The sequence below is a fragment of the Vibrio sp. R10-SG3-ISO3 genome, assembly GCF_059834225.1.
Window position 1 is genome coordinate 1 of record NZ_JCBDHE010000040.1, and the last position, 57671, is coordinate 57671.

Here is a 57671-nt window from a genome sequence, read left to right on the forward strand (position 1 = left end):
GCCATCGCCCATCACGATAGGGAACTCTCTGCCGAGCACCTGACCGTTGTAACGTAGCGCATCCATCAGACCGTTAATGGCTTTGTCGACCGCACTGATGGTGGTGTTATCAAAACACTCAAACTGTAACTCAACTACGTACATCGCTTGATACCACCGGCTCTAACTGGGAAAGAAATTCATCAATACTTGGTGCGAGGACGTCTCGCTTTGCCGTGCCGAGGCGCTCAAGAATCACGTTCCCCGTCAAATTGCAGATCGAGACCACATCGAGCTCCGCCTCTGTTGCTCCGATAAACACCGTAGGTTTGAGTTTTAAACGACGCTGGGTAACCAAATGCCCCAGAATGTTCTCTTGCAGGCGCTCAAAGTCGTCATCACTCCACACTTGCAAGAGCGTCAAGTCATTGCCTTGCCAGGTCACGTCCATATCGGCGCTGTATTGAATACCGTAAAAGATTTTGATGTCATCGTGAAGGGTCAGCTCAATCGCTTGTTCAACGTTGGAAAAATCCGCTTGACGCTCTCTCGGCTGAGCTTGCCACCAGACTGTGTCCTCATCCTTGTGTACAACACAGGGTGAGACCAAGTCCGCCAACTCTGCGCTTTTCGGCAAATGACCTTGACGGTCAAGGTAGGCTTGGCGGTAGCGGTCACTCAACGAGAGTAACGCCTCAGCTGCGATATCTTGCATTCAAATCTCCAACATCAATGTTCGCTTTTAGGGGCGGGATTGCGTAAAATTCTCGCCATTCTAATGGAAAATGAACAAAAGTATGAGCAAATATTCTGATGCCAAAGAGCTGGCTGGCCTAACCCTTGGACAAAAAACCGACTACGCCAACCAGTACGACCCAAGCTTGCTTCAACCGGTCCCGCGCAGCCTCAACCGCGACGATCTTCAGCTGGGTGACACCTTGCCATTTATGGGCTGCGATCTTTGGACTTTGTATGAGCTCTCATGGCTAAACAGTAAAGGGCTGCCTCAAGTTGCGATTGGTGACGTCGCCATCCCTGCCACTAGCGCCAACTTGATTGAGTCGAAGTCGTTCAAGCTCTACCTTAACAGTCTTAACCAATCCCGCTTCGACAGTTGGGATGAAGTCGAACGCACGTTGACCCGCGATCTTTCGGCCTGCGCAGGTGAAACCGTATCCGTCACCCTGCACAGCGTTGAGGACTATACCGACAGCGTGATTGTGACCATGAATGGCGAGTGTATCGATCACCAAGACATCGAAATCACCCACTACGACTTTGATGCGAGCCTGCTGGAAAATGCCACGCTCGCGGAGGACGTGGAAGAGAGCCTCCACAGCCATCTATTGAAATCGAACTGTTTGATCACCAATCAACCTGACTGGGGCAGCGTCGAGATTCAATATCAGGGCAAGCAAATCGATCGCGAAGCACTGCTGCGTTACCTTGTCTCTTTCCGTGAGCACAATGAGTTTCACGAGCAGTGTGTGGAACGAATCTTTACCGACATCATGACCTACTGCCAACCAGAGAAGCTCACGGTCTATGCCCGTTACACGCGCCGTGGTGGTCTTGATATCAACCCATATCGCTCGAATCAATACCCAGAACCGTTGCACAACCAACGCATGGCGCGCCAATAACATTCGCTCCACTTAATTTGGTCAACAAGGATAGCTACCACCATGATTTCACTTCGCTGGCGCTCGATTGTCTTTGCGTTTGTTTTGCTGATTTCTCGCCCGTTATGGGCCAACACGATCTACTCATCCGCCGTGTTGAACGAGGCCAGCGGCGTGGTGGATGTCGTGCCAGCGCAAGCCCGTCAGTTGGTGCAAAATTTCTTAGAGCAGCGTGATTTAATTGGTCAGACGGAGCAAAGCCCGAACGCTTTATCCCGTGATGATTCTGAGAGCCGCACTCGCTCACCAGGTAGCACCATTGACGCTCTGCGAATTCTGTCAAAAGCCGAATACAATCTGCACAACCCAAGAAACGCGCTCCTGCACCTTGAGCAAGCGGAAGAATTAGCGGCAAAATACCAACTCCCCTATCTGCTGCTTGACGTGCGTATTGATGAAATTCAACTGCGTTGGCAAATCAGCGCTGATGGCGCCGCTGCCCGTGAAGGGCTCGAGTTGGTCGAGCAAGAAATCAGTCAAATCGCCAATCCACAGCAATTTGCTCGCGGATTGCAATACCGCACAGCCATGTTGCGCGCCGCGATAGCGTCACAGGAAGGGAAATTGGATCTCGCCAATCAACTCTACCTGCAAAGTAAAGAGTATGTGGACAACTCCAATTCGGACCGTACGTTTATCCGCTTTCACACCACCTATGGCCAGCACTTACTCGCGCATAAACAGTACAACCAAGCGCTCTCCGAGCTTCTTGCCAGTTATTGGAAAGCGATTGAAGTGGACTCAGGGCAACAATTGGCAGAGGTCAACCAAGTGCTGGGACAACTCTTTTTTGAGCGCCGAGTGCTGGATAAAGCGGCGGACCACCTCTCCCAAGCAGCGGATTTTTATGACAACTTTGACTCATCACCTCGATTAGCCCCCTTGCTCAAACGTATGGGCGATATCTACTACCAGCAAGGGAAATACAACTTGGCGTTGGTGCACTACTTCAACGCCATGGACCATGAAAAGATGCGCACCAATATCGAAAGTGTCATCGACATTCGTCTCTCGCTCGCGACCACTTATCTAAATTTGGTCAACTACCCACTGGCAGAGCAATATTTAGAGCGCGCGCAAGATCTGTTGCAGTACACAGATACCCCACGTCTAAAGGCACACGCTCTGTTGCTTGAAGCCGGTTTGGCACGTCATCAAAAGCTCGCAAAAGTGGTGTTGGATCGCGCCTTCAAAGCGCTCTCTATCGGTGAATCGCTCAATGACATCACCATTCGTAAACACGCGTTCCAACTGCTCTACTACGGCTATGAACTGAGTGGGGAATACAAAGAAGCGTTAGAGTTTATGAAACAATTTAACTCCCTATCCATTATTGAGCAGCAGCAACTCGACATCATAAGCGAAGACGCGTTTCGCCAACAAAAAGAGTTCGTCGAGCAATCGCTTCATCTAGCGGGCCAAAAAGAAGAGCTGATTGAAACCCACGCCGAGTACCTCAAATTTCAGAAAATCACAGTGACGCTGTTTGTGGTGTGCGCGCTGCTCTTTATCTTCTTAATACGTCGAGGGCATGTCATCAATGTTCAACGTGAGGAGTTGGATCTGCTCAACGAGCTGATCTACACCCATTCACGTTCTGGCTTGAAAAACCTACGCATGTTGAACGCGAAACTACCGGCGTCATTGGAAGAGAGCAGCCACAAATTTGAGAAATGGCATGTTGGCGAGCTGATTCATGAACCACTCAATGACCGCCTGCGCTTCGTCATGATTGACGTCCCCTTCCTGCGTAACATGTATTTGCAACACGGCTACGCAGAGGGGTTAAAACTGGAAAAAGCCTTTGGTGACTATCTGCACAGCCGAATTGAATCTCCGGCGCGTATGTATCACTTTTCCGATGCCAACCTCCTCTACATTGAGCCAGCCAGCGAAGAGAACCGAGATCCTGAACGACTGTTTGAACGCATTCAGCAGTGGATCTGTGAGTTTGAGCCTCAACGCTCGCTTAACCGCATCGTACGAATTGGTATGGCGGATTACCCCTTCCTACCAAGGGCTTATACGGCCGTGAATGATAAAGAGTTGATTGATGTGTTGTTGATGTCCACCAGCACGGCGCGTACCTTAAGTATGAAAGAACACAGTAGTCAGTGGGTTTACCTCAAGGCGATTGAGAATGCTCCGGCAGCGAGCCTTGCAACTGGTAACATACGTAAAGCGTGTAAACATTCCATTAATCAAGGGTTAATAAAGGTCCATTCATCGTTCAAGAATGAGGACAGTATCAAAAAACTATTAAAAGATGAGTAAAACCTGGGCAAACGACGTCGGTATGTCGTGACGGGCGGATTTATTTTGATATTATCGTTAAATTCGTTATTAAGGTTAGGCTTTTCCTATCCGTCTTAAGTTTAGATTTTCATGGGCGTTCTTGAGCAAGATCTTCAGTCACAGCTGTACAATCTGAAATCTCAATTGGAACAAGTCCGATTGAATCACAGAGATACCTCGTTCAAGTTTCAACGAGAACAAAAGGTATTGAAGCGAATCGTCGCGTCCCTAAGTAGCGCCTATACTTATGAGAACCCTAGGCTTCAAGATGGCTTGATAGAACTGCGTCGAGCCTTAGAACAGCAGCAAGATGTCACTACCATGATACCGAAGCTCGCCGTTCTTGAACGCCTGCTTAAACAGCAGAGCATAGCGATGGACAAACAGAGCGACAATTTAGACTCGAAAATCAAAGCAAGCGGTGAGACCCTGCTACGCTTGACAGGTTTGCCTGCCAAGATTAAGCGTGATCTACGCGATTTACTCAGTTATTCCAACGGCATTGAGCGGCCAAAAGCAGAACAAGCTTTGACTCTACTTGGCCTCTACGAACGCTCCATCAAAATCATTACTTCCAACCCTGACACTTCCATCAATCAAATCGCCAACAGCTCGGATCGCGAACTGCTTTTGCGCCTTTCGGATGAGCTGCAACACCTCATCACTGAATTGGATTTTGAAGGTGAGTCAGGGGATCTCTTAGCGGATATCCGTGCCAAACTGCTGATTGGCGTCTCTTCACATGTATTGCTTGAGCTCACCTTACAAACGCTCAAGCTGGTCATCGAAGGCACCAAGTATGAGCGCAAGACCTCTGAGCAGTTTTTAGAGCAAGTGAACGCTTCTCTCGCGACGACACTCAAAAGTAGCGCGCAAAATACGCAGCAGTCGGAAAGCTACTTTGAGCAGCGCAAAGAGATGAACATCGAGCTCTCCGAGTTACTGGGCAGTACTCAATCTAAGGTCAACAACGCGCAGTCGCTCGATGATCTCAAGCAAGATCTCAATCCACTGTTGAGTCAGCTCAATGCATTGACCGAACGGTTACACTTAGCGGAGCAGCGTGAGCAAGCCCTCATCGAGCGGATGGAATATGGCAATAATCAGTTGGAAGCGCTGTTCGAAGTGACGCAAGATTACCGTCGTCGACTTGAAGATCAAGCGCAGCGCATGTTGCTTGACCCGCTGACCAAGGTCTACAACCGCACCGCCTTTAACGATCGTTTAGAGCTTGAATATCGCCGCTGGATTCGCGCGCAACATAATCTTCGCGTGGTGATGTTTGATATTGATGGTTTTAAGGTCATCAATGACAGCTTTGGGTATTCTGCGGGCGACAAAGCACTCAAGATCATTGCACGCACCATTAAGAGCCAGTTGAATAGCACAGACACTGTCGCCCGTTTCTCAGGCGAAGAGTTCATCATTTTACTGCCTGAATCCGATGACAACGCCAGCTTTAAGCTCATCCAAACTGTTCAGTCTCAGGTCTCGAAGCTGCCATTCAAATTCCGCGACCAAAACCTCTCTATCACCTTGTCGGCGGCCAGCACCTCCTTCAAAGAGTCCGATACACCAGAAGAAGTACTCGAACGCCTAAACCTTTCACTGAAAGAAGCGAAATCCGTCGGAAAAAGCCAACTGGTTTGGAAATAACCCACCCCCTCATTTCTCAGCTTGATATAAACATATCAAATACTTAGCCTTTATTATCTGTTAAAGCATGCTAAGCTAGTAGTAACTCAGTTATTCACTCCCTCTCCATTTTCCACTGAGCACTAACAATAATAAATCACCGCATGAAACAATTCTGGTTAAGGAGACTTCATGATCACACATATCAGCCCAGCCGGTAGTATGGACTTACTGTCTCAACTTGAAGTTGAGCGCCTTAAAAAAACGGCCTCGAGTGATCTCTACCAACTGTATCGCAACTGCACACTGGCGGTGCTTAACTCCGGCAGCCACACGGACAACTCAAAAGAGCTACTCGACAAATACAAATCCTTTGATGTCAATGTATTACGCCGTGAGAGAGGCATCAAACTCGAACTCATTAATGCTCCAGAGCACGCCTTTGTTGACGGGGAAATCATCAAAGGTATTCAGGAGCATCTCTTCTCTGTGCTGCGCGACATTGTCTATGTCAACATGCACTTAGCGGACAATCAACGTCTAAACCTGACCAATGCCAGCCACATTACCAACTTGGTGTTTGGCATTTTGCGTAACGCCGGAGCCCTAATCCCCGGGCTTGAGCCTAACTTAGTCGTCTGTTGGGGCGGCCACTCTATCAATGCGACGGAGTACCAGTACACGCGCGAAGTGGGTAACGAGCTTGGTCTGCGTGAAATGAACATCTGTACCGGCTGTGGTCCTGGTGCGATGGAAGGCCCCATGAAGGGGGCTGCGATCGGTCATGCCAAACAGCGCTACTACGAGCAGCGTTATCTTGGCCTCACTGAGCCATCGATCATTGCTGCTGAGCCGCCAAACCCGATCGTCAATGAACTGGTCATCATGCCGGACATTGAAAAGCGCCTCGAAGCCTTTGTGCGTATGGCGCACGGCATTGTGATTTTCCCCGGCGGCGCGGGCACAGCGGAAGAGCTGCTTTACGTGTTAGGCATTATGATGCACCCAGAAAACGCCGATCAGCCGCTGCCCATCGTACTGACTGGGCCAAAAGAGAGTGAAGAGTACTTCCGCTCCATTGACCAGTTTATCGGTGCCACGCTAGGTAAAGCTGCACAACAACACTACGAAATCGTGATTGATGATCCCGCGCGTGTGGCGCAAATCATGAAACATGGAATGAGTGAAGTGCGTGCTCATCGTAAAGAAACCGGCGATGCATACAGCTACAACTGGTCACTTAAAATTGAGCCTGAGTTCCAACTGCCCTTTGAACCGACCCACGACAACATGGCGAGTTTGGATTTGCACCTCAATCAACGACCTGAAAACCTCGCCGCTTCTCTGCGTCAAGCATTCTCGGGCATTGTGGCGGGTAATGTTAAGGCAGAAGGTATCCGTGAGATTGAACGCCACGGCCCGTTCGAACTCGATGGCGATAGTGAGCTGATGAAAAAGATGGACAGACTATTAAAAGACTTTGTCAGCCAAGACCGGATGAAACTGCCCGGAGGCAGTGCCTACGAACCGTGCTATCGGATTAAGACCGCCTAGCAATCTATCACTCAATCATTACAATAAGGGCCTTAGAGCCCTTATTTTATGCCGTTTTGGTAACGCTGTTATGTCTATACACCTTGTGATCATCGATGCCCTCAATTTGATTCGCCGAGTCCACTCAGCGCAGCCCGATGCGTCAGACATCGCACGTACCGCTCAAACCACCTCGCGCACTTTAAGTCGCATCATCAACGAAAGCCAACCCACCCACATTATTGCGGTGTTTGATCATCACCTGCAAGAGCGAGGCTGGCGCGCCGAACGGTTGCCTGAGTACAAACAAAACCGCAAACCGATGCCCGAACCACTGCAAGAGGGCCTAGAGAGCATTCAAGAAGCATGGTGGCAATTGGGGGTGGATTCGCTGTTATCTGAAGGGGATGAAGCGGACGATCTGGTCGCTACACTGGCGATGAAGGTCGCGAGTCACGGCGAAAAAGTGACCATCATTTCCACCGATAAAGGCTATTGCCAATTGCTCTCTCCCACCTTGCAAATTCGCGACTATTTTCAGCATCGTTGGTTGGACGCGCCATTTATCGAACAAGAATTTGGTGTCAAACCCGAGCAACTGGCCGACTACTGGGGATTGGCTGGCATTAGCTCAAGCCAAGTGACTGGGGTTCCGGGCATTGGCCCGAAAGCCGCCAAAGAGATCCTGACCCAATTTGCCAACATCGATGAGGCCTACGCCAGCGAGAGTTTAGCGCCCAAATATCGTAAAAAATTGGACGAGCATATTGAGCAAGCCAAACTGTGCCGCCAAGTTGCCGCGCTGAAAACCGATATCGAGCTTGGATTCAACTTACAAGATTTGCGCTATTCACCGCCCGAAAAAGGATAAAAAACAGCCCTGACAATGCAGGGCTGTAACTTGACCTTAATCGGTTAGCTTAGTGCGGCGAGATGTTCGATAAACACTGGACGTGTACGGTGATCTCTTCTCGATCATGATACAAGTGCTTCGCTTGCAGCTTGAATTTGACCTTGTTTTCAATCAAGAAAATCTTCAAGTTTTCAATATCTTCCAACACTTCATCGTAGCGCCCTTTCATCGGCAGCTTTAAATTGAAGATCGCCTCTTTCGCCCAGCCACTGATGATCCATTCACCCATCAATTGCGCCACGCGTGACGGTTTTTCAATCATGTCACACACGAGCCAAGTGACGTTTTTACGCGCGGGTTCGAACTTAAAACCATCTTCTTGATGGTGTTTCACCTGCCCTGTTTCCATCAAGCTGTCCGCCATCATGCCGTTATCAACCGCATGGACAAACATCGAACGCTTGACCAGTTGATAGGTCCAACCGCCCGGACACGCACCTAAGTCCACACCCCACATGCCAGAGGCAAGACGCTCGTCCCACTCTTCTTTTGGGATAAAGACATGGAACGCTTCTTCAAGCTTCAACGTCGAACGACTAGGCGCATCAGCAGGGAACTTAAGACGCGGGATGCCCATAAAGAATTGGGAGTTGTTGCTAGGTAACGAGTAGCCAACAAAACAGTGCCCCGGCGCTACAAAGCAGAGGTGCAATACTGGTTTTTTCGGGCTCTCTCTATCGAAAAGAATGCCTTTGCCGCGCATCGCTTGGCGCATCGGTACGGTAAATTTTCGGCAGAACTTGAGTAGCTCTTTGGCCTCATTGGTGTCTGGCGTCTCAATTCGGATATCGCCGCAACGAGGAAAATCTTCGACCTCAGCCAGAGATTGCAAAATCGGCGTGATACGATCTTCACGAGGCAGCTCGTCAATTTCTACCGCCACCGCAAACATCTGACGGGCAAAAATGAGCGACTTAAAGTCGAGCTCTTTGACCAACTTCTCGGCATCGCCCTCTTGATAGCATTCAAACAGCACGTATCCCGAATTCTTTTTCAGGCGAGGGAAACCATACACTTCCAACTGGGTGGCGCGATCTTGAATTTCTCCGGCACACTCTTTCTCAAACCCAGAACGGCAATAGAGCATTAACTGTTTCACTGATTCACCTCGTTACTTTGCAGTGCGGCGACAACAAACAGCGCCCAACCAATCAAAAACATCACTCCACCGAACGGAGTGATCGGGCCAAACCATTTGATGCCCGTGATCGCCAGTGCGTATAAGCTGCCGCTAAAACAAAAGATGCCGATGATAAAGCAAATTGCCGCACGTGCGAAATTTTTTTCTCCGGCGGAAAATGACGTCAACCGAAGGAAAAGCGCACAGAGGATGATCGCGACAGCGTGGAGGAATTGATAATGGACGCCGGTTTGAAACACCTCCAGCAGATAAGGCGGCAGCATGGCTTTTAAACCATGGGCAGCAAAAGCGCCTAATGCGACACCAAGACCGGCAAACATGCCACCCAAGGCAAGTAAGTAGTTACTTTTCACTGTAGACTCCTTGAATAAACTCGGCCAACTTCTCGACCGCTAAGGCGATATTGCTTTGCTCAGTATGCCCAGAGCGTTTGCGAGGTTTAAAGCTATGATCGCCATCTGGAATGAACACAAGCTCGGTACATGACGACAAAGAGAAATTCACGCACTCATCTTTTGAGCCGAACGCATCACGCTCACCTTGCAAAATCAAGGTGGGTTTGTGGATAGTGCTTAGGTGGTCGCCCTTAAAGTTCTCTGGCTTGCCCGGCGGATGAAAAGGAAACCCCAAACATGCCACCGCGCGCACCTTATCGTCATCAGCCAATAAACTCGCCATGCGTCCTCCCATCGACTTACCGCCGATCACCACAGGGGAAGCGGCATGTTGCTCAAGTACCTGTTGATAGGCTTCCAGTAACTTGGGCGCTCTGTCTGGCGGGCGGCGCTTGCCATCTTGTTCGCACTTTTCCATATAGGGAAAATTAAAACGAATCACTTGAATACCGTGACTCGCGAGCCCCTTGGCGACGGCATCCATGAACGCATGATCCATTCCCGCCCCCGCGCCATGAGCAAAAATAAACACAGGATCATGGCTATCGCCGTCAATACGTCGATTATTCATCCAGCAATACCTCTTGTTCTTTGTGCGCCTTGGCCAGCATCCAATCACGGAAAGTGGCAATACGCCCCATATCCGCCTGCTTCTCATGGCAGACCACATAAAAGGCGTTCTTGGAGACCAATACCTCATCGAATGGGGCAATTAAGCGTCCTGCCTCCAACTCTGGTTGGGCAAGAACGTTGTTACCCAAGGCGACCCCTTGGCCGTGAGCAGCCGCCTGCAGCACCATGGTTGAGTGGCTAAAGATGGGGCCGTGGTTGACATTGACGCCTTCAATGTCATGCTCTTTCGCAAACTGCTTCCAATCTTTGCGCGAGGTATCGTGAAGTAGAGTATGCTGCTTGAGGTCACTTAATGTTTCTAATGGTTTGTTACCTAAAAGTAACGACGGGGAACAAAGTGGGATTAAAAATTCTTGGTAAAGTTTGTCTGCTCGAAGCCCGGGCCAATTACCGCGCCCGTAGTAAATGGCCACATCGACATCATCGGTCAGAGACCCCTCATCCATATCAACGGCTTTAATACGCACGTCGATATCTGGCTCTTGCTGGTTAAAGTCCGCCAGTCTTGGAACAAGCCATTGGATCGCAAAGCTCGGCGGTAAGCTGATGGTTAGGGCACCTTTCTCACTTCTTTCCAGAACTTTATCTGTCGCTTCGGCCAGTGAAGAGAAGATATCTTTGATATCAAGGAAATAACTTTGACCTTCCTCGGTGAGCAGTAACGAGCGATTTCGGCGACGAAACAGTTTCAAGCCGAGAAACTCTTCCAGCGCTTTAATCTGGTGGCTCACTGCCGCTTGAGTCACAAACAACTCTTCGGCAGCACGGGTAAAGCTCAAATGACGTGCGGCGGCCTCGAACACTTTTAATGAGTTCAAAGGGGGCAATCTTCTGGACATTAGGGTCGCCTCTATATGGATTAGTTTTTTTAATCTGAAACATTATAAATTGTCCATTGCCTGACGACTAGAGAAATTCTATATTTCTCACCGCACCAAGAGCCTGAACGGCTTGATATTTCGGTATCAATTGGCTTCTTGTTGCGATGTTGTGTTTGCAAACTCGAATTTCGAGTTCGGTAGTATTCTACCCGCTTTGATAACTATCAAAGCGCATACTTCCTGTATTTATTTTGACCTGTCTGTCAAATTTTTTAGCACCGCCTTATGGCGGTGTTTTTTTATGCCCTGTATTCGTGTTCTTCAGACAATAACGGCTTAACGCTTCCTTATCTGCTCATTTACCCAGTCAAACAAAAACGCGCAGCGTGAGACAACTCAGGCTGCGCGTTTATAGGGTTTAAAAAACCACTATGGGCGATAGACTTTGACGTTACTAAAGCCTTGCTCTTGCAGGTAGAGCGCTTGTAAGCGACTCATCACCCCACGCTCACAGTAAAGCAGATACGTGTGCGACTGATCGAGATCGCCAAATTGCGTGGCTAGCTTGTAGAACGGGATGTGCTTAACCTCAACACCCTCTATTTCTAATGGCTTATCGTCTTCCTCTTCTGGACTACGAATATCCAAAACCACTGCGTGATCTTCCACCGCTTGAACTTGCTCAACTTCAGGCGCCGCTTGCTCTGTCTCTTTCGCAATATCTCGGATATCCATTTGACGCGCTTCGCGCACCACTTGCTCAAGAATATCAAAGTTGAAGTTGGCCTCTTCCGCTTCTAGCTTGCCTTTCACCGCTTTGACGGTTGGCTTTTTAGAGATCACCCCACAATATTCTGGCATGGTCTTAGCGAAATCTTCGGTGCCGATGTTACGCGCTAGGTTGATGATGTCTTCTTTGTCCCAGTTGATCAGCGGACGAAGAATCAAGGTATCGGTCACGCCGTCAATATGACGCAGGTTGGTTAAGGTTTGGCTTGATACTTGGCCAAGCGCCTCACCTGTGACCAAGGCCTGAATACCAAACTTCTCAGCGATCATACCGGCTGCGCGCATAAACATACGCTTTAGCACCACGCCCATTTGACCATCGTCGACCTTTTCCAAGATCTCTGCGACCACAGGTTCAAAATCGACCGAAATAAAGCGCACTTTGGCCGACGAGCCGTATTTGTTCCACAAGTAATAAGAGACTTGTTTAACGCCGATTTCATGCGCCGGACCGCCCAAGTTAAAGAAGCAGTAATGCACTTTTGAGCCACGCTTGATGTGCAGGTAGCTAGAAACACCGGAATCAAAACCACCTGAAATCAGGCTCAGCACATCTTCTTGCGTCCCTAATGGGAAGCCGCCCAAGCCTTTGTGGCGTGCGATCACTTGGTTAAGTTTGTCGCCTGCGACTTCAACCTTGACTGTCACATCTGGGTTTTGCAGCTTAACGCTGGCACTTTCCACCGCTTGGTTAAGGCCACCACCGACATAGCGTTCCAGTTCGATAGAGGTGAAATCATGCTTGCCACGACGCTTTGCGCGCACCACGAACGTCTTACCTTCAATGTTGGGGCGATTAAGTTCTAGCACTTGCTCGTAGATGTCGTGCAAGTCTTTAAACTCTGACTGCTTAACCTCTAAGACATGATGAATGCCCGGCGTGTGCGTCAACACTTCGATGGTTTCGTTGTAGTACTTATCAGACTCGGAGGTCACTTCGATGTGATCACGACGGTTAAATACCGCTACAGACTCCGTTCGGCTTTTGATAATGTTGCGAATATTACACTCTAGAATCTTGGTGAAGCGCTTGCGCACCGATTCACTTTTTACGAAGATTTCTGGATGGGGCTTAACGATAAATTTCATAGTTCACTTCACAAGTTCTGTTTCGCACATAAATAGAGGTTAGCCTTAACGCGTTGCGCTGGCTAAGGGCGCAGGATTATACACGAATGAGTGCGCATAAAAAAGACGAGCCATCGCTCGCCTTTTGACCATTCTCGATGACGCTAAGTTTCCGCCTCTCGAATCGCGCTTTTATCCCAACTGTTTTTGCCCTGACTACTTTTGCTTACTTTTGCTTTAGCTTAGTTGTCCAGTACAGGCACTTCATCGCTGAGCAGGGCTTCCCCTTGCAAGATGCTGATTTCAACTCGGCGATTGCGTGAGCGCTGCGCTTCGGTGTCATTAGGTCCGAGCGGCTGAGTATCCGCCATACCACGCACTTCTAAACGGCTATGGTCAAACCCTCTCACACGTTCCATTTCCTGTGCTACTGATACCGCACGCTGAGCGGACAGATCCCAGTTCGAGCGGTAGAGCTCCGAATCCAACCTTTGGTTGTCCGTATGGCCAGAGACGCGCACCACACCAGGAATGTCTTTAACAAGATCCGCTATCTGGCGCACTAAAGGACGGAACTTAGGCTGCAAGAAGGCAGAACCTTCAGGGAAGGCACCTTTTTCACGAATTCGGATATCGATTTGTTGGCCAAGATTTTCTACCTCAATCGCCCCTTGCTCAATTTCACGTTCTAGCGCTTTCTTGATACTTTCCATCAAGGTTTCAAGCTCTTGCGACTTCTCTGCCGATTGCTGTTGTTCGTTGTCTGATTCAGAGTTCTGGTTGTCTTGCGTTGACGTGTCGGGTGATTTACCGCCAGTCAGCTTGCCTTTGTCACGTTGGGTTCCCCCGGCGCGATCGGACTCGCCTTCATGAAACTCCAGCGTTTGCTGAGTGATGTCGATGGTTTGCTGCATGATGACGTCAATCGGCGTTGGTTCAGGTCGACCTGGTCTGAACTCTTGAGCAATGATGCTGGTCCCCTTCGGGATGTCTTTCACTTCCAAGCGGTTCTGTACACCAAACGCAAACTTCATTGATCCCGCGATCTGTTTGAACTTCAGTACGTCCATTTCAGAGAATGACAACAGCAGTACGAAGAAACACATGAGCAGCGACATCAAGTCGGCAAACGTCCCCATCCACAAGGGCAAACCAGGTGGCGGACATTTGCAATCGTTCTCATCGTCCATCTTTATTCCTTACTCGTTATCGACGTCAAGGGCACGCTTACCTTCATTGAGGTAATTTTTCAGATAGCTGTCGATAACACGAGGGTTTTGACCGTCTTGAATAGCCAGTACGCCATCCATGATCAAGCGACGGTTTAACTTCTCTTGCTCTCGGCGTAGGGAGAGTTTGTCGGCAATTGGGAAGAACACCATGTTAGACAAGATCGCACCGTACAGCGTTGTCAACAACGCCACCGCCATAGCAGGACCGATCGCTTTAGGATCGTCCATGTTCGACAGCATCGCCACCAGACCGACCAAGGTACCAATCATGCCCATCGCCGGCGCTACGTCACCAAAGGCGCGAAATACGCTGGTACCAAATTCATGTCGTTCGTCCGTCAAGGAGATGTCTTTTTGTAACGCGGCGCGCACGACATCGGCGTCATGACCGTCAACCAATAAGTCGATGCCCTTTTGCATGAAACTGTTGGTGATTTCCATCTCTTCGAGTGCAAGGAAGCCACCTTTACGAGCAGCGTCAGCCATTTCGACCACTTTAGCGATGAGATCTTCTGGCTCGTCCACCTTGAACATGAAGGCTTTGCCAGCAATCTTCGCCGCGCCAAAGAATTGCCCCATGGTAAACTTCATCAGTACAACAAAGGTCGAACCGCCGACCACGATCAATATCGATGTAACATCGATAAACATCATGATGCTTCCGCCAAGTATCATTGCCATGATGACGAAGGCAAATCCGCCAAGCAATCCCAAAAGCGTTGCTAAATCCACAAAGCACTCCTCATGCTAACTCCAAGCTTCTACCAAATTATATCGGCAACATGTTCAGATCTTTAGTTTTTTATAAGTTGCGCGTCACAACATCCATCTTTGCTTGACCAGAGCCACCGCGCAAGCTCGATTTTTCTGACAAATTTACTCGGTTAAATTTGACCATCATTGGCGGCTAAGGTAACTTTCGTCCATCTTTACAAATGTAGAAAAGTTATGGCGAGCAAGAAACCCGAAAATATGACATTCGAGGCAACAATTGAAGAACTGGATACAATTGTTGCAAATTTAGAGAATGGCGATTTGTCGCTCGACGACGCATTAAAGAAATTCGAACGCGGAATCACTCTTGCTCGTGCTGGTCAAGCTAAATTGAGCGATGCAGAACAACGTGTCAGCCTGCTACTTCGTAATGACGATGACGCGCCGCTCGTTGATTTTGATGCCCAGCCTGAATAACGGTTTTAGAAGATTCTCCTATGATTGAGGCCTTAACCTCTCTTCAACAGCGCAACAACGCTCAGCTGCAAGCTTGGCTCGATAGCTACCCACACCAGCATCTTCCGCTACTGGAGGCCATGCGCTATGGCTTACTGCTCGGCGGAAAACGCGCGCGACCTTTTTTAGTGTACATCACCGGCCAGATGCTCGGATGTGAGTTGGAATCATTGGACACGCCCGCAGCGGCGGTGGAATGTATCCACGCTTATTCCTTGATTCATGACGACCTACCCGCGATGGATGACGATGAGCTTCGCCGTGGCCAACCGACTTGCCACATTAAGTTCGACGAAGCGACCGCTGTGCTCACGGGTGATGCATTGCAAACGCTCGCCTTTACCATTTTAGCGCAAGGCCCATTACACCCTGAGGCCGAAAGTCTACGTATAAAGATGGTACAGGAGTTGGCGAATGCCTCGGGCGCCAATGGCATGTGTTTAGGCCAAGCGTTGGATTTAGCAGCGGAAAACCGCGCTGTGTCTCTTGAGGAGCTCGAAACCATCCATCGGAATAAGACGGGGGCACTGATGAAGTCTGCAATTCGTCTTGGCGCCCTCGCCGCCGGTGAACGAGGGGTCGAGGTACTGCCACATCTTGATCGTTACGCCGATGCCATTGGGCTGGCGTTTCAAGTCCAAGATGACATTTTGGACATCATCAGTGACACGCAAACGCTCGGCAAACCGCAAGGCTCAGACCAAGCGCTCAACAAAAGTACCTATCCCGCTTTGCTAGGATTAGAGGGAGCTATCAACAAAGCTCACACTCTGTTTAATGAGGCGCTTCAAGCATTGGAAGTGATCCCCTACAATACAGAATTACTGGAAGAGTTCGCCCGATATGTCATCGAGCGCAAGAACTAACACTATAAGCGCGCATAACTATGACTCTTGATATTTCAAAGTATCCGACACTTGCACTGGCTGACACGCCGCAGGAGCTACGCTCGCTGCCGAAAGATGTGCTGCCAGCGTTGTGTGACGAGCTACGCACCTACTTACTCAACTCGGTGAGCCAATCGAGTGGTCACCTTGCCTCCGGCCTTGGTACGGTGGAACTCACGGTCGCTTTACACTATGTCTACAATACGCCATTTGACAAGTTGATTTGGGACGTGGGTCATCAAGCTTACCCGCACAAGATTCTGACGGGTCGCCGTGAGCAAATGCCAACTATTCGTCAAAAAGACGGTCTGCACCCCTTTCCTTGGCGTGAAGAGAGTGAGTATGACACCCTCTCTGTCGGACACTCATCCACATCGATCAGTGCTGCGCTCGGCATGGCGATCAGCGCTGGGCGTGAAGGGAAAGATCGTAAAGTCGTTAGTGTAATTGGTGATGGTGCCATCACCGCAGGTATGGCGTTTGAAGCTATGAACCACGCCGGTGACGTTCACCCTGACATGCTGGTGATCCTCAACGACAATGAAATGTCCATTTCAGAAAACGTTGGTGCACTTAACAACCATCTTGCGCAAGTGTTGTCTGGCAGCTTGTACACCTCGATTCGTGAGGGGGGCAAAAAAGTCCTCTCTGGCGTGCCGCCGATTAAAGAACTGGTTCGTCGTACCGAAGAGCATCTAAAAGGCATGGTGGTACCAGGGACTCTGTTTGAAGAGCTGGGCTTTAACTACATTGGTCCTGTTGACGGCCATGACGTTAATGAACTAGTGAAAACGCTGAAAAACATGCGTGAACTCAGTGGGCCGCAGTTTTTGCATATCATGACCAAAAAAGGCAAAGGTTATGAACCCGCAGAAAAAGATCCCATCGGTTATCACGGTGTGCCTAAATTTGATCCAAGCCACAGCTCGCTGCCAAAAAGCAGCGGCGGTAAGCCGACATTCTCAAAAATCTTCGGTGACTTCCTGTGTGACATGGCGGCCATCGACCCGAAATTGATGGCCATCACGCCAGCCATGCGCGAAGGCTCTGGTATGGTGCGCTTCTCTAAAGAGTTCCCCAAACAGTATTTCGACGTTGCGATCGCAGAGCAACACGCTGTGACCTTAGCAACGGGCATGGCGATTGCGGGCAATCACCCTATCGTCGCGATCTACTCGACCTTCTTGCAGCGCGGTTACGATCAACTGATTCATGACGTCGCGATCATGGATTTGCCCGTCATGTTTGCCATCGATCGCGCTGGTCTGGTGGGCGCTGACGGTCAGACCCACCAAGGGGCGTTTGACTTAAGCTTTATGCGTTGCATTCCGAATATGGTCATCATGGCGCCGAGTGATGAGAATGAATGCCGACAAATGCTTTACACCGGCCATCAGCATCAAGGTCCTAGTGCCGTTCGTTATCCGAGAGGCAGCGGCATGGGCGTTGAGATTGAAACCGAGTTCACGGCACTGGAGATCGGTAAAGGGCGAGTGGTTCGTCAATCTCGCCACTCTCAAGAGGGCCCGAGTGTCGCTATCTTGAGTTTTGGTACCTTCCTTGCGAACGCACTCGAGGCGGCTGAGGGCCTAGATGCCACAGTTTCTGACATGCGCTTTGTTAAACCGCTTGATGAAGCTCTGATTCGTGAACTGGCAGCGCAACACGATGTGCTGGTTACCATTGAAGAAAACGCGATTGCCGGCGGCGCAGGTGCAGGCGTGATTGAGTTCATGATGAAGAATAAGCTACTCAAACCTGTGCTTAACCTGGGTTTACCGGATGAGTTTATTGCTCAAGGTACACAAGAAGAGTTGCATCAAGAGCTTGGCCTAGATGCAAAGGGCATAGAGCGCGCGATTCGCGATTATCTTGCTTGCTAAGCGCGTACTTTACCATTTCACGCACTTGCCCTAACAATTCAAGCCATAACAATTCAAGTCATAAAAAGAGCGCAGACCCAGTCTGCGCTCTTTGCGTTTGTGTTCTCATCAATCCGTTAAGCGTTCGAGCGGCCAAGACATCGACGCCATGATCCTCAGCCAACACTCATCGACTGGCGCAACGATGGTGATGGGCTCTTGGGTATAAGGATGAACAAAACTCAACCGCGAGGCATGCAGCATCAACCTGTGTGCATCAAAGACGTCACGAAACAATCGATTATGCTTACCATCACCATGTGTAGTATCACCGACGATAGGGTGCCTCAGGTGGGCCATATGGCGTCTAAGCTGGTGCTTGCGACCGGTAAGAGGCTTTAACTCCATTAACGCGTAGCGAGACGTAGGGAACAGTCCTGTGGAATAAGGCACCTCCGCTGTTGCCAGTGGACGATAATCGGTAATGGCCTCTTGCGCTTCCTTTTCTTGGCTCGCGAACTTGTCGGCGATTTTATCCAACTCTAACTTAAGCGCGTAGTCGAGGCGAGCCGCCTCATGAATCCAACCGCGCACAACGGCATGGTACGTTTTCTCCATTTGATGTTCAGCGAACATCGGCATCGCCTCTGCTGCCACTTCACTGGACAACGCAAACATCAGCACGCCCGATGTTGGTCTATCTAAGCGATGAAGAGGAAATACATGCTGACCAATTTGATCGCGAAGCGTCTGCATCACAAATTGCGTTTCGTGCTTATCCAACCAGCTGCGGTGTACCAACATACCCGCAGGCTTATTGACCGCGACAAAATACGCATCTTGGTAAAGAATCTCTAGCGTCATTGACACACCTCATCCACCTGTCTTATCAGTTCAAGCAACGGCTGATAGTCGCTGTTTGACTGCCAACACTGCTCAAAATAGGGCGCGATAGCAAAACCGCTCGGAAGAGGCTCACCGTTCTCGATCATTGCGGTCATTTTGTCGACAAAGATCCATTGAAGCCAAGCTTCAGGAGCAAGCTTATCCATCGCAAAGGGCTGTGCGATCACAAGTTGTGACTCATCAGGTCGAGTATGTTGCCAAAGTTGTAATGCTTGCAGTTGCGCTTGAATAGACGCAAACAAGGTGAGCAATTGTTGTTGCTGTGTCATAAACCTAAACGTGAAACCTTGAAATTAATGATAAGAGTACCATTTATAGAGGAAAGAAAGTTAGGACAATTCATCGATGGATACCATTCACTCACTCACTGACCTGCTGAAAAACAGCCATTGCGACTACCGTGTCTTCGATTTAGGCCGTCGCATCAGCGTCATTGATGCTCAGACATTTTCTGATGTGGAACAAGGACAGAAACCCTACCCTTACCCACTTCAACGTAAAGCACACCTCGCGATCGCCTATTGGAATGAACACAAGCAACCTTGGATTTGGTTTTTAAAATTCGAGTTGGATGAGCGCGGCTTGTTTCAACAATCGGACATTGGCCAATTTATTAAATACGTCATCGAGGCGATGGGCTCACGCTTAAATCAAGAGATGAGTGAGGAGCAGCAACAGAAGCTATCCAACAACCCCTATACGTTCAAACCCAGCGATGACAAAATGGCGGTTTTCCATAGTCAAATTCGTGCCGAGCTCGACCTTCCTTGTAGTCAGTACTATGAACACGCGCAACACTATTTCTCAGGTGGATTAGGCTTTGAACAATGGCAGACTGTCGGGCTTCAAGGCATCAGTGATATGTGCGCACGTCTAGGACGTGACCAAAATGGCGTGCATATACGTAAGTCCCTCACATCGCTGCCTAGCCAGCCCCTGTATGCTCTGCTTGGGGTGCTCGAACATACGTCACCACTACCAAGCAAATTAGCCGAGCGACTCAGTGAAATGGCGCACAAGGAGATGGAGGCCAAAACGCCGGATCTGTTTTTGCTCTCCGCACTGACTCGTGCGTTATCGGGCAGTCACCATCAACTGAGTCACCGCTTGGTTAAAACCCTCTTAGCCTCTCCGCGGCTCAGTCATCAAGAAGTGCTCATCGCTATTGCTGGCCGCTGCTGGCACTGGCTGTCAGATCAAGACATCGCAGAGCAGTTCTTGCTGCGACTGGCGCAAACTGGTAATCAAACACTCTTTAATCAGCTGTTTGCCGATCTGGTGATGCTGCCTGAGCTGCGTATGGTCCTGCTGCCGTTGCTCCACACCAGCCCCTCCCCTGAGTTGGCTCAAGCGCTGCTGAACCTTCAGAAAGCGACCAAAGCCGAGTAGAAAAGAGGGCGTATGATTGACAACTTGCTGGCCATCCTGGCACTGAGCTTTGGCTGTTTTATTTTTTGGCAACATCGTCGTCAGGCCGAGATCGCCAAAGCAATCGCCATACGTAAGTGCGACCAATTAGGCTTACAGCTCTTAAGTGTGGCGCTAGATGGACACAAACTAAAAACGCCACAAGGTCAGTGGCGTTGGCATACGATTTACCTGTTTGAATTTTCGTCGCTTGGTGACGACTGTTATCAAGGAACGATCACCATGCAAGGGTTTCACCTGCGTGATATCTGGTTAGAGCCACATCGCCTGTAGGCGCACAAAGGATTAAACACGCAGGGCCGCTAGACTAACGTCCGTAGGCAAAAGCATCGATAGGAAAAAGCATGGAATAAGAAAAGCCCCGATACTTGCGTATCGGGGCTATAGTCTTACTCGCAGCAGTCCGGCTACAAAAGGTGCTCCATGCATCTTCCTTAATAGTGACTGTGATCCGTCAGTCTCTTCCTACTTCGCCATCCTAGCGGTGTCCTGTTTGTCCTTTGTGCTAACCTTCCCCGTTAGCGCTCATCACTTGTTCCGTGAGCGGTGTCCTTGGCATCTTCCTGATGCTGTCCTGCCTCATCCTAGAGGGGTCCATTTCGTTCCTTGATCGCTAATGTCCTATCAGCGAAACCGTGTCCGTACGGCTATCCTAGCATCCTGCGCGATTGTCCATCCTGGCCAATCTCTCTTCATCCTGAAGAGTGCAATCCGTGCTGTTTCCTGTTCCGTGTCAGCATCCTTCCGACAGGGATTAATTTACGTGATTGACGATTTTGGACAAGTCTGATGATCATTTCTTTTATGTTTACAACTCATAAACAACACAAATAATCAAATACTATCAAACAGTTATATTTCACTATTGATATAAGAGCTAGCAAAATGACGAATTTTTCTCACACTCTTTGTGCGATATCTCGCACACGCAATTACCAAATTTTCTATTCGTTTTCTTCATCGTCGACGAGTATCATGTGATCGATTACACACAAGGAGTCACTATGCTTACTCAGGATGTTAGCCAAGAGCTCAAACAAGTATTAGAACAACTCAGCCAAGAAGGCAAAGAGCCGACGGTTGCCTTGGTCAAAGCCCGGCTTTCTACTCCCATTCCCATGCCAGCGCTGATCACAACGATTAAAAGCTGGAAATCGTCACAGCGCGTACCAAAAGTTGAAGTCGCGGCAAAGCCGCCGCTTGAAGAAGATCGCGTTGCTCAACTTGAGCAGCAAGTACGCGAGCTCACCGCCCGATTAGAGGCCATTGAAGCGAAGCTAGGCTAATAATCCAACGAGCCCGACAAATAAAAAGGCTTGGCATTTCACTGCCAAGCCTTTGTTTGTATACGTTAGCGTAATGCTAAGATTACCAGCCCGTCACTTCGCGGAGACCTTTACCGATCTCAGCCAGTGATTTCACCGTCTTAACACCTGCCGCTTCAAGTGCAGCAAATTTATCTTCCGCTGTTCCTTTACCACCTGAAATGATCGCACCCGCGTGGCCCATACGTTTGCCAGGAGGCGCAGTGACACCCGCGATGTAAGAAACAACTGGCTTAGTGACATTTTCTTTGATGTACGCCGCCGCTTCTTCTTCCGCAGTACCGCCGATCTCACCGATCATTACAATCGCTTCCGTTTCAGGGTCTTCTTGGAACAATTTCAGGATATCAATGAAGTTTGAACCTGGAATTGGGTCGCCGCCGATACCCACACATGTTGACTGACCAAAGCCTTCGTCTGTCGTCTGCTTAACCGCTTCGTAAGTAAGCGTGCCAGAACGAGACACAATACCGACTTTACCCTTCTTATGAATGTGACCCGGCATGATACCGATCTTGCATTCGTCAGGAGTAATAACGCCTGGACAGTTTGGACCAATCATGCGAACGCCGGTTTCTTCCAACTTCACTTTCACGTCGATCATGTCCGTGGTTGGGATGCCTTCGGTAATGGTAACGATAAGCTCAATACCCGCGTCGATCGCTTCTAAGATCGCGTCTTTACAGAACGGTGCTGGTACATAAATCACAGTGGCTGTTGCGCCTGTCGCCTCAACCGCTTCACGTACGGTATTGAATACCGGTAGGCCGAGGTGAGTTTGGCCACCTTTGCCCGGAGAAACGCCACCGACCATTTGCGTGCCGTAAGCAATCGCTTGTTCAGAGTGGAAAGTGCCTTGACCGCCGGTGAAACCCTGACAAATTACTTTGGTGTCTTTGTTAATTAGTACAGACATTATTTGCCCTCCGCAGCAGCAACAACTTTCTGAGCTGCGTCGGTGAGCGACTCAGCTGCAATGATATCAACATCAGAATTCGCAAGCACTTCACGACCGAGATCGGCGTTTGTACCTTCTAAACGAACCACAACCGGTACGTTTACACCTACTTCTTTAACCGCACCGATGATGCCCTCTGCGATCATGTCACAGCGCACGATACCACCAAAGATGTTGACGAGTACGGCTTTAACATTGTCATCAGATAAGATGATCTTAAAGGCTTCAGCAACACGCTCTTTCGTCGCGCCGCCACCCACATCTAGGAAGTTTGCAGGCTTGCCACCATGTAGGTTAACGATATCCATCGTACCCATCGCTAGGCCAGCACCATTGACCATACAGCCAACGTTACCATCAAGTGCAACGTAGTTAAGCTCCCACTGAGCAGCGTGTGCTTCACGCTCATCTTCTTGTGAAGGATCGTGCATTTCACGCAGTTTAGGCTGACGGTAAAGTGCGTTGGAGTCGATGTTAATCTTACCGTCTAAGCAAAGCAGGCTGCCTTCACCGGTAATCACCAACGGGTTGATCTCAAGCAGAGCAAGATCATATTGAGAGAACATAGTGCCAAGACCCATAAAGATCTTCACAAATTGTTTAATTTGGTCACCTTCAAGGCCAAGTTTGAAGGCAAGTTCACGACCTTGATAAGCTTGAGGGCCAACCAATGGGTCAATCGCCGCTTTGTGGATCAGTTCTGGCGTTTCTTCTGCCACTTTCTCGATTTCCACACCGCCTTCGGTTGAGGCCATGAATACGATTTTACGACTTGCACGGTCGACGACTGCACCAAGGTAGAGTTCATTGGCGATGTTAGACGCTTCTTCCACCAGAATCTTAGTAACCGGTTGGCCATTCGCATCAGTTTGGTAAGTCACTAGGTTCTTACCTAGCCACTTTTGCGCAAACTCTTTTACGCCGTCTTTGGTTTCGTGCAGTTCTACACCGCCCGCTTTACCACGTCCACCCGCGTGAACCTGACATTTGACTACTTTCTTGGTTGTCGAAATTCGACCGGCTGCTTCGTACGCTTCTTGAGGCGTGCTGCACGCGTAACCTTTAGGTACAGGCAAACCGAATTCTGCAAACAGCTGTTTGGCTTGATATTCATGCAAATTCATTTTGATATTCCGTTTATGTTCCCTTAAGGGATTATTATTTCCATAACGTCGCAGCGAACTGCATTACGTCTGTAGGGTCTTCTCAAATCAACCGCATATCTCGTTACCGACACTGCGATTCAAATGATGGCCAGACAGTTGAGCGAGTCTAGCCTTTGAAACTTTAGACGTCTAGCTATCTAAGACAGCTAGACGTTTCAGCGATATTAAACGTCTAATAACAGACGTGCTGGATCTTCCAGTAGCTCTTTGATGGTCACTAGGAAGCCAACGGATTCACGGCCGTCAATCAGACGGTGGTCGTATGAAAGCGCGAGATACATCATCGGCAAGATCTCGACTTTGCCATCCACCGCCATTGGACGATCTTGAATTTTATGCATACCCAAGATTGCTGACTGAGGTGGGTTGATGATTGGCGTTGACATCAATGACCCAAATACACCACCGTTAGTGATAGTGAAGTTACCGCCCATCAATTCGTCGACCGTCAACTTGCCATCACGACCTTTAATCGCAAGCTCTTTGATGCCTTTCTCGATATCGGCAAAGCCTAGGGTGTCACAGTCTTTCAATACTGGTGTCACTAGGCCACGTGGCGTCGATACCGCCATGCTGATGTCGAAGTAGTTGTGGTAAACGATATCGTCACCATCGATTGACGCGTTCACTTCTGGGAAACGCTTCAACGCTTCCGTCACCGCTTTAACGTAGAAAGACATAAAGCCAAGGCGAGTGCCGTGGCGCTCTTCGAACTGATCTTTGTACTGTTTACGCAGGTCCATGATAGGTTTCATGTTCACTTCGTTAAACGTTGTCAGCATCGCGGTGTTGTTCTTCGCTTCCAGTAGACGGTTAGCCACTGTCTTACGAAGACGCGTCATAGGCACACGTTTTTGGCTACGTGCCGCTGCTGGCGCTTCAACGGCTGCAGGCGCTGCCGCTTGAGGTGCTGCTTTCGCGTTCGCAAGGTGCGCTTCAACATCTTCACGCGTGATGCGACCACCTACTCCCGTGCCTTTGACTTGACTCGCTTCAAGGCCATGCTCACCGAGTAGGCGACGCACTGCTGGGCTAAGTGCATCGTTGCTTTCTTCGCTCAATGATGCCTTGTGACGCTTGTCTGGTGACGCTTCTGACGCTTCTGTTGTGTCAGTCGTTGGCTCGCCGGCGACCGCACCTGGCTTAAGTTTGGCAAGGAGCTGCTTCGAGAGCACGGTTGCGCCTTCGACTTCAATAATGGCTTCGAGTACACCCGCTTCTGGCGCTGGGACTTCTAGAACCACTTTGTCCGTTTCAATATCCACCAACACCTCGTCACGCTCTACAACGTCACCAGGTTGTTTGTGCCACGTCGCGACCGTAGCGTCAGCAACAGATTCAGGTAAATCTGGAACCAGAATTTCAATTGTCATATCGGTTTCTTCCTTTAACTTCTAGTTCTTAATCCGAAGTTTTTGTATTCACGTTTAGCGCGTCTTCAACTAGCGCCTTTTGCTGTTTCAAGTGTACTGACATATAGCCGACCGCAGGAGATGCTGACGCAGGACGGCCCGCGTATTTAAGATCTGCGCCTTTCGGAATAGCAGCACGGAAGTTGTGTTGACTGCAGTACCAAGCCCCTTGGTTTTGTGGCTCTTCCTGACACCAGACAAAATCTTCCACGTTGGTGTATTGTTCGATAGCGGCTTTCACCTCTTCCAGCGGGAATGGGTAAAGCTGTTCGATGCGAACAATCGCGACGTCGTCTTGTTCATTGCTACGACGCTGCTCAAGTAGGTCAAAGTAGACCTTACCGGAACAGAACACGACACGTTTCACTTTGGCTGGCTCTAAGTTGTCGATTTCGCCAATTGCCGCTTGGAATGTGCCATCGGCCAATTCATCCATAGTAGACGTACACAAAGGATGACGCAGCAACGACTTTGGAGACATCACAATCAGAGGACGACGCATCGGGCGAACCACTTGACGGCGAATCATGTGGTATACCTGAGCTGGCGTAGACGGCACTACCACTTGCATGTTTTGCTCTGCACATAGCTGTAGATAACGTTCTAGGCGTGCAGAAGAGTGCTCTGGTCCTTGACCTTCATAGCCGTGCGGCAACAACATCGTCAAACCACACAAACGGGCCCACTTCTGTTCACCAGACGAGATAAACTGGTCAATCACGACCTGCGCGCCGTTGGCAAAGTCACCAAACTGCGCTTCCCATAGCGTCAGGCCGCCCGGCTCAGCGGTCGCATAGCCATATTCAAAGGCAAGCACGGCTTCTTCAGACAGCACCGAGTCAAATACCTGGAACGGGCCTTGTTTGTCGTGGATGTTAGACAGTGGCACATACGTGCTGGCGTCCGCTTGGTTGTGCAGTACTGCATGACGGTGGAAGAAGGTGCCGCGACCTGAATCCTGACCGGAGATACGAATACGCTTACCATCGTCAACCAAGGTGGCATAGGCTAAGGTTTCAGCCATACCCCAGTCGACCGCTTTCTCACCGCTTAACATAGCTTGACGATCGTTGTAGAGCTTATTCACTCGGCTCTGGAGCTTGTGGCTCTCTGGGTACTGACAAATACGTTTGCCTAGTTCAAGCAGACGCGCTTTATCAAAGGTATTGCTCCACGGCATATCCCACTCGTGGCCAAGGTATGGAGACCAATCCACTGAGTGCAGAGCCATCGGGCGCCACTCTTTGACCACAACTTCACCACGATCAAGTGCATCACGGTATTCGTTGACCAGTTGCGTGGCCACGTCGATACCGAAATCACCGCGCTCCATCAACACATCGGCGTAGAGCTTACGTGGTGTGGGGTGCTTCTTAATTTTTTGATACATCAGCGGCTGAGTCGCGTTCGGCTCGTCCGCTTCGTTGTGACCGTGACGACGGTAACAAACCAGGTCAATCACCACATCGCGTTTGAATTCGTTACGGTAGTCAAGGGCGATACGCGTCACAAACGCCACCGCTTCTGGGTCGTCTGCGTTGACATGGAAGATCGGTGCTTGGACCATCTTAGCGATGTCCGTACAGTACATGGTTGAGCGCGTATCTCTTGGGTTAGACGTCGTAAAGCCGACTTGGTTGTTCACCACGATACGAACCGTACCACCCACTTGGAAGCCGCGTGCTTGAGACATGTTGAACGTCTCTGCCACGACACCTTGACCGGCAATCGCTGAGTCACCGTGAATGGTGATTGGCAAAACAGTACTGCCGTCTTTATCACCTAAACGGTCTTGACGTGCACGTACTGAGCCCATGACAACTGGGTTGACGATTTCAAGGTGAGACGGGTTAAAAGCAAGCGCGAGGTGGACATCACTACCTGGGGTAGCGAAGTCAGCAGAGAAACCTTGATGGTATTTCACATCACCCGTTCCCCATGTTTCGTCGTGTTTGCCCGCGAATTCATCAAACAAATCTTGTGGCTTTTTACCGAGCACGTTGACCAACATGTTCAAACGGCCACGGTGCGCCATACCAATCACGACTTCACGCATACCGCTTGATCCTGCGTGACGAATCAGCTCTTTGGTCATAGGGATTAGGGCATCCCCACCTTCGAGTGAGAAACGCTTCGCGCCAGGGAACTTCGCGCCAAGGTAACGCTCTAGGCCTTCCGCTGCGGTAAGCTCGTCAAGGAATGTTCGCTTCTCGTCTTGGCTGAACGTCGGCTGGCCGACGACCGACTCGAGACGTTGTTGAATCCAACGCTTTTGCTCGGTGTCGGTCATGTGCATGTATTCAGCACCCACTGAACCACAGTAGATTTTTTTCAGCGAGGAGTAGATGTCTTTCAACGGCATGGTCTCTTGACCAATAGCAAATGAACCTACGTTGAAGGATTCTTCTAGATCGTCTTCTGTGAGAGAGTGGAAAGCAGGATCAAGCTCAGCCACAGGTGGGCGCTGCCATAATCCTAGGGGGTCTAATTGAGCCGCTTCGTGTCCACGAAAGCGGTAAGCATTAATTAACTGAAGTACTTTTACTTGTTTAGCGTCGACATCTGGATCACTAACTTGGACATTGTAATGCTTTGTTTCTTGAGCGAGTCGTCGGAAGTAGTCACGGACACGCGAATGTGGCTGTTCAACCACTTCGTTGTCAGGCTTAGGCAAGCCATCGAACACGCGTTTCCACTCCTCACTTACCAGATCGGGATCACTTAGATACAGTTCGTAGAGGTCCTCTACATACGTTGCATTGGCGCCAGCCAAGTGTGAAGACTCGAGCCATGCCTTCATCACGCCGTTGTGCATATTTTCCCTTAACCAGTAGTTTTCACGTTTGCTTCGGTCTGCGCCGAGCTAATAAGAGCCGGTCACGACATTATGACCGGCAATTTTTATTGTCCATTAAACCGAGCGGTTCACGAGCATGGTCTTAATGTGACCAATCGCTTTCGTCGGATTTAACCCTTTCGGACAAACACTTACACAGTTCATGATGCCGTGGCAACGGAAAACGCTAAATGCGTCATCAAGATTTGATAAGCGTTCATCTGTCGCCGTATCGCGGCTGTCAATCAGCCAACGGTAAGCGGCAAGTAGGCCCGCAGGGCCTATAAATTTGTCAGGATTCCACCAGAAAGACGGACAGGATGTCGTACAACATGCGCACATAATACATTCGTACAATCCATCCAAATGGGCACGTTCATCAGGAGATTGTAGGTTCTCTCTTGATGGGGGAAGTGCGCCGTCGTCAATCAAGAATGGCTTAACTTTCGCATAGTTATCATAGAACTGCGTCATGTCAACGATTAGATCACGCACGACAGGCAATCCCGGCAGTGGACGGATGACAATCTTGTCACCTTGCAATGCCGACAGCGGTGTAATACAGGCTAATCCGTTTTTACCATTCATGTTCAGACCGTCAGATCCACAGACACCTTCACGGCATGAACGGCGAAATGCAATCGTAGGATCTTGCTCTTTCAGAAGAATCAGAGCATCCAACACCATCATGTCAGAGCCTTCGTCGACCTCTAGAGTGTAGTCCTTCATATAAGGTTTGCTGTCTACATCTGGGTTGTAGCGGTACAAAGAGAAGTTTAGTTTCATGATTCAATCCTCCCTTAGTATGTACGTACTTTCGGCGGGAATGCTTCACGATGAACAGGTGTCATGTTGACATCACGCTTGGTCATCGCTTCGGTTTCCGGGTTATAAATTGAGTGACATAGCCAGTTGTTATCATCACGCTCAGGGAAGTCAAAACGGGCATGCGCTCCACGACTTTCCGTACGGTAGTTCGCTGCAACGGCAGTGGAGAACGCCGTTTCCATGAGGTTGTCTAGCTCTAAACACTCGATACGCTGGGTGTTGAACTCAGAAGATTTGTCCGCAAGGTGTGCGTCTTTTAAACGCTCACGAATGACTTTAAGCTCTTCGAGACCCGTTGCCATCGCGTCGCCTTCACGGAAGACAGAGAAGCTGTTTTGCATACACGTTTGCAAATCTTTGCGGATCTGAACTGGGTCTTCACCACCTTTACTGTTCTCCCAACGCATAGTGCGCGCCAGTGACGCTTCGATGTCAGACTCTGTCGCTGGGCGTGCTTCTGCTTGAGCCGCCAAAGTCTCGCCAAGGTGTAGACCCGTCGCTCGACCAAAGACCACCAAATCAAGCAGCGAGTTACCCCCGAGACGGTTAGCACCGTGCACAGATACAGAGGCAATTTCACCACAAGCAAACAGACCTTGAACTTCAACATCGCTGCCATCTGCCAGCTGTTTGATCGCTTGACCGGACACTTGAGTTGGTACGCCACCCATCATGTAATGACAGGTCGGGATAACAGGGATAGGCTCTTTAACCGGATCGACGTGAGCAAAGGTTCTAGAAAGCTCACAAATGCCTGGTAGACGCGATTCAAGCACATCTTTACCCAAGTGATCCAACTTGAGTTTGATGTGTGGACCCCATGGACCGTCACAACCGCGACCTTCACGAATCTCAATCATCATTGAGCGCGCGACCACGTCACGACCTGCTAAGTCTTTCGCATTCGGCGCATAGCGCTCCATAAAGCGCTCACCATCTTTATTAAGAAGATAACCACCTTCACCGCGACAACCTTCTGTAACCAGAACACCCGCGCCGGCAATACCAGTTGGGTGGAACTGCCACATTTCCATGTCTTGCATTGGCACACCAGCACGAAGCGCCATACCCACACCATCACCTGTGTTGATGTGTGCGTTAGTCGTTGAGGCATAAATACGCCCCGCACCACCTGTCGCAAGTACCGTAGCTTTAGATTTGAAGTAACAGATTTCACCCGTTTCCATGCAAATAGCGGTACAACCCATGATGGCGCCGTCTTGGTTTTTCACCAAATCAAGCGCGTACCACTCAGAGAAAATGGTGGTTTTGTGTTTGACGTTTTGCTGATACAGCGTGTGCAATAACGCGTGGCCCGTACGGTCAGCAGCAGCAGCAGTACGAGCGGCTTGTTCGCCACCAAACTCTTTCGACTGACCGCCGAAAGGACGTTGGTAAATGCTGCCATTGTCGAAACGAGAGAATGGCAGACCCATTTTCTCTAGTTCGATGACAGACTCTGGTCCGTTTTTACACATGTACTCAATGGCGTTTTGGTCGCCAATATAGTCCGACCCTTTAACGGTGTCGTACATGTGCCATTGCCAATCGTCTTTATGCGAGTTACCGAGCGCAACGGTAATACCGCCTTGCGCTGATACGGTATGAGAACGAGTTGGGAAGACTTTGGACAGCAAAGCACACGTCAGGCCTTGCTCTGAAATTTGCAGTGCAGCACGCATACCTGCACCACCAGCGCCGATTACTACGGCATCAAATTCACGAACTGGAATAGACACTTACGCACCCCACAATACAAATAGACCAGAGAAGAAATAACCCAATAGAATCGCGATCACACCCAACTGAAGCGCACCACGTAACTTGGCGCATTTGATGTAATCGGTCAGCACCTGCCACAAACCAATCCAACCGTGGATTAGGACAGACACGAGGGCGAGCATGGTGAATACTTTCGTAAACGTACCACCAAAGAACTGAGTCCAGGATATGTAAGAGATATCGGTGAAGGCACAAAAGCTCACCAGATAAATCGTATAGAGTGTCATGATGATGGCCGTAGCACGAATGAGTAAGAAATCGTGCACACCGTTACGACCAAAGGATGAGATGTGTTTTACCATACCATTACCCCCGCAAGTAGAGACAACACGGCTGTTGCTGCGAATGCAACCTTAGCGCTCATCGCGCCAGATTCCAGCTCTTCGAAATGACCCAAATCCATCAACAGGTGACGAATACCGCCTGCAATGTGATAGGCCAATGCCGTCAGAATGCCCCATAAGATGAACTTCACGAAGAAGCCATCGACGATGTCAGCGGCTTGCGCATAACCGACAGGGGATGATAAGGAAGTGTTTAATAACCAAAGTAAAATCCCGACCGCGACAAACGTAATCACACCAGAGACCCGGTGTAAAATCGATGCGATTGCTGTGATCGGAAAGCGAATGGTCTGCAAATCTAAATTAACAGGTCTTGACTTTCTTTCTTTCACGGGCTTGCTCACTCAGCTCCATTGAGCATTTATTGTTATGGATGAAATTTGGTTGCAAACCCACAAAAGCTAACATTTATTTAACACCCAACAGGTAATATACCCCAACTGAATTGTAAAATAATTGTTAACAACAAGATTCGAAACGTCACCTCACATTTGTTTCAGACCTTGAATTTATTAGGTTTACACCAAAATTTACAGCGTCACTATACGGCTCGCAACATTCTAATACAATTGATGTAACAATTTTTGCTACACAGAACAGATTTTTAACCTTACAGCTTCAAAAAATCAAAACAAGTGCACACATCAGAGTAGAAGAATTGACTTTAATACGGAAGACACGTACAAAAATGTCACACAAACATCCTGGATGGATTAATAATAAACAAAGGAGATTGTTATGGCAGATAAGAAAGCGACCCTTCATGTCGAAGGTCAAGCGCCGATCGAGCTGCCAATTATGGAAGGTGCCCTAGGTACTCCTGTAATTGACGTTCGTAAACTTGGAGCAAATGGATTCTTTACTTTTGACCCTGGTTTTCTTGCCACTGCATCTTGTGAATCTCAAATCACCTACATCGACGGCGGCAAGGGTATTCTTTTGCACCGCGGTTACCCCATTGATCAGCTCGCTAACAACGCTGATTATCTAGAAGTATGTTACATACTTCTTTATGGTGAAGCCCCAACACGTGAACAATATGAGCAATTCAAAAAGACAGTAACCCGTCATACGATGGTTCATGAGCAAATCGCTAGCTTCTTCCACGGCTTTAGACGTGATGCTCACCCAATGGCCGTCATGTGTGGTGTGGTCGGCGCTCTTGCCGCCTTCTACCACGACTCACTGGACATCAACAACGACGAACATCGCGAAATCACAGCGTATCGTCTACTTTCGAAAATGCCAACATTGGCGGCCATGTGCTACAAATACTCGATTGGCCAGCCATTCATTTATCCACGGAATGATCTCAGCTACGCAGAGAACTTCCTACACATGATGTTCGCAAACCCTTGTGAAGAGTACGAAGTGAACCCTGTTGTCGCCCGTGCGATGGATAAGATCTTTACTCTGCACGCTGACCACGAACAAAATGCGTCAACCTCAACAGTGCGTCTTGCTGGTTCTTCTGGCGCGAACCCGTTTGCTTGTATCGCGGCAGGTATCGCCTCATTATGGGGCCCTGCGCATGGTGGTGCGAATGAAGCCTGTTTGAAGATGCTCGAAGAAATCGGCAGCGTTGACAACATCCCAGAGTACATTGAACGCGCGAAAGACAAAGACGACCCATTCCGTCTGATGGGCTTTGGTCACCGTGTTTACAAAAACTACGACCCGCGTGCAACCGTGATGCGTGAAACTTGTCACGACGTACTTAAAGAACTCAACATTCAAGACCCATTGCTCGATGTCGCGATGGAGCTAGAACGTATTGCGCTATCCGATGAGTACTTCGTTTCGAAGAAACTGTACCCGAACGTCGATTTCTACTCAGGCATCATTCTTAAAGCGATTGGCATTCCTGTCTCGATGTTTACCGTTATCTTTGCGCTTTCTCGTACTATTGGTTGGATCGCACACTGGAACGAAATGCACAGCGACCCACTCAACCGTATCGGCCGACCACGTCAGCTCTACACTGGTGAAGTGCAACGCGACTTTCAGCCTATTCATGAACGTGAATAGCCTGTCATAAGAAACACAAAGGGTTGAGATCGTCTCAACCCTTTTTTGTTTTTTTGAGTATTCGCGCCCAGTTATACTGGATTATCGATGTCGATAAATTCAACCTCTAAGCCGTGCTGCGCGGCTAACCACTCCCCTAGAGCTTTCACCCCATATCGCTCAGTCGCATGGTGACCCGCGCTAAAATAGTGAATACCCCGCTCTCGCGCTGTGTACGTCGTTCGCTCTGAAATCTCACCAGAAATAAACGCATCCAGACCTTGGTTGGCAGCCAGCTCAATGAAATCCTGACCACCTCCGGTACACCAGCCAATGGTTTCAATCACACTGTCGCCGCTTTCAGGCAGAATATGCAGTGGCGGGCGATTGAGTGCTGCATCAATCTTGTGTGCTAACTCAGCGCCTGTCATAGGACGCCTTAAACGACCAAACATGGCGACGGATTGAGGGTGCCCTTCCAGTCCACCTTCTACATCGATATCCAGTAACTTGGCAAGCTCAGCGTTGTTACCAAGCTCCGGATGAATATCAAGAGGTAAGTGGTAACCGTACAAATTGATGTCATTTTTGATCAAGGTTCGAATGCGCTTTCCTTTCATCCCTCGAATGGGTTCTGGCTCACCTTTCCAAAAATAACCATGATGTACGAGTAGCGCCTGCGCACCTCGCTCGACCGCTTGCTCAATCAGGGCTTGCGATGCGGTGACGCCCGTCACGACCTTAGTGATCTCAGCTGCGCCTTCCACTTGTAAGCCATTCGGCGCGTAATCTTTGATTTGCTCTGGCGATAACTTTTGATTGAGGATTGCTTCGAGTTGTAAGTGATTCATGACCACATTCCACATTATCGGTTGTTTGCTCAGCGGCCAGTGTATGTCAAGCTAGTCCGCAGTGACAACCAAGCCCTAAAGAAAGATGACACAATTCACCCGATTCTATCAATGGCTGACCGCTACGCCGCCCTTGTTCGAGCTAACCCCGCCGTTTTGCTCACTCACGACCCTAAACCCCACCCCTTTGGACTCGCTGCCCTATACTGGCAACGCACGTTTGGGGTTCGTTTATCAATATTTGGTGACTCAAGCCTTAAACAACAGCAAGCGCTATGACGTCATGTTGGATGAATTGCAAATTCAAAGCCCAGAGGGAAGAACCTTGGGCGCGATTGATTTGATTGTTTATGACCACCAAACCTCTCAGCATCAGCACTGGGAGCTGGCCATTAAGTTTTACTTACTCCACAACGGCCGATGGTATGGGCCGAATGCACACGATCAACTGGATAAAAAACTCGACAGAATGCTCAATCACCAACTATTGATGAGCCAAACGGCGGCGTTTGTTGAGCAATACCCACAATATCAAACACTGGAGAGTAAGTTGTTACTTCAGGGCCGCCTCTACATCAATCCATTTCAGCCTGAGACCATTCCTAGCCACTGCCTAGGTTATGCGCTTAACCCAAGTCAAATCAGTGGCTACTGGTGCTATGCAAGCCAATGGGAACAGATCAATAAGCCACTGTTCTCTTTGGATAAGCATCAATGGGCGGTGGGCAACCGCGAGATGGGAGAGCCCGTGACGCTCGACTCAGAGCGATTTGTCCATGCACAAACGCAAGACGGAGAGTTTTGGTTTATTGTTCCTGATACTTGGCCAAACTGACGTCAAACGCAGAGTGACGATGGCTCTCACAACCCGACAGCAAGTCGCTAAGTGAAAGATAACGTGGAATATCATATGGCAGGTAATAAAGCAGCACAAACAAAAAAGGCTACCCGAAGGTAGCCTAGTTTGGTGTCTCCTGTGACTGAAAACGAGAGCGTCGCTATTATAGCCCTGCGTCAGCAAACACTTGATTCACGATCTGCTGTGCTTCCGCTTCAATCTGCTTAAGATGCTCAGCCCCTTTGAAACTCTCACAGTAAATCTTGTAGATCTCTTCCGTACCGGATGGACGAGCCGCGAACCAACCGTTATCGGTCGTGACTTTGAGACCACCAATGGCCGCACCATTGCCTGGCGCATGCGTCAAGCGAGCAGTGATAGGATCGCCCGCCAAGGTTTGCGCACTGACCATTTCCGCAGATAGCTTTTTCAACACCTCTTTCTGTGGCCCATTTGCGACCGCTTGAATTCGGTTGTATTGAGACTCGCCATGCTTTGCCGCCAACTCTTCGTAGTACTGCTGTGGATTCTTGCCGGTGACGGCAGTGATCTCAGCGGCAAGCAAACACAAGATGATGCCATCTTTATCTGTTGACCAAGGTGTCCCATCTTTACGTAAGAATGACGCGCCAGCACTCTCTTCGCCGCCAAAGCCAAACTTACCTTCATACAGGCCATCCACAAACCATTTGAAACCGACAGGTACTTCACACAGCTCACGTCCTAAATCCGCCACAACACGGTCAATCAAGGCGCTTGAGACCAAGGTCTTGCCCACGGCGACATCTTGTTCCCATCCTTCACGATGGCGGTAGAGGTAATCAATGCAGACAGCTAGGAAGTGGTTAGGATTCATAAGCCCTTTTGGCGTCACGATGCCGTGGCGATCGTAGTCAGGGTCGTTGCCAAACGCGAGATCATATTGATCTTTCAGCGCGAGCAGCCCCGCCATAGCGTACGGTGATGAGCAGTCCATACGAACCACACCGTCTTTGTCTAACGACATAAACTGGAACGAGGGATCAATCGCTTCGCTAACTAAAGTGAGGTTAAGGTTGTAAGTGGATGCGATTTGACGCCAGTAATCAATACCACTGCCACCGAGTGGATCAACGCCGAGGGTCAAATTCGCTTTTTGAATCGCTTCCATGTCAATCACATTGACTAGGTCGTCCACATACGGTTTCACCAAGTCGACTTCAGAAAACAGTTCAGAGGTTTTCGCTTCTGCCAACGGCATGCGCTTCACGCCTTGTAAACCCTCTGCGATCAACACGTTCGCGCGATCCTGAATGGCTTTGGTTAGGGCATCTTCTGCTGGGCCGCCATGCGTCGGGTTGTACTTAATTCCGCCATCTTGCGGTGGGTTGTGAGAAGGCGTGATCACAATACCGTCCGCTTTTTGCTCATGCTGGAGGTTGTAACTCAATATCGCATGAGAGACGCCAGGCGTCGGCGTGTAGCCGTTGTCTTGCTGCGCAATCACCTTGATGCCATTGGCAACAAGCACTTCAACCACCGTTGAGAACGCTGGCTCTGACAACGCGTGTGTGTCCTTACCGACAAACAATGGCCCGGTGGTGCCTTTCTCGGCACGCACTTCTGCGATGGCTTGGGCAATCGCCAAAATATGATGCTCGTTAAACGTAGATTTGTCTGCACTACCACGATGGCCTGACGTACCGAACTCCACTTTATGATCTGGGTTGCTCGCTTCAGGTTGAAGTAAAAAGTAGTTTGCCACTAAGGCAGGGATATTATGCAGATCTTGCTGCTGAGCCTTTTGTCCCGCTCTCGGGTGCATAGCCATGTCGACATCCTTTCTTAAATTGGGAAGAAAACAAAAAACCTCATAATACTTGAAGTTATTCGTGCATTATGAGGTTTAAATCCGATTTCTTTGACGGTGATTACAAGTTTCTAAATCGAGTTAATCACTTTCTCAATCAGATCGGCGGGGAAATTCATGCGAGCCATCAATTGCTCAACCATTTGGCGTTTACGGCTCGTGTTGTTGTTGGTGATCACCCAAAATGGCGTGCCAGGAATCGCCTTAGGCTTGGTCGTATTGCCACTTTCTAACAAGGTCGCTTCATTGTCAGCGAAATAGACACGTTTACGACCTTTCACTTGTGTTGCTTCTGAAAAACCAGTTGGGTCGATTCGATGAAGAGTAGAGAGTACTAGCATAAAGCGGTCAATCGCTTTCTTCAGCCCTGCAAACTCATCGGAAATCAGCAGTGAGCGCATCGCTTTGACGCTATCCACACGCTCTTCAAACACAGCGTCTTTACTGACAACCACGCCTTTCTTTGCTGTGGGCGTTGTTGCGAGCGACTCCGTTTGCTGGCGGTCAGCGTTTAGTAAACGACGGAGAATATCAGAAGCACTCTCCCCAATATGCTGGGTCTGACTTGCGATGTAACGGTATAGATCCTCATCAACCTCAATTGTTTTCATTCGCTTTTCACAATCTCTATGTTTAAACTCTTGGGGATTATAGCGAGATCTTCGCGCAGACTCTACGTTAAACCCACACGAATAAACAAAAAACGAAGTTTTAAAATGTCACCATTGCTCAACTACAAACTTGAAGGACAAGGACCCACCGTTGTTCTGCTTCATGGCTTATTTGGTAACTTGGACAATCTCGGTTTACTGGCGCGCGATCTGCGTGAAGACCACCAAGTGCTAAGTGTTGATCTTAGAAATCATGGCCAGTCTTTTCACAGCGACGAACACAATTACGATGTGTTGGCCAGTGATGTCCTGCGTTTGCTCGATCATTTGAGCATTGAAACCGCGATCGTCGTAGGGCACTCGATGGGCGGTAAAGTCGCCATGGCGCTGGCCGGATTGGCCCCAACTCGAGTACATAAGCTGATCGTGCTCGACATGGCGCCAGTGCGATATACACAAGCAAGACATGATAATGTCTTTAAAGGACTAGAAGCCGTACTCGCAGATCGGCCACAATCTCGTCAGCAAGCCCTATCCCTTCTAGCGCAGCACATTGACATCGGTGGCGTCAGGCAGTTTCTGAGCAAGTCGCTGTATAAAGAAGGCGATCATCTCGCGTGGCGCTTCAACGTAACGAGCCTAAAAAACAATTACTGGGATATTTTAGGCTGGCAATCCTTATCCCCAGTAGATGTCCCGACCCTCTTTCTCAAAGGAGGCGAATCGGATTACCTTACCGCCGAGCATCAACCAGCGGTTCAGGCGCAATTTCGCCACGCTAAAGCACACGTTATTGCCAATACAGGTCATTGGTTGCACGCAGAAAAGCCCGCTGAAGTATTGCGCGCGATTCGCAAGTTTATTGGCTAGCCATCGAATACGCGTTCAATCTCTCCTGACCGTTAACTTTACGAGTTAACAATGGTATAGTGCAGCGCAAGTAATTTGGCATAAGGGATTCCATGCTTTACGACTATATGAACATGCTTGAGTCGATAGGTCTCGACTTGCTTTTTGCGTCTATCTTTTTTCTCATCGGTATGGCGATAAAAGATGTACTCAAAGCGGGAAATGTCCCACCATTTGGTCGTCGAATTGTATGGTTAGTCCTATTCCTGGGCTGCGCTGGCTTTATTGCCAAAGGCATCATTCAGCTTAGCTGGGAAGGTGGTGGTCTGGGGTAACAGGCCAAACGCGGTTCGCCATTTGGCCCGCCACAACACGTAAAAGTAAAGGTAACGAATCTATGGCAAGTGTAGGTATCTTCTTTGGTAGCGACACAGGTAACACTGAAGCTGTTGCGAAGATGATTCAAAAGCAACTGGGTAAACAACTGGTTCACGTTCAAGATATTGCCAAAAGCAGTAAAGAAGACATTGATAGCTTCGATCTTCTGCTTTTGGGTATTCCTACTTGGTACTACGGTGAAGCACAATGTGACTGGGATGACTTTTTCCCAGAGCTAGAGCAAATCGATTTCTCGACCAAGTTAGTTGCGTTATTTGGTTGTGGCGATCAAGAAGATTACGCAGAGTACTTCTGCGACGCCATGGGCACAGTACGTGATATCGTTGAAGCAAAAGGCGGTACGATTCTCGGTTACACCTCAACCGATGGTTACGAGTTTGAAGCATCAAAAGCCCTAGTTGAGGGTGACGATAGCCAATTTGTCGGTTTGTGTATCGACGAAGATCGCCAACCAGAATTGACTGAAGACCGCGTTAACAACTGGTGTAAGCAAATCCATGAAGAGATGTGCTTAGCTGAGTTGGAAGACTAAGCTGACCTTTTAAAAAAACCTCCATCTTTGGAGGTTTTTTTGTACTTAATCCAGTCTGTTATGCCGATTGAGGCGCCTGTTCCTCATCCCTAAACTTCGGTTTTTTACGTACATACAACTTACGTTGTACTTCCGATACCACCATACCGTTGCTGTCTTTTACATGCGTAATGAACTCTGGAAAGCACTTGTCGCCCCCTGCGGTTTGAGTCAGGATATCATCAAGCATCTGCTGAGAAATCAAGAAATCGGCGTGCAAGTCACTTTGTCCCGGCTTGATGAAGTTGATGCTCGCTTCTTTGTCCCACACGTAATATTGCTTGCCCAAAATCCCCATCAGCATTAACGAATAGACGGGATCGGTCAGGGAAAAAATGCTGCCCCCATATTGGGTACGATTGGCATTCTTGTTCCACCAGCGTAACTTGAGCTTCATCTTCACCTCACGAAAGTCTTCACTGATCGACACAATACGAATCCCAGCCCCCCAAAACGGTGGCCAAATATTAAGGGCAAACTTCACAACACTGGGTTTATAGATCTTTTCAAGTAGCGTAGACATCCGTGAAATCCTAAACTGTTTACATTGCCAAAACGTTAACAAATTGTAACTCATTAGACCAGTACTATAAGTGACCGCTCGCTAGTTTATGATAAAACATGAGTAACCCTTTGAGATTCGGGTTTATTGTTATTAACGAGTACCCTATAATGATTGGAATATTGGATTCTGTTTAATGCCGCAGAACATCAACAGGAAAGTATATGTCAGATAACAACCAAGCGCTGAAGGATGCCGGTCTTAAAGTCACTCTTCCGCGACTCAAAATTTTAGAAGTATTACAGCAACCAGACTGCGCGCACATCAGTGCTGAAGATTTGTACAAGAAACTCATCGATCTGGGTGAAGAAATCGGTCTGGCTACTGTTTACCGCGTTTTAAACCAATTTGATGATGCTGGCATTGTGACCCGTCACCACTTTGAAGGTGGAAAATCAGTCTTCGAACTGAGCACTCAACACCATCACGACCACTTAGTGTGTCTAGACTGTGGTGAAGTGATTGAATTTTCAGACGAAATCATCGAAGAGCGTCAACGAGAGATCGCCTCTCTGTACAATGTCCAGCTGACCAACCACAGCTTGTACCTATACGGTAAGTGTGGCGATGGCAGTTGTAAAGACAACCCTGACGCGCACAAACCTAAAAAATAACAGTAGATCAGTGCAAAAGCTAACTAGGCACTGTCTCTTTTCTGCTGATTAAAAAAATGCCAGTCATCAAGACTGGCATTTTTTATCGCTCACTGGCGACTCTAATAGGATTCGTTGCGCTTACTGAGCTTCAATCTTAGCCCAAGTATCACGCAAGCCAACGGTACGGTTAAAGACCAACGCCTCTGGCTTAGAGTCTTTCGCGTCCGCGCAGAAATAGCCCATACGCTCGAACTGGTAACCTTTCTCCGCTTCAGCGTTGGCTAGGCTTGGCTCAACAAACCCATTCATCACCATCAGTGAATCAGGATTGATCGTCTCAGCAAAGTTGTCCGCTGCGGCTGGATTTGGCACAGTAAACAAGCGATCGTAAAGGCGAATTTCAGCCGGTAAGCCCTTATCTGCTGATACCCAGTGAATCACACCTTTCACTTTACGGCCATCCTCAGGATTTTTGCCGAGTGTTTGGTCGTCGTAGCTGCAGTAGATAGTGGTGATATTACCTTGCTCGTCTTTCTCGATACGCTCAGCCTTAATGACGTAAGCACCGCGAAGACGCACTTCTTTACCAAGAACTAAACGCTTGTACTTTTTGTTGGCTTCTTCACGGAAGTCTTCACGCTCAATCCAAACCTCACGAGTAAACGGCACTTGGCGCTCACCCATCTCAGGCTTGTTAGGGTGGTTGGCGACCGTTAATGTCTCTACGCGCTCTGGCTCAAAGTTCTCGATAACCACTTTAACAGGGTCCAGTACCGCCATCGCACGTGGTGCGTTTTCGTTCAGGTCATCACGAATACAAGACTCAAGCGAGCTCATTTCGATCATGTTGTCTTGCTTGGTCACACCAATGCGCTTACAAAACTCACGAATAGAGCCCGGCGTGAACCCTCGGCGACGTAAACCAGAGATGGTTGGCATACGAGGATCATCCCAGCCGCTCACCAACTTCTCTGTCACTAGTTGACTTAGCTTACGCTTAGACATTACCGTGTATTCAAGATTCAGACGACTGAACTCATACTGGTGTGGCTGACTGTCAATCGTGATGTTCTCTAGCACCCAGTCGTACAGACGTCGGTTGTCTTGGAACTCCAACGTACACAAAGAGTGAGTGATCCCTTCAAGAGCATCAGAGATACAGTGTGTGAAGTCGTACATTGGGTAAATGCACCACTTGTCACCGGTCTGGTGGTGAGTTGCAAATCGAACGCGGTAAAGCACAGGATCACGCATCACCATAAACGACGAGGCCATATCGATTTTGGCGCGTAGACAAACCGTTCCCTCTTCAAAACCACCCGCACGCATTTTTTCAAATAGCGCGAGGTTCTCTTCAACACTGCGGTCACGATATGGGCTAGGTTTGCCCGGTTGAGTCAACGTACCACGGTACTCACGAATCTGCTCAGGACTTAGCTCTTCAACATACGCTAAGCCTTTGTTAATTAATTCAACCGCGTACTCGTAAAGCTTGTCAAAGTAGTTGGATGAGTAACAAATCTCACCATCCCACTCAAAGCCTAACCAGCTCACATCATTCTTAATCGACTCAACGTATTCGACGTCTTCTTTTTCTGGGTTCGTGTCATCAAAACGCAGATTACACTTGCCCTGATAGTCTTGAGCAATACCAAAGTTTAAGCAAATTGACTTAGCGTGACCGATATGAAGGTAGCCGTTTGGCTCCGGCGGAAAACGAGTATGCACGCTAGTGTGTTTACCATCCGCTAAATCTTTATCAATGATTTGGCGAATGAAATTCGATGGACGAGCTTCAGCTTCACTCATCTATAGCACCTCAATTGTTTTAGTATTGTTCAGAAAAATTTCTCTAAAGGGAAAAGTCCTTTAGGGCATATAGCGGGTAATGATCCACAATTCTAAGCGGATACACAACAAGAACAGGTCTTTTCTTGAGAAATAATAAGTGTTGATAAACGATGCCCGATAAAGCGCGCAGTTTTCAACCAACATAGCCCGGTCCAAACGAGATTTTGGGCCGCAAAAGAAAGAGCCTCCCAATGGGGAGGCTCCGTTTTAATTGTCTTTAGACTCGATTAAGAAGGCAGTTGCACTGGCGTCAGATCTTCATCGGCTGGAATGTTTTTCATTTCGCCGGCAATGATTTCCGCAAGTGGGCCAAGGATAACTTGAAGGTTGTTCGCGCCAAGTTTAACCACACCCATTGCTCCTAGGTTTTTCAACACTTTCTCATCAACAATGCTGGTATCTTTGATAGTCAGACGTAGACGAGTGATACAAGCGTCGATGTTAGTTAGGTTCTCATGGCCACCTAGTGCTTTTAGGTACTGTTTAGCCAACTCAGATGAGTTCTCAGAACCTGAAACTTCAGTAGCTTCGTCGTCTTCACGACCTGGTGTTTTTAGACCAAACTTCAGAATAACGGTACGGAACACTGCGTAGTAGAGACCGAAGAACACAAGACCTTGTACAATCAGCATGTACCACTTAACCGCCAGTGGGTTACGCGTTGATAGTACCATATCCACGAGACCAGCCGAGAAGCCGAAGCCTGCAATCCACTCCATTGATGCAGCGATATAAACAGAGATACCTGTTAGCAACGCGTGCAATACGTACAGTAGCGGAGCTAGGAACATGAATGAGAACTCTAGAGGCTCAGTCACACCTGTGAAGAAAGAAGCAAAGCCTGCTGCGATCATGATAGACGCGACTTTTTCTTTGTTCTTCGCTTTAGACGTGTGGTAAATCGCTAGCGCTGCACCAGGTAGACCAAACATCATGATTGGGAAGAAGCCCGCTTGGTACATACCCGTTACACCTGGGATTGCCGTACCTTCAGCGATGGATTTCGCACCACCTAGGAAGTTAGGAATATCGTTGATGCCCGCCACGTCGAACCAGAATACTGAGTTCAATGCGTGGTGTAGACCGACAGGGATAAGTAGACGGTTAAAGAATGCGTAGATACCAGCACCGACTTCGCCCAAACCTTGGATACCTTCACCAAAGCTCACTAGACCGCCGTATACTGATGGCCATACATACATCAATACGAACGATAGGAAGATACCTGCGAACGATGTCATGATAGGTACAAGACGCTTACCGGAGAAGAACGCGAGCGCTTTGTGCAGCTCAACATGTGAGAAGCGGTTGTAGATTTCTGCCGAAATGATACCCACTAGGATACCCACGAACTGGTTTTGAATACGACCGAATGCCGCAGGGACTTCGCTTGCATCAATACCTTGGATTTGAGCAACGGCACCTGGAGAAAGCAGTTTCGTCACTACGTACATCATGACGAGACCAGCCAGAGCAGCGGCACCGTCTTTGTCTTTAGATAAACCGTAAGCCACGCCCACAGCAAATAGCCATGACATGTTATCGATAATAGCGGCACCAGCCTGAATCAAGAAACCAGCAAGTGCGCTGTTTGCGCCCCAACCGTTTGGATCGATCCAGTATCCAACACCCATTAGTATTGCTGCAGCAGGTAGCGTGGCGACAGGCACCATTAACGCTTTACCTACTTTTTGGAAATAACCAAGAATATTCACCTTAAGTTCCCCCTATAGGATTTTTAATTGGTCGAGTAACTTTTTTTAGTTGCTCAATTTAGTCCTTGTCAGTTTATGATATTAATTTTGCTCCGCAAATTAAAAGCTCATCATTTGTGATCATAATCACCAGATACAGGGGTATTTCGAGGTTTTTGCTAGCCAGATCATAAAACTTATTTTACAATGCAAATAAATGAGATTTATCGGCTAGTATCAGTGCATAAGTCAGAGGCGGAAACATAGTAAAAACTCATGGATAACATGATGTTATTACGACATTTAAAGAGAAAGACAAACAGAAACTCGCCCTGACACTGTCTTAGGACAGAATTCAAAACTGAACCAAGTCAGCGTAAAATGACGCTTCGGCTGGTAAAGATATTTCGCGATCTAATTGAAGTTTTCAAATAAAGTTGTCGGATCAATTCATTGCTCTTCAGTTTGATCTATAAAAGAATGAGAAATGTGACCCTAACTCGTTGACGGGTCTATACCTATAAGGATTTGCTGACCATGTATGCGCTAACCAACTGCAAACTCTACACCGGCAGTGACGTTCTAACGAACCACGCTGTGATTGTGAACCAAGGGCTCATTGAGGCAGTTTGCCCCGAAGACACTCTGCCACAGACGATCAAAACCATCGACCTAAAAGGCGCAAACGTCAGTCCAGGTTTTATCGATCTGCAACTGAACGGGTGTGGCGGCGTAATGCTGAATGACGAAATCACAGCGCAGACTATGCAAATCATGCATCAAGCCAATTTAAAATCGGGCTGTACCAGTTACCTGCCGACTCTGATTACCTCTTCCGATGAAGACATGCGCTCCGCCGTCGCGGCGGCTCGCGAGTATCACGCTCAATATCAAAACCAATCTCTCGGTCTTCACCTTGAAGGGCCTTATCTCAACGTAGCGAAAAAAGGCATTCATAGTGTCGACTATATTCGCCCTTCCGATGACAGCATGATTGACTTTATGTGTGACAACGCCGATGTCATCGCTAAAGTCACACTCGCGCCAGAGCACAATGACGCCGCTCATATTGAACGCTTAAGTGCAGCCGGCATCGTGGTCTCGATTGGTCACACGAATGCCACCTATGCACAAGCTCGTCAAAGCTTCGATTCAGGGGTGACGTTTGCCACTCACCTCTTCAATGCCATGACCCCAATGGTTGGCCGAGAGCCAGGGGTGGTCGGTGCGATTTATGACACGCCAGGTGTTTACGCGGGCATCATTGCAGACGGCTTCCACGTCGATTACGCCAACATCCGAATTGCGCACAAAATTAAGGGTGAAAAATTAGTATTAGTGACCGATGCCACAGCTCCTGCAGGCGCTGACATGGATTACTTTATTTTTGTAGGTAAGAAAGTATATTACCGGGATGGCAAGTGTGTCGATGAACATGGCACACTAGGCGGTTCAGCCTTAACCATGATTGAAGCAGTTCAAAACACGGTTGAGCACGTCGGTATCGCTCTGGACGAAGCCCTTCGCATGGCAACCCTTTACCCTGCGAAAGCAATCGGTGTAGACAATAAACTGGGTCGAATTAAAAAAGGCTTAGTGGCAAACCTCACCGTATTCGACCGCGACTTCAACGTCCAGGCGACGGTAGTAAACGGACAATACGAGCAGAATTGAGAATGAATGGCGGACAAATAGGTAACGTAGATCTAGTAAAGCAGCTCAACAGCGCAGCAGTGTATCGGCTGATTGACCAACAAGGGCCAATCTCTCGCATCCAGGTGGCCGATGTCAGTCAGCTCGCGCCCGCCAGTGTTACCAAAATCACCCGCCAACTCTTAGAACGTGGTTTGATTAAAGAAGTCGCTCAGCAAGCCTCAACCGGAGGACGCCGTGCGATTTCTCTTACCACAGAAGTGGAGCCCTTCCACTCTGTGGCTGTCCGTATCGGCCGAGACTATTTGCAATTTAGCCTCTATGATCTCGGCGCTAAAGAGCTCGCTAGCGATTATCAAGAGTTTTATTACACCACCCAAGACGAACTGGCAGAAGGTTTGGAGTCTCAACTTAAAGCCTTTATCCAAAGTCAGCAAAGCCACATCAATCAGTTGATCGCCATCGGTATATCCTTACCCGGTCTCGTCAATCCTGAAACCGGTGTGGTCGAGTACATGCCGAATATTTCAATCAACAACTTTACCCTAGCAGAGATGATTCGCGATCGTTTCCACGTCGAATGCTTTGTCGGTAACGATGTCAGAGGGATGGCGCTGGCTGAGCACTACTTTGGCGCCAGCCAAGATTGCCAAGACTCAATTTTAGTCAGCGTACACAGAGGAACGGGCGCGGGCATCATCGTCAATGGACAAGTGTTCCTTGGCTTCAACCGCAACGTTGGCGAAATTGGCCACATTCAAATCGATCCTCTCGGGGAGCAGTGCCAATGCGGGAACTTTGGCTGCCTCGAAACGGTGGCGGCAAACCCTGCCATTGTCGAGCGCGTCAACAAACTCATCAAACAAGGGTATGAGTCTACCTTAACCACACTCGACAGCATCACTATTGCGGATGTCTGTGAACACGCCAACTTAGGCGACGAGCTGGCAAAACAGAGCCTGGTTCGAGTCGGCAACCAGTTAGGTAAAGCGATCGCAATTACCATTAACTTGTTTAACCCGCAAAAAATCGTGATTGCCGGTCAAATCACCCAGTGTGAAGAGATCCTCTTCCCAGCCATTCGCCGCAATGTTGAAAATCAATCCCTCACGACCTTCCATAAAGATTTGCCTATCGTGGCGTCACAGATTGATAAGCAACCGACACTAGGCGCCTTTTCAATGATCAAGCGTGCTATGCTGAACGGTGTTTTGTTACAAAAATTGTTAGAAGATTAACGTCTTATCACTTGAAGTTAGATAGAATACCGGGCTACTAGACGTAGCCCGTTTTTATAGGATTATTTACACCGCTATGGAACTCGTACTGATCTCCGCCGCGTTTCTCGCCGGCTTTCTCGCGCTCAAGTGTAACCTGCCTCCCTTGGTAGGCTTTCTGCTGGCTGGTTTTGGCCTGCACGCCTTGGGGTTTGAATCGAATGACACCTTGGTGCTGCTGGCCGATCTGGGTGTCACGCTGCTGCTGTTTACCATCGGACTTAAGCTCGACATCACAACCTTACTCTCCAAAGAAATTTGGGCCGGCGCAACACTGCACAATCTTCTGTCTACCGCGATTTTTTCTGTTGCGCTTTTTTGCTTTAAATTTCTTGGGATCAGTTCCCTGGCGAGCATGGAGGTGGAGCAAATTGTCCTGCTGAGCTTTGCACTCTCCTTCTCAAGTACCGTATTTGCAGTGAAATCATTGCAAGAGAAAGGGGAAATGAACGCGACCTATGGCACCTTGGCCATCGGTATTTTGATCATGCAAGATATCTTTGCCGTGGTGTTTCTCACCGCTTCAACCGGCAAGCTGCCTGAATGGTATGCCGTAGCACTGTTTGCCTTACCGCTGCTTCGCCCCCTATTCTATAAGGTTCTAGACTGGGTTGGCCACGGCGAAATGCTGGTTCTGTTCGGCATCTTCTTTGCGCTAGTGGTGGGCGCGGGGCTGTTCGAACTGGTGGGCATGAAGCCTGATTTAGGGGCACTGATCTTAGGAATGCTACTGGCTGGTCATGCCAAAGCGTCTGAGTTAGCAAAGTCCCTATTTAACCTCAAAGAGCTGTTTTTGGTCTGCTTTTTCCTCAACATTGGTCTGTCTGAGCAGCCAACACTAGCCGGATTTGCTCTAGCTATCCTCTTCTTGCTGTTGCTGCCGTTAAAAGGCGCGCTCTATTTCATTATCATCAACGCCTTTAAATTCCGCGTCCGCACTTCTCTACTCGCCTCGCTCTGTTTGTTTAACTTCAGTGAGTTCGGCCTTATCGTCGGCGGCCTTGCATTTAAAATGGGTTGGATGAGCGGCGATATCCTGGTGGCGCTTGCCCTTGCGGTCTCCATCTCTTTTGTGATTGCGGCACCTATCAACCGCTACGGCCATGCCCTCTATCAACGCTCAAGCCGCTGGCTCAAGGAGCACGCCGCAGAATCGCTGCATAGTCGAGACCAGCGCATTAATCCTGGCCATGCTCAAGTTCTGATTTTAGGCATGGGTCGAATTGGCACCGGTGCCTATGATGAGATTCGAGCTCGTTACGGCAAGATCAGTCTGGGTATCGAGGTGCGTGAAGATGCCGCTCGCCAGCACAAAGCGCAAGGGCGTAACGTGATCGCCGGAGACGCAACCGACCCCGATTTTTGGGAGCGTATTTTAGACACCGCCAACGTCAAACTCGTGCTACTGGCAATGCCGCATCACCAAGGAAATCAGATCGCGCTGCAACAGTTACAACAACGCCACTTTAAAGGGCAGATCGCGGCAATTGCCGAGTATTCAGATCAATTGGATGCTCTCGTTGAGCAAGGCGTCGATGCCGCCTTTAACATATACAATGAAGCTGGTAGCGGTTTTGCGCGCCATGTGTGTGAGCAGCTAAAACCGCAATTTAGCTCTATCCGCTAGCACGCTTGCTCGTCAAGGTGACAGGCTACCTCTCGAGGTAGCCTTTTTTATTTTGAACAAAAAACAGCCAAAACCTAGATCTCATTTACAATAACAACCATTTAATTAGATATTTTTTAACAGCAAAGCCTCTTTGATATTTTTTTTATCAATCTTGGTTGCATTTTTTAATCAGAATGGCAAATTGAAGTTAACAGATTAAACGAAATTCAAAGGGAAGTAGTATGTGTTCGATTTTTGGTATTTTAGATATAAAAAGTGATGCGTCCGCTTTGCGCCCTGTGGCGTTGGAAATGTCTAAAAAGCTGCGTCACCGTGGTCCAGACTGGTCCGGTATCTACTCATCAGATAACGCGATCCTTGCGCATGAGCGCTTGGCAATTGTCGGTCTGAACAGTGGGGCACAACCGCTCTACAGCCCAGATAAAAAACACATCCTTGCCGTCAATGGTGAAATCTACAACCACAAAGAAATTCGTGCTCGTTACGAAGGTAAATACGATTTTCAAACCGACTCTGACTGTGAAGTTATCCTCGCTCTTTACCAAGACATGGGGGCGGACCTACTGGAAGAGCTAAACGGTATTTTTGCCTTCGTTCTTTATGATGAAGAGAAAGATCAATACTTAGTTGGCCGAGATCACATCGGTATTATCCCGCTTTACCAAGGCTACGATGAGCACGGCAACTATTACGTTGCATCGGAAATGAAAGCTTTGGTGCCCGTTTGTCGCACCGTAAGTGAATTTCCACCGGGCAGTTACTACGGCAGCAGCGATACAGAGCCTCAACGCTACTACATCCGCGATTGGAATGAATTTGCCGCCGTTGAAAACAACACCACCAGCAAAGAAGAGCTCACTGAAGCGCTAGAAGCCGCGGTTAAACGTCAGCTCATGACCGACGTGCCTTATGGCGTACTTTTGTCCGGGGGTCTCGATTCGTCCATCACCTCCGCCGTGGCGAAACGTTTTGCCGCCATGCGTATTGAAGATGATGAGCAGTCTGAAGCTTGGTGGCCACAACTGCACTCGTTTGCGGTCGGCTTGGAAGGCGCACCTGACCTCAAGGCTGCTCGTGAAGTGGCAGAGCAAATTGGGACCGTTCACCATGAGATGACCTACACCATCCAAGAAGGGCTTGATGCGATTCGTGATGTGATTTACCACATTGAGACCTACGATGTGACGACTATACGTGCGTCAACCCCGATGTTCTTAATGGGACGTAAGATCAAAGCTATGGGAATTAAAATGGTGCTCTCGGGCGAAGGTGCCGATGAGATTTTCGGCGGATACCTCTACTTCCATAAAGCACCCAACGCAAAAGAGTTCCATGAAGAGACCGTGCGCAAGTTACTCGCTCTGAACATGTTTGACTGTGCTCGCGCAAACAAGTCCCTTGCGGCTTGGGGTGTGGAAGGTCGCGTGCCATTCTTGGACAAAGAGTTTATCGATGTCGCGATGCGTCTCAACCCGAAAGATAAAATGTGTGGTAACGGTAAGATGGAAAAACACATCTTGCGTGAGTGCTTCGAACACTACTTGCCAGAATCAATTGCATGGCGTCAGAAAGAGCAGTTCTCGGATGGCGTGGGTTACAGCTGGATCGATACGCTAAAAGCGGTAGCGGAAGAGAAAGTCACAGATCAGCAGATGGAAACCGCTGCGTTCCGTTTCCCGTACAACACGCCAACCACCAAAGAAGGCTACGTCTATCGCGAAATCTTTGAAGAGTTGTTCCCACTTCCTTCAGCAGCTGAGTGTGTACCTGGTGGTCCATCGGTGGCGTGTTCATCGGCAAAAGCGATTGAATGGGATGAGTCGTTCAAAAACTTCGCAGACCCATCAGGTCGCGCAGTGAAAAGTGTGCACAACGAAGCTTACTAAATCACGCTAGAGCGCTAACGACAGCCTAGTGACAAAAAGGCTCCCCAGTGAAACTGGGGAGCCTTTTTTACCAATCGAACTCACTAAACTGGACATCTTGCTGACTAAACATCGAAATCTTGGTTGCCCACACTCACTTCGACGTGTTGATTGAGAAGCTTGACCAATAAAATCGATCGCAACTCCCCATCTGATTCTTTAAAGATGGCCTCAACCCCAGCAAACGGGCCCGTTAACACCGACACAGGCTGCCCAGCTTTAGGGATCCCTTGGTTGTCTTGTGGCTGCATCGATTCCATCGACTTTAACCCTTCAATCAAATCTGGTGAAACCACTTGAGGCATTGCGCCCCTGCGGACAAAATCCACCACACCGCGCGTCGAGCGTATGGTGGTAAACGCCGGTCCCTGTTGTGGGTCAAAGCAGATAAATACATAACACGGGAAAAGGGGTTCTGGCTTGGTTTGTCGCTTACCTCGGCGAATCGCAGTTCGTGTGATCACGGGGTAATAACACTCAACCTTCTGATTTTCTAAATGCTGTTGAGCGCGTTCTTGTTCGCCACGTTTGCAATAAAGTAAGTACCACTGCTTCATCTTAGTTCGCCAATCTATCGTTTTGCGCCATCCTACCATTCTCGTGACCATGGGGGAATTCGTGAGCGTTTGTCATCACCTTAGTACTGGGTTTTGTCTGTATGCTTTCGCCTCAGGGAACATGGTATTGTGCTCTCTGCTCTCGATGAGCAAAATTATGCTATAACCTAGTCACAGTCCGAGCCAGTTGTTGGCCTTCCCACTAGGATACTTCGAATGCATAAATGGCTACTCTCTTGTGTTACTTTGTTCTGCAGCGCTTTACAAGCGGAGCCCCTTTACTGGCACGCCAGTAAAGGGGCGTTAGATTTTCATATCATTGGTTCGGTTCACGTCGGTGACGACAGTATGTACCCACTCCCGTCCCCTATCAGCGTAGCACTCGAACATAGTGACGGATTGATCGTCGAAACCGATATCCACAACGGTCAAGCCGTCAGCTACCCGCAACAGACGATCAGCAGCGCAGAGATCTTATCCGCCGAACAAAAACAAGAGCTCTCTGGCATTGCCAATTTGCTGAGCCTCAATGAAGCGCAACTGCTTGCGTCGCCTCCTTGGGCTAGTGCGCTGACCATTCAAATGCGCCAAATTGAGTACCTCGGATTTCAAGCCAGTAAAGGCGTCGATACCTACCTGCTGACCCAAGCGAACAATCTTAATGTTCCGGTGCTCTCTTTAGAAAGCATGCAATTTCAAATCGATATGCTGGCAAGCGATCCTGACGTAGGCCAAGAGATGCTGACTAGCATGATCGAGGACTTTGATCACTCTGAACACATGGCAAAATGTTTAATCAAAAGTTGGATCGCGGGTGACAAAGCGCAGCTCGAAGAGTTTGCTCAGTTAACCAAGATGTCACCCGACTTTGAGCAAGCATTTTTAATTGACCGAAACCTCGACTGGGCGACCAAACTCAGCAGCCCAAACTGGCTACCCAACTCCGAGGGCAGCTACGTGGTTGTGGTGGGCGCATTGCACCTGGTCGGAAAGCACAACTTGATTGAACTGCTGCAAGCTCAAGGATTCGAGATTGAGCAACTCGCCCAAACCACCCCCGCTGGCTGTGAATTTAAGTATTAATGGAGTAAGAGGCGATAAACCACTCGTCTAGACGTAAAAAGCCCCGCTATTGCTAGTGAGGCTTTCGGAAAGCGGCCGGTGAAGAGGGATTCGATCGGACTGGCGCTCCATCGGACTGGCGCTCCAGCCCACGACCCGTAATGCGTAGCATAGTTGTATAAACGTAAAAAGCCCCGCTATTGCTAGCGGGGCTTTTAGAAAGTGGTCGGTGAAGAGGGATTCGAACCCCCGACCCTCTGGTCCCAAACCAGATGCGCTACCAAGCTGCGCTATTCACCGAGAACGGAGCAGTATATTACGGATTCTGTTTGCCAACGCAAGCCATTTCCCGCACTTTTTTCCAAATTCACACCGTTTGACTAAAACGCGAGCAACGGGCCACAAAATGTGAGCAAACACACAGCAAACAGAACAAAAACGCAACCTTCGGATAACACTTGATCTAGATCAGTGTTGAATTAATCACCAGCCATTACCTTAAATTCCGTCAACACACACTTTGTATTTGGCGGAGGAACTATGGACTTTTGGCTTGATCTTCTCTTTGGTAATGCAGTAGGTCTATCTTCAATGATTGTCATCTTGGGTGCCTTTAGTCTCATGCTCTTTTACGGCGCTTTCTTCGTCTACAAGGTGATGAATGACAAATCTCCTCACTAGAATCGCTTAGCTCTATTCTCTGAATAGACATTCGCTATGCACCGAAGTAGACACACTGTTTACTTCGGTTTTTTATTTCTTGCTGATCACAACAGGCTTACGTCAGTATAATAGCTATATTGATTGAATACTCTGAGATACCGTCATGTCTAACGACGACGATTTTGCACTGTTTCAGCAAATGATGGGAGACGTTAAACCCATCAAGCAAGACACCACTCAACACGTCAAAATGCATCAAGTCACCCAAGCGCAGCTGGCTAAACGCGAAGCGGCTATGTGGCTCAGCGATGATGCTCCCGAGTACCTCTCCATTGACCATGCGCCGATGCTCAAACCCGAAGACATCATTGAGTACAAGCGCGATGGTGTACAAGATGGGGTCTTTCGTAAATTGCGCCTGGGTAAGTACCCACTTCAAGCAAGGTTAGATTTACACCGTAAGACGCTCAAACAAGCGCGTGACGAAGTGCTCACCTTTCTCAAACAGTGCATGCGCATGGATATTCGCACGGTGCTGATCATTCATGGTCGAGGGGAAAAATCCAATCCCCCCGCCATGATGAAAAGTTATCTTGCAAAGTGGCTATCACAAATCAATGACGTCCAATGTGTACACAGTGCACAGCGCTTTCACGGCGGCACGGGTGCGGTCTACGTCATGCTGAGAAAAAGTGCCGACAAGAAACAAGAGACTCGTGAGCGTCATCAAAAACGGCTCGGGTAAAACCGTTTCCGATCGTTATGGTTGGTCTAAGATAGACAGAGTGATACACTCCCCGCCCCCGATTTCGGATCCATCCACCACCACATCACGGGTTGCCGTTGTGAAACGTAAAGAGAATGCTCATGTCCCAAGATAGCGCGAAACGCCTTAACAAATTCATCAGTGAAACCGGCTTTTGTTCACGTCGAGAAGCAGACCGACTGATAGAGCAAGGTCGAGTCACCATTAATGGCCAAGTGCCGGAAATGGGCACCAAGGTGCTTCCCGGAGACGATGTTCAAGTCGATGGAAAACCTATCAGTGGTGCCACCGATAAACCGATTTATATCGCTTTAAATAAACCGACTGGTATCACCTGTACAACCGAGCGAGATGTACCGGGTAACATTGTTGACTTTATTGGCCACAAAAAACGCATCTTCCCAATTGGTCGCTTAGATAAGCCGTCGGATGGGCTGATCTTTCTGACCAATGATGGCGATATCGTCAACAAAATTCTTCGTGCGGGTAACCATCACGAAAAAGAGTACGTCGTGCGTGTTGACAAGCCCATCACCGATGACTTTATTCATAAGATGAGCAGCGGCGTCCCGATTTTAGATACCGTCACGCTACCGTGCCGTGTCACCAAGGAAACCAAGTTTTCATTTCGAATCGTGCTGACACAAGGGTTGAACCGTCAAATACGCCGTATGTGTGAAGCGCTGGGATACGAAGTATTCAAGTTACGCCGAGTTCGCATCATGAACATTACCTTGGATGGTATCCCTAACGGTCAATGGCGCTACTTGTCTGATCAAGAGGTTGAGACGATTCTCGCTATGTGTGAGGGCTCAAGCGGGACTGAAGAAGCCTCAAAGGTTGACAGCAAAGGGCGAAGAATCCGCCGCGCAACCGATGCAAAGCTCTTTGATAGTCGAGAAGAGAATCAAGAATCCAAAGCGCGACGCAATCAAAAGCCGCGAACGTTTAAAGGTCGCAATGCCGATGATCTTCGTCACGCGCCTAATTCGAAAAAGGGCCGCGCCCATCACCACAATCCAAGCCAAAAGCCCGCCACCAAACACTCAGGCCCCACGACCAAACCGGCAAAACCACGCACCGGCGGCACGCTAAGTTTGAAGAAGTAACGCAGGCGAAGTATCCGTTCAGCGCTTTGCTGCAATTAAAAAGGAGCATCATTCAATGCTCCTTTTTAGTCTTTACAAGTCAATCAACACACTAGCGTATAAAGTGACTTAGATATCAACGATTACTTAGTGCCGAAAATCTTGTCACCGGCATCACCAAGACCAGGGACAATGTAACCTTTATCGTTCAGTCTGCTGTCAATAGCAGCGGTGTAAAGTTCCACATCTGGGTGCGCTTTTTCTAGAGCTTCGATGCCTTCTGGCGCAGCAACCAACACCAACACTTTGAATGACTGACAACCTTGCTCTTTAAGAAGGTCAATCGTCGCAATCATAGAGCCGCCGGTAGCAAGCATAGGGTCAACAACCAACGCGATACGCTCATCAATGTTTGACGCCAGTTTGTTGAAGTACGGCACAGGCTCCAACGTCTCTTCGTCACGGTAAATACCCACCACACTGATGCGAGCACTAGGAATGTGCTCTAGCACGCCGTCCATCATACCTAGGCCAGCACGAAGAATCGGCACAACGGTGACTTTCTTACCCTTGATTTGATCCACTTCTACCGGACCATTCCAACCGTCAATGGTTACTTTTTCTGTTTCAAAGTCTGCGGTCGCTTCATAGGTCAGCAAGCTGCCGACTTCTGTTGCAAGCTCGCGAAAACGCTTAGTGCTGATATCACCTTCTCGTAGAAGACCAATTTTGTGTTTCACAAGAGGGTGTTTAACTTCAACAACTTTCATTTCCATCTCCGGATCTATGGCAAATTTCAAATAAACTTGTCGATTATAAACGATTTCGTTCACAATTTCTTGTCGTAGCGCAAAAGAAAAAACTTGCGCAAACGTTTGCTATCTAGCTTTGACCACTGGTAGAATAGCGCCGTTTTCACATCCAACTTTCTAACCGAGGACTTCCCCGTGAGTGCTGATAACACTTCTCTTAGCTATAAAGATGCTGGCGTTGACATTGATGCAGGCAACGCACTTGTTGACCGTATTAAAGGTGCGGTAAAACGTACACGTCGCCCTGAAGTAATGGGTGGTATTGGTGGTTTTGGCGCGCTGTGCGAATTGCCAACCAAGTACAAGCATCCAGTTCTCGTCTCAGGGACAGACGGTGTGGGCACTAAGCTGCGCCTTGCTTTGGATATGAAAAAGCATGACACCATCGGTATTGACCTTGTGGCAATGTGTGTCAACGACCTGATTGTTCAAGGTGCAGAGCCGCTGTTCTTCTTGGATTACTACGCAACAGGTAAGTTGGATGTCGATACGGCAGCGGATGTTGTGTCAGGCATTGCAGACGGCTGTGTGCAAGCAGGTTGTGCACTGATCGGTGGTGAAACCGCAGAAATGCCAGGGATGTATGAAGGCGAAGACTATGACGTAGCAGGCTTTTGTGTTGGCGTCGTCGAGAAAGAAGACGTGATTGACGGCACGAAAGTCGCAGCTGGCGACGCGCTGATCGCGGTCGGTTCAAGCGGTCCACACTCAAACGGTTACTCACTCATTCGTAAGATTCTTGAAGTCTCTGGTGCTGACAAAAACGAACAGTTAGCTGACAAAACGATTGGTGAGCACCTACTCGAACCCACCAAAATTTACATCAAATCGGCACTCAAGATGATTGAGCAGCATGACATTCATGCCATCTCGCACATCACTGGTGGCGGTTTCTGGGAAAACATCCCTCGCGTACTGCCTGAAGGCACCAAAGCGGTGATCGATGGTAACAGCTGGGAATGGCCAATTATCTTCAAATGGCTACAAGAGAAAGGCAACGTCACAACCCACGAAATGTACCGCACATTTAACTGTGGTGTTGGTCTGATTGTCGCCCTACCTAAAGCACAAGCCGACGCAGCGGTTGAACTGTTGAAAGCCGAAGGCGAGAACGCTTGGGTGATTGGCGAGATTGCAACAGCGCAAGCAGGCGAAGAACAAGTAGAGATCAACTAAAGATGAAAAGCGTTGTTGTTTTAGTTTCAGGGAATGGTTCTAACTTGCAAGCGATTATTGATGCTTGTGAAACCAACATCGATAATGGCCGAGTAACCGCTGTTTTTTCAAACAAAGCAACCGCTTACGCTTTGGAACGTGCGAAAAAAGCCGGTGCTGGCGCGCACTTTCTTGATCCAAACTCATTCGATACTCGCGACGCCTTTGATCGCGAATTGATGAAGCAGATGGATGAATACAAGCCTGACGTTGTGGTCTTGGCGGGTTATATGCGCATTTTAAGTGGCGAGTTCGTTCGTCACTTTATGGGGCGAATGATCAACATCCACCCATCGCTGTTACCCAAATACCCGGGGCTCAACACTTACCAACGTGCCATTCACGCCGGTGACGAAGAGCATGGTACCAGTGTCCATTTTGTCACTGAGCAACTTGACGGCGGGCCTGTCATTTTACAGGCAAAAGTGCCGATCTTTGATGAAGACACCGTCGAAACCCTCACCGAGCGCGTGCAAACGCAAGAGCACAAAATCTACCCTCTGGTCGTAAAGTGGATGGTGGAAGAGCGCCTCGTGATGAAAGATGGCAAAGAAGCCTACCTCGATGGCAAGCTGCTCAGCATGCATGGTTACGCCGAAGAGTAATCAAACCGTTTCAATCCATTGGCGAGCGTTAATGCTCGCTTTTTTTTACGCGGCGTTTCTCCTATCTCACCCTGTTGGTGAAAAAAACGACTAAGGCTTCACGAGTTTGCGCTAGCGCAACCGAGCGCTTTGAGTTTCCTCTCGTCCCTGTGTATATTTGAGAGCAGTTATCATTTGTTAAGGATACCAACATGCAAGTTTATCAATGCTGTGACATGGTTCGTGAGCTTTACGCCCAGATAGGTAGTGGCGATCAAGCCTATGTCCCACAAGCCATCACCTGCGCGCTCAAAGCACTTAATGACATTGCAGCGGATGACGCGCTGCCTAAGTCGGTACGAGAAAAAGCGGCCTTCGCAGCGGCCAATCTGCTGATTTCTGATTTTGAGGATGCATGATGAATTTGAGCAATTTTGCCAGCATGGATAGCGTGATGCTGATGAGCATCGTCAACATGAAATTGCGCGATGATTTTGCGGGGGATCTGAACAAGCTTGCGGCGTATTTCGATATTGACCGTGCTGCCCTTGAAGCAAAGCTTGCGAGCGCAGGGTTTGAATACTTGCCTGAGGCGGGGCAGTTTCGTTAACGCGACCGCCTCTCTGCGAGCGCTAGGTTGTCTTGGCTAGCGCTCAAAACAAACGTGCCTACACTAAGGTA

At 48.9% G+C, this 57671-nt stretch carries 56 protein-coding genes and 1 tRNA gene; 29 read left to right on the forward strand and 28 right to left on the reverse strand.

The window, feature by feature from the left end; all coding sequences use genetic code 11:
* Positions 1 to 144: DUF8589 domain-containing protein (locus AC6R1A_RS09820; RefSeq protein WP_500646177.1), on the reverse strand; the 144-nt coding region annotated here is incomplete at its 3' end.
* Entirely contained in the window at positions 131 to 694 is a 564-nt protein-coding gene (gene syd, locus AC6R1A_RS09825; protein ID WP_500630642.1) for a SecY-interacting protein, read from the reverse strand. The genes AC6R1A_RS09820 and syd, both read right to left, overlap by 14 nt.
* Before the next feature lie 82 nt (positions 695 to 776).
* Here syd and queF point away from each other — a divergent pair, with 82 nt between their 5' ends.
* The 5 genes from queF (at position 777) to xni (ending at position 7995) form a co-directional block, all read left to right on the forward strand.
* Positions 777 to 1622 (forward strand): NADPH-dependent 7-cyano-7-deazaguanine reductase QueF, encoded by an 846-nt coding sequence (queF, locus tag AC6R1A_RS09830; protein WP_500625980.1) that lies wholly within the window; start codon positions 777 to 779, stop codon positions 1620 to 1622.
* A 42-nt stretch (positions 1623 to 1664) separates the two neighbouring features.
* Positions 1665 to 3935, forward strand: coding sequence for a tetratricopeptide repeat protein (locus tag AC6R1A_RS09835; protein ID WP_500633865.1), 2271 nt, complete (start codon positions 1665 to 1667; stop codon positions 3933 to 3935).
* 111 nt (positions 3936 to 4046) lie between these two features.
* On the forward strand, positions 4047 to 5612 hold the full coding sequence (locus tag AC6R1A_RS09840) for a diguanylate cyclase (RefSeq protein WP_334555224.1): 1566 nt from the start codon (positions 4047 to 4049) through the stop codon (positions 5610 to 5612).
* Positions 5613 to 5783: 171 nt separating this feature from the next.
* Positions 5784 to 7145 (forward strand): nucleotide 5'-monophosphate nucleosidase PpnN, encoded by a 1362-nt coding sequence (gene ppnN, locus AC6R1A_RS09845; protein ID WP_334555223.1) that lies wholly within the window; start codon positions 5784 to 5786, stop codon positions 7143 to 7145.
* 70 nt (positions 7146 to 7215) lie between these two features.
* On the forward strand, positions 7216 to 7995 hold the full coding sequence (xni, locus tag AC6R1A_RS09850; protein ID WP_500633866.1) for a flap endonuclease Xni: 780 nt from the start codon (positions 7216 to 7218) through the stop codon (positions 7993 to 7995).
* A gap of 49 nt (positions 7996 to 8044) precedes the next feature.
* Here the strand turns inward: xni and rlmM are convergent, their stop codons facing one another.
* The 7 genes from rlmM to pomA all read right to left on the reverse strand — a co-directional run bounded on the left by rlmM (position 8045) and on the right by pomA (position 14848).
* A complete protein-coding gene (gene rlmM / locus AC6R1A_RS09855; RefSeq protein ID WP_500633867.1) occupies positions 8045 to 9136 on the reverse strand; it encodes a 23S rRNA (cytidine(2498)-2'-O)-methyltransferase RlmM in 1092 nt (363 codons plus the stop codon).
* Positions 9133 to 9531: a DUF423 domain-containing protein gene (locus AC6R1A_RS09860; RefSeq protein ID WP_500633868.1), complete on the reverse strand. Its 399-nt coding sequence runs from the start codon at positions 9529 to 9531 to the stop codon at positions 9133 to 9135. Before AC6R1A_RS09860 ends, rlmM begins: the two co-directional genes overlap by 4 nt.
* Positions 9521 to 10144: an alpha/beta fold hydrolase gene (locus AC6R1A_RS09865; RefSeq protein ID WP_500630648.1), complete on the reverse strand. Its 624-nt coding sequence runs from the start codon at positions 10142 to 10144 to the stop codon at positions 9521 to 9523. The genes AC6R1A_RS09860 and AC6R1A_RS09865 overlap by 11 nt, the downstream gene beginning before the upstream one ends.
* Entirely contained in the window at positions 10137 to 11045 is a 909-nt protein-coding gene (locus AC6R1A_RS09870) for a transcriptional regulator GcvA (protein ID WP_334555218.1), read from the reverse strand. The genes AC6R1A_RS09865 and AC6R1A_RS09870 overlap by 8 nt, the downstream gene beginning before the upstream one ends.
* 411 nt (positions 11046 to 11456) lie before the next feature.
* Complete coding sequence (gene thiI / locus AC6R1A_RS09875) at positions 11457 to 12905, reverse strand: tRNA uracil 4-sulfurtransferase ThiI (protein WP_334555217.1); 1449 nt, start codon at positions 12903 to 12905, stop codon at positions 11457 to 11459.
* Positions 12906 to 13126: 221 nt separating this feature from the next.
* Positions 13127 to 14074 (reverse strand): flagellar motor protein MotB, encoded by a 948-nt coding sequence (locus tag AC6R1A_RS09880; protein ID WP_500625972.1) that lies wholly within the window; start codon positions 14072 to 14074, stop codon positions 13127 to 13129.
* 9 nt (positions 14075 to 14083) lie between these two features.
* Positions 14084 to 14848, reverse strand: coding sequence for a flagellar motor protein PomA (gene pomA / locus AC6R1A_RS09885; protein WP_334555215.1), 765 nt, complete (start codon positions 14846 to 14848; stop codon positions 14084 to 14086).
* 216 nt (positions 14849 to 15064) lie between these two features.
* Between pomA and xseB the strand changes: the two genes are divergently transcribed.
* Genes xseB through dxs form a run of 3 tightly spaced genes read left to right on the forward strand, consistent with a single transcriptional unit; the run spans position 15065 to position 18116 of the window.
* Positions 15065 to 15307, forward strand: coding sequence for an exodeoxyribonuclease VII small subunit (xseB, locus tag AC6R1A_RS09890; RefSeq protein ID WP_500625971.1), 243 nt, complete (start codon positions 15065 to 15067; stop codon positions 15305 to 15307).
* 20 nt (positions 15308 to 15327) lie between these two features.
* Positions 15328 to 16212: a (2E,6E)-farnesyl diphosphate synthase gene (ispA, locus tag AC6R1A_RS09895; protein ID WP_500633869.1), complete on the forward strand. Its 885-nt coding sequence runs from the start codon at positions 15328 to 15330 to the stop codon at positions 16210 to 16212.
* A 20-nt stretch (positions 16213 to 16232) separates the two neighbouring features.
* Positions 16233 to 18116: a 1-deoxy-D-xylulose-5-phosphate synthase gene (gene dxs / locus AC6R1A_RS09900; protein ID WP_500633870.1), complete on the forward strand. Its 1884-nt coding sequence runs from the start codon at positions 16233 to 16235 to the stop codon at positions 18114 to 18116.
* Positions 18117 to 18224: 108 nt separating this feature from the next.
* Here dxs and truC read toward each other — a convergent pair whose 3' ends face one another.
* Positions 18225 to 18959 (reverse strand): tRNA pseudouridine(65) synthase TruC, encoded by a 735-nt coding sequence (gene truC, locus AC6R1A_RS09905; RefSeq protein WP_500633871.1) that lies wholly within the window; start codon positions 18957 to 18959, stop codon positions 18225 to 18227.
* Positions 18956 to 19270 carry a YqcC family protein gene (locus AC6R1A_RS09910; RefSeq protein ID WP_500633872.1) on the reverse strand — a complete coding sequence of 105 codons (315 nt, stop codon included), beginning with the start codon at positions 19268 to 19270 and terminating at the stop codon, positions 18956 to 18958. Before AC6R1A_RS09910 ends, truC begins: the two co-directional genes overlap by 4 nt.
* Positions 19271 to 19346: 76 nt before the next feature.
* On the opposite strand from AC6R1A_RS09910, the gene AC6R1A_RS09915 reads away from it, so the two are divergent.
* The 3 genes from AC6R1A_RS09915 (at position 19347) to AC6R1A_RS09925 (ending at position 21715) form a co-directional block, all read left to right on the forward strand.
* Entirely contained in the window at positions 19347 to 20390 is a 1044-nt protein-coding gene (locus tag AC6R1A_RS09915; protein ID WP_500633873.1) for a DUF3549 family protein, read from the forward strand.
* A 12-nt stretch (positions 20391 to 20402) separates the two neighbouring features.
* Positions 20403 to 20702 (forward strand): DUF3301 domain-containing protein, encoded by a 300-nt coding sequence (locus AC6R1A_RS09920; RefSeq protein WP_500628853.1) that lies wholly within the window; start codon positions 20403 to 20405, stop codon positions 20700 to 20702.
* 731 nt (positions 20703 to 21433) lie between these two features.
* Positions 21434 to 21715 (forward strand): hypothetical protein, encoded by a 282-nt coding sequence (locus AC6R1A_RS09925; RefSeq protein ID WP_500633874.1) that lies wholly within the window; start codon positions 21434 to 21436, stop codon positions 21713 to 21715.
* 82 nt (positions 21716 to 21797) lie between these two features.
* Here the strand turns inward: AC6R1A_RS09925 and sucD are convergent, their stop codons facing one another.
* The 8 genes from sucD to sdhC all read right to left on the reverse strand — a co-directional run bounded on the left by sucD (position 21798) and on the right by sdhC (position 31424).
* A complete protein-coding gene (gene sucD, locus AC6R1A_RS09930; protein ID WP_334555206.1) occupies positions 21798 to 22670 on the reverse strand; it encodes a succinate--CoA ligase subunit alpha in 873 nt (290 codons plus the stop codon).
* Complete coding sequence (gene sucC / locus AC6R1A_RS09935) at positions 22670 to 23836, reverse strand: ADP-forming succinate--CoA ligase subunit beta (RefSeq protein ID WP_334555205.1); 1167 nt, start codon at positions 23834 to 23836, stop codon at positions 22670 to 22672. The genes sucD and sucC overlap by 1 nt, the downstream gene beginning before the upstream one ends.
* A 206-nt stretch (positions 23837 to 24042) precedes the next feature.
* Positions 24043 to 25251: a 2-oxoglutarate dehydrogenase complex dihydrolipoyllysine-residue succinyltransferase gene (gene odhB / locus AC6R1A_RS09940; RefSeq protein ID WP_334555204.1), complete on the reverse strand. Its 1209-nt coding sequence runs from the start codon at positions 25249 to 25251 to the stop codon at positions 24043 to 24045.
* A gap of 28 nt (positions 25252 to 25279) precedes the next feature.
* Complete coding sequence (sucA, locus tag AC6R1A_RS09945) at positions 25280 to 28105, reverse strand: 2-oxoglutarate dehydrogenase E1 component (RefSeq protein ID WP_500633875.1); 2826 nt, start codon at positions 28103 to 28105, stop codon at positions 25280 to 25282.
* Positions 28106 to 28201: 96 nt separating this feature from the next.
* Positions 28202 to 28912 carry a succinate dehydrogenase iron-sulfur subunit gene (locus AC6R1A_RS09950; protein ID WP_334555202.1) on the reverse strand — a complete coding sequence of 237 codons (711 nt, stop codon included), beginning with the start codon at positions 28910 to 28912 and terminating at the stop codon, positions 28202 to 28204.
* 14 nt (positions 28913 to 28926) lie between these two features.
* Entirely contained in the window at positions 28927 to 30693 is a 1767-nt protein-coding gene (sdhA, locus tag AC6R1A_RS09955; protein WP_334555201.1) for a succinate dehydrogenase flavoprotein subunit, read from the reverse strand.
* On the reverse strand, positions 30694 to 31038 hold the full coding sequence (gene sdhD, locus AC6R1A_RS09960; RefSeq protein ID WP_334555200.1) for a succinate dehydrogenase, hydrophobic membrane anchor protein: 345 nt from the start codon (positions 31036 to 31038) through the stop codon (positions 30694 to 30696).
* Positions 31032 to 31424 (reverse strand): succinate dehydrogenase cytochrome b556 subunit, encoded by a 393-nt coding sequence (sdhC, locus tag AC6R1A_RS09965; RefSeq protein ID WP_500633876.1) that lies wholly within the window; start codon positions 31422 to 31424, stop codon positions 31032 to 31034. Before sdhC ends, sdhD begins: the two co-directional genes overlap by 7 nt.
* 394 nt (positions 31425 to 31818) lie before the next feature.
* Between sdhC and AC6R1A_RS09970 the strand changes: the two genes are divergently transcribed.
* On the forward strand, positions 31819 to 33108 hold the full coding sequence (locus AC6R1A_RS09970) for a citrate synthase (protein WP_500630659.1): 1290 nt from the start codon (positions 31819 to 31821) through the stop codon (positions 33106 to 33108).
* Positions 33109 to 33179: 71 nt separating this feature from the next.
* On the opposite strand, the gene AC6R1A_RS09975 is transcribed toward AC6R1A_RS09970, so the two are convergent.
* Positions 33180 to 33938: a Nif3-like dinuclear metal center hexameric protein gene (locus AC6R1A_RS09975; protein WP_487903179.1), complete on the reverse strand. Its 759-nt coding sequence runs from the start codon at positions 33936 to 33938 to the stop codon at positions 33180 to 33182.
* A gap of 85 nt (positions 33939 to 34023) precedes the next feature.
* On the opposite strand from AC6R1A_RS09975, the gene AC6R1A_RS09980 reads away from it, so the two are divergent.
* On the forward strand, positions 34024 to 34773 hold the full coding sequence (locus tag AC6R1A_RS09980; protein WP_500633877.1) for a DUF1853 family protein: 750 nt from the start codon (positions 34024 to 34026) through the stop codon (positions 34771 to 34773).
* A gap of 166 nt (positions 34774 to 34939) precedes the next feature.
* On the opposite strand, the gene pgm is transcribed toward AC6R1A_RS09980, so the two are convergent.
* The gene (pgm, locus tag AC6R1A_RS09985; RefSeq protein ID WP_500633878.1) at positions 34940 to 36586 is read right to left on the reverse strand and encodes a phosphoglucomutase (alpha-D-glucose-1,6-bisphosphate-dependent); all 1647 of its coding nucleotides are present in this window, start codon (positions 36584 to 36586) and stop codon (positions 34940 to 34942) included.
* Positions 36587 to 36696: 110 nt separating this feature from the next.
* Positions 36697 to 37236, reverse strand: a complete 540-nt coding sequence (seqA, locus tag AC6R1A_RS09990) for a replication initiation negative regulator SeqA (protein WP_334555194.1) — start codon at positions 37234 to 37236, stop codon at positions 36697 to 36699.
* 105 nt (positions 37237 to 37341) lie between these two features.
* Here seqA and AC6R1A_RS09995 point away from each other — a divergent pair, with 105 nt between their 5' ends.
* The 3 genes from AC6R1A_RS09995 (at position 37342) to fldA (ending at position 39016) form a co-directional block, all read left to right on the forward strand.
* Complete coding sequence (locus tag AC6R1A_RS09995) at positions 37342 to 38106, forward strand: alpha/beta fold hydrolase (RefSeq protein ID WP_500630661.1); 765 nt, start codon at positions 37342 to 37344, stop codon at positions 38104 to 38106.
* A gap of 92 nt (positions 38107 to 38198) precedes the next feature.
* A complete protein-coding gene (locus AC6R1A_RS10000; protein WP_053440537.1) occupies positions 38199 to 38420 on the forward strand; it encodes a DUF2788 domain-containing protein in 222 nt (73 codons plus the stop codon).
* A 62-nt stretch (positions 38421 to 38482) separates the two neighbouring features.
* Positions 38483 to 39016, forward strand: coding sequence for a flavodoxin FldA (gene fldA, locus AC6R1A_RS10005; RefSeq protein WP_500626425.1), 534 nt, complete (start codon positions 38483 to 38485; stop codon positions 39014 to 39016).
* Between the two features lie 58 nt (positions 39017 to 39074).
* Here fldA and AC6R1A_RS10010 read toward each other — a convergent pair whose 3' ends face one another.
* The gene (locus tag AC6R1A_RS10010; RefSeq protein ID WP_334555191.1) at positions 39075 to 39578 is read right to left on the reverse strand and encodes a DUF4442 domain-containing protein; all 504 of its coding nucleotides are present in this window, start codon (positions 39576 to 39578) and stop codon (positions 39075 to 39077) included.
* 203 nt (positions 39579 to 39781) lie between these two features.
* On the opposite strand from AC6R1A_RS10010, the gene fcrX reads away from it, so the two are divergent.
* Positions 39782 to 40231 (forward strand): ferric iron uptake transcriptional regulator FcrX, encoded by a 450-nt coding sequence (gene fcrX, locus AC6R1A_RS10015; RefSeq protein WP_334555190.1) that lies wholly within the window; start codon positions 39782 to 39784, stop codon positions 40229 to 40231.
* 120 nt (positions 40232 to 40351) lie between these two features.
* Here the strand turns inward: fcrX and glnS are convergent, their stop codons facing one another.
* On the reverse strand, positions 40352 to 42022 hold the full coding sequence (glnS, locus tag AC6R1A_RS10020) for a glutamine--tRNA ligase (protein ID WP_500633880.1): 1671 nt from the start codon (positions 42020 to 42022) through the stop codon (positions 40352 to 40354).
* 269 nt (positions 42023 to 42291) lie between these two features.
* Complete coding sequence (gene nagE / locus AC6R1A_RS10025) at positions 42292 to 43779, reverse strand: N-acetylglucosamine-specific PTS transporter subunit IIBC (RefSeq protein ID WP_487903173.1); 1488 nt, start codon at positions 43777 to 43779, stop codon at positions 42292 to 42294.
* Between the two features lie 516 nt (positions 43780 to 44295).
* Between nagE and nagA the strand changes: the two genes are divergently transcribed.
* The 4 genes from nagA to asnB all read left to right on the forward strand — a co-directional run bounded on the left by nagA (position 44296) and on the right by asnB (position 50204).
* Positions 44296 to 45432: an N-acetylglucosamine-6-phosphate deacetylase gene (nagA, locus tag AC6R1A_RS10030; protein ID WP_500633881.1), complete on the forward strand. Its 1137-nt coding sequence runs from the start codon at positions 44296 to 44298 to the stop codon at positions 45430 to 45432.
* Positions 45433 to 45434: 2 nt separating this feature from the next.
* Positions 45435 to 46649 carry a DNA-binding transcriptional regulator NagC gene (nagC, locus tag AC6R1A_RS10035; RefSeq protein ID WP_334555186.1) on the forward strand — a complete coding sequence of 405 codons (1215 nt, stop codon included), beginning with the start codon at positions 45435 to 45437 and terminating at the stop codon, positions 46647 to 46649.
* A gap of 76 nt (positions 46650 to 46725) precedes the next feature.
* The gene (locus AC6R1A_RS10040) at positions 46726 to 48315 is read left to right on the forward strand and encodes a cation:proton antiporter domain-containing protein (protein WP_500633882.1); all 1590 of its coding nucleotides are present in this window, start codon (positions 46726 to 46728) and stop codon (positions 48313 to 48315) included.
* 224 nt (positions 48316 to 48539) lie between these two features.
* Positions 48540 to 50204, forward strand: coding sequence for an asparagine synthase B (asnB, locus tag AC6R1A_RS10045; RefSeq protein WP_500630665.1), 1665 nt, complete (start codon positions 48540 to 48542; stop codon positions 50202 to 50204).
* A 104-nt stretch (positions 50205 to 50308) separates the two neighbouring features.
* Here the strand turns inward: asnB and rfaH are convergent, their stop codons facing one another.
* Positions 50309 to 50800: a transcription/translation regulatory transformer protein RfaH gene (gene rfaH, locus AC6R1A_RS10050; RefSeq protein ID WP_500628873.1), complete on the reverse strand. Its 492-nt coding sequence runs from the start codon at positions 50798 to 50800 to the stop codon at positions 50309 to 50311.
* 216 nt (positions 50801 to 51016) lie between these two features.
* Between rfaH and AC6R1A_RS10055 the strand changes: the two genes are divergently transcribed.
* Positions 51017 to 51883: a TraB/GumN family protein gene (locus AC6R1A_RS10055; RefSeq protein WP_500633883.1), complete on the forward strand. Its 867-nt coding sequence runs from the start codon at positions 51017 to 51019 to the stop codon at positions 51881 to 51883.
* 202 nt (positions 51884 to 52085) lie between these two features.
* Here AC6R1A_RS10055 and AC6R1A_RS10060 read toward each other — a convergent pair.
* A tRNA-Pro gene (locus AC6R1A_RS10060) sits at positions 52086 to 52162 on the reverse strand.
* Positions 52163 to 52402: 240 nt separating this feature from the next.
* Between AC6R1A_RS10060 and AC6R1A_RS10065 the strand changes: the two genes are divergently transcribed.
* The 3 genes from AC6R1A_RS10065 (at position 52403) to rluF (ending at position 54400) form a co-directional block, all read left to right on the forward strand.
* On the forward strand, positions 52403 to 52543 hold the full coding sequence (locus AC6R1A_RS10065; protein WP_334555181.1) for a DUF3149 domain-containing protein: 141 nt from the start codon (positions 52403 to 52405) through the stop codon (positions 52541 to 52543).
* 145 nt (positions 52544 to 52688) lie between these two features.
* Positions 52689 to 53270, forward strand: coding sequence for a DNA endonuclease SmrA (gene smrA, locus AC6R1A_RS10070; protein ID WP_487903168.1), 582 nt, complete (start codon positions 52689 to 52691; stop codon positions 53268 to 53270).
* Positions 53271 to 53392: 122 nt separating this feature from the next.
* The gene (rluF, locus tag AC6R1A_RS10075) at positions 53393 to 54400 is read left to right on the forward strand and encodes a 23S rRNA pseudouridine(2604) synthase RluF (RefSeq protein ID WP_500633884.1); all 1008 of its coding nucleotides are present in this window, start codon (positions 53393 to 53395) and stop codon (positions 54398 to 54400) included.
* Between the two features lie 122 nt (positions 54401 to 54522).
* On the opposite strand, the gene upp is transcribed toward rluF, so the two are convergent.
* Positions 54523 to 55149 (reverse strand): uracil phosphoribosyltransferase, encoded by a 627-nt coding sequence (upp, locus tag AC6R1A_RS10080; RefSeq protein WP_500626327.1) that lies wholly within the window; start codon positions 55147 to 55149, stop codon positions 54523 to 54525.
* A 177-nt stretch (positions 55150 to 55326) separates the two neighbouring features.
* Between upp and purM the strand changes: the two genes are divergently transcribed.
* The 4 genes from purM to AC6R1A_RS10100 all read left to right on the forward strand — a co-directional run bounded on the left by purM (position 55327) and on the right by AC6R1A_RS10100 (position 57600).
* Entirely contained in the window at positions 55327 to 56367 is a 1041-nt protein-coding gene (purM, locus tag AC6R1A_RS10085; RefSeq protein WP_334555177.1) for a phosphoribosylformylglycinamidine cyclo-ligase, read from the forward strand.
* Positions 56368 to 56369: 2 nt separating this feature from the next.
* Positions 56370 to 57011: a phosphoribosylglycinamide formyltransferase gene (gene purN / locus AC6R1A_RS10090; RefSeq protein WP_500633885.1), complete on the forward strand. Its 642-nt coding sequence runs from the start codon at positions 56370 to 56372 to the stop codon at positions 57009 to 57011.
* 191 nt (positions 57012 to 57202) lie between these two features.
* A complete protein-coding gene (locus tag AC6R1A_RS10095; RefSeq protein ID WP_500633886.1) occupies positions 57203 to 57409 on the forward strand; it encodes a YaeP family protein in 207 nt (68 codons plus the stop codon).
* Complete coding sequence (locus AC6R1A_RS10100) at positions 57409 to 57600, forward strand: DUF4250 domain-containing protein (RefSeq protein WP_500633952.1); 192 nt, start codon at positions 57409 to 57411, stop codon at positions 57598 to 57600. The genes AC6R1A_RS10095 and AC6R1A_RS10100 overlap by 1 nt, the downstream gene beginning before the upstream one ends.
* The last annotated feature ends 71 nt before the right edge of the window (positions 57601 to 57671 follow it).

Coding starts and splice junctions, on each gene's coding strand:
- syd (WP_500630642.1), bottom strand. CDS start 694: ATGCAAGATATCGCAGCTGAGGCGTTACTCTCGTTGAGTGACCGCTAC.
- queF (WP_500625980.1), top strand. CDS start 777: ATGAGCAAATATTCTGATGCCAAAGAGCTGGCTGGCCTAACCCTTGGA.
- AC6R1A_RS09835 (WP_500633865.1), top strand. CDS start 1,665: ATGATTTCACTTCGCTGGCGCTCGATTGTCTTTGCGTTTGTTTTGCTG.
- AC6R1A_RS09840 (WP_334555224.1), top strand. CDS start 4,047: ATGGGCGTTCTTGAGCAAGATCTTCAGTCACAGCTGTACAATCTGAAA.
- ppnN (WP_334555223.1), top strand. CDS start 5,784: ATGATCACACATATCAGCCCAGCCGGTAGTATGGACTTACTGTCTCAA.
- xni (WP_500633866.1), top strand. CDS start 7,216: ATGTCTATACACCTTGTGATCATCGATGCCCTCAATTTGATTCGCCGA.
- AC6R1A_RS09865 (WP_500630648.1), bottom strand. CDS start 10,144: ATGAATAATCGACGTATTGACGGCGATAGCCATGATCCTGTGTTTATT.
- AC6R1A_RS09870 (WP_334555218.1), bottom strand. CDS start 11,045: ATGTCCAGAAGATTGCCCCCTTTGAACTCATTAAAAGTGTTCGAGGCC.
- thiI (WP_334555217.1), bottom strand. CDS start 12,905: ATGAAATTTATCGTTAAGCCCCATCCAGAAATCTTCGTAAAAAGTGAA.
- AC6R1A_RS09880 (WP_500625972.1), bottom strand. CDS start 14,074: ATGGACGATGAGAACGATTGCAAATGTCCGCCACCTGGTTTGCCCTTG.
- xseB (WP_500625971.1), top strand. CDS start 15,065: ATGGCGAGCAAGAAACCCGAAAATATGACATTCGAGGCAACAATTGAA.
- ispA (WP_500633869.1), top strand. CDS start 15,328: ATGATTGAGGCCTTAACCTCTCTTCAACAGCGCAACAACGCTCAGCTG.
- dxs (WP_500633870.1), top strand. CDS start 16,233: ATGACTCTTGATATTTCAAAGTATCCGACACTTGCACTGGCTGACACG.
- truC (WP_500633871.1), bottom strand. CDS start 18,959: ATGACGCTAGAGATTCTTTACCAAGATGCGTATTTTGTCGCGGTCAAT.
- AC6R1A_RS09910 (WP_500633872.1), bottom strand. CDS start 19,270: ATGACACAGCAACAACAATTGCTCACCTTGTTTGCGTCTATTCAAGCG.
- AC6R1A_RS09915 (WP_500633873.1), top strand. CDS start 19,347: ATGGATACCATTCACTCACTCACTGACCTGCTGAAAAACAGCCATTGC.
- AC6R1A_RS09920 (WP_500628853.1), top strand. CDS start 20,403: ATGATTGACAACTTGCTGGCCATCCTGGCACTGAGCTTTGGCTGTTTT.
- AC6R1A_RS09925 (WP_500633874.1), top strand. CDS start 21,434: ATGCTTACTCAGGATGTTAGCCAAGAGCTCAAACAAGTATTAGAACAA.
- sucD (WP_334555206.1), bottom strand. CDS start 22,670: ATGTCTGTACTAATTAACAAAGACACCAAAGTAATTTGTCAGGGTTTC.
- sucC (WP_334555205.1), bottom strand. CDS start 23,836: ATGAATTTGCATGAATATCAAGCCAAACAGCTGTTTGCAGAATTCGGT.
- odhB (WP_334555204.1), bottom strand. CDS start 25,251: ATGACAATTGAAATTCTGGTTCCAGATTTACCTGAATCTGTTGCTGAC.
- sucA (WP_500633875.1), bottom strand. CDS start 28,105: ATGCACAACGGCGTGATGAAGGCATGGCTCGAGTCTTCACACTTGGCT.
- AC6R1A_RS09950 (WP_334555202.1), bottom strand. CDS start 28,912: ATGAAACTAAACTTCTCTTTGTACCGCTACAACCCAGATGTAGACAGC.
- sdhD (WP_334555200.1), bottom strand. CDS start 31,038: ATGGTAAAACACATCTCATCCTTTGGTCGTAACGGTGTGCACGATTTC.
- AC6R1A_RS09970 (WP_500630659.1), top strand. CDS start 31,819: ATGGCAGATAAGAAAGCGACCCTTCATGTCGAAGGTCAAGCGCCGATC.
- AC6R1A_RS09975 (WP_487903179.1), bottom strand. CDS start 33,938: ATGAATCACTTACAACTCGAAGCAATCCTCAATCAAAAGTTATCGCCA.
- AC6R1A_RS09980 (WP_500633877.1), top strand. CDS start 34,024: ATGACACAATTCACCCGATTCTATCAATGGCTGACCGCTACGCCGCCC.
- pgm (WP_500633878.1), bottom strand. CDS start 36,586: ATGGCTATGCACCCGAGAGCGGGACAAAAGGCTCAGCAGCAAGATCTG.
- seqA (WP_334555194.1), bottom strand. CDS start 37,236: ATGAAAACAATTGAGGTTGATGAGGATCTATACCGTTACATCGCAAGT.
- AC6R1A_RS09995 (WP_500630661.1), top strand. CDS start 37,342: ATGTCACCATTGCTCAACTACAAACTTGAAGGACAAGGACCCACCGTT.
- AC6R1A_RS10000 (WP_053440537.1), top strand. CDS start 38,199: ATGCTTTACGACTATATGAACATGCTTGAGTCGATAGGTCTCGACTTG.
- fldA (WP_500626425.1), top strand. CDS start 38,483: ATGGCAAGTGTAGGTATCTTCTTTGGTAGCGACACAGGTAACACTGAA.
- AC6R1A_RS10010 (WP_334555191.1), bottom strand. CDS start 39,578: ATGTCTACGCTACTTGAAAAGATCTATAAACCCAGTGTTGTGAAGTTT.
- fcrX (WP_334555190.1), top strand. CDS start 39,782: ATGTCAGATAACAACCAAGCGCTGAAGGATGCCGGTCTTAAAGTCACT.
- glnS (WP_500633880.1), bottom strand. CDS start 42,022: ATGAGTGAAGCTGAAGCTCGTCCATCGAATTTCATTCGCCAAATCATT.
- nagA (WP_500633881.1), top strand. CDS start 44,296: ATGTATGCGCTAACCAACTGCAAACTCTACACCGGCAGTGACGTTCTA.
- nagC (WP_334555186.1), top strand. CDS start 45,435: ATGAATGGCGGACAAATAGGTAACGTAGATCTAGTAAAGCAGCTCAAC.
- AC6R1A_RS10040 (WP_500633882.1), top strand. CDS start 46,726: ATGGAACTCGTACTGATCTCCGCCGCGTTTCTCGCCGGCTTTCTCGCG.
- asnB (WP_500630665.1), top strand. CDS start 48,540: ATGTGTTCGATTTTTGGTATTTTAGATATAAAAAGTGATGCGTCCGCT.
- rfaH (WP_500628873.1), bottom strand. CDS start 50,800: ATGAAGCAGTGGTACTTACTTTATTGCAAACGTGGCGAACAAGAACGC.
- AC6R1A_RS10055 (WP_500633883.1), top strand. CDS start 51,017: ATGCATAAATGGCTACTCTCTTGTGTTACTTTGTTCTGCAGCGCTTTA.
- AC6R1A_RS10065 (WP_334555181.1), top strand. CDS start 52,403: ATGGACTTTTGGCTTGATCTTCTCTTTGGTAATGCAGTAGGTCTATCT.
- smrA (WP_487903168.1), top strand. CDS start 52,689: ATGTCTAACGACGACGATTTTGCACTGTTTCAGCAAATGATGGGAGAC.
- rluF (WP_500633884.1), top strand. CDS start 53,393: ATGTCCCAAGATAGCGCGAAACGCCTTAACAAATTCATCAGTGAAACC.
- upp (WP_500626327.1), bottom strand. CDS start 55,149: ATGAAAGTTGTTGAAGTTAAACACCCTCTTGTGAAACACAAAATTGGT.
- purN (WP_500633885.1), top strand. CDS start 56,370: ATGAAAAGCGTTGTTGTTTTAGTTTCAGGGAATGGTTCTAACTTGCAA.
- AC6R1A_RS10095 (WP_500633886.1), top strand. CDS start 57,203: ATGCAAGTTTATCAATGCTGTGACATGGTTCGTGAGCTTTACGCCCAG.
- AC6R1A_RS10100 (WP_500633952.1), top strand. CDS start 57,409: ATGAATTTGAGCAATTTTGCCAGCATGGATAGCGTGATGCTGATGAGC.